This is a genomic window from Ehrlichia muris subsp. eauclairensis, from assembly GCF_051097115.1.
In the GTDB taxonomy this organism is placed as follows: Bacteria; Pseudomonadota; Alphaproteobacteria; order Rickettsiales; family Anaplasmataceae; genus Ehrlichia; species Ehrlichia muris.
Genome location: NZ_CP118226.1, coordinates 1095759 through 1140711, shown reverse-complemented (window position 1 = coordinate 1140711; position 44953 = coordinate 1095759). Strand labels below are relative to the sequence as shown.

Below are 44953 nucleotides of genomic sequence, written 5' to 3'. Positions count from 1 at the left end.
GACTTCCTCTCATAGAAATTATATGTATATATATATCCTTATAGATAGCTTTTATAGTTAATCCTGTGAATTATGTGGATAAAACTTATTTTTGCAAAATATATGTCAAACTTTTACCAATGTTTTTTTGTGAATAACTCTGTTAATAAAGTACGTATTATATTGATTTTCTGGTATAACATGTGTGTATAAGTAATATGTGAATTATGTTGATAACTGTAGTTTTAATTAATGCCTTATATGACAATTATTGCGAACTTCATGTTCCTAATAACTCTGTGAATAACTATGTAATAGAATGTGAGCAACTTTTACTGACATCTTTCATGCTGTGTTATTAACAAGTTTATTAACACAAACTTTATATAGAAAATAAAGTTTTGAATAGTATACTTAAGTAATAATAAAGAATTACATATTGTGTATGAGTGGCAATCTTTCTGATAATAGTGATAGTGAAGATATGTTTTCCTTAAGAGAATCGTTGAGTGCTAGGTTAGTTTCGTTTATGTTAAAAAAAATGCCAAAGCTCAAAAAGATTATCGAGAACAATTTGATCAGTAGTAACGAGTGTTTTACCAATTCTAGAATGTTTTATAACCTTATAAAATTTAATGATTGTTTGGCAAGGGATGTAATGATTCCTAGGACAGAAATCTACGCTATAAATATTACAGATATGTCTAATAGTAAACACTTGATAGATAAAGTAATAAGTGGGCAATATACTAGAGTTCTAGCATATGAGAACAATTTGGATAACATAATAGGATTTATTCACATTAAAGACATAATCTCAAATTTTTATAATGATTTTAATGCAAGAAATATAATCCGTGAGGTCATGTATATTCCTCCATCAATGAAAGCAGTTAATTTGTTTATAAAAATGCAATCCTCTCACATACATGTTGCTATAGTAATAGATGAATATGGTGGAACAGAAGGATTGATTACTATGGCAGATCTTATTGAGGAAATAGTAGGTGATATAGATGATGAACATGGTGTTCCTGCTGTTCCGAGTATTGTGAATATCTCTGATAATAAGATTGAAGTAAATGCTAGAGTGTTAGTTAAAAATTTGGAAGAAACTTTTAACATTGATTTTAGAGATTGTGAGGAAGACGATTATGTAACAATAGGTGGACTCATTTTATCCATGATTGGGAGGGTACCTGTTACAAATGAAGTTTTTAAGCACAAAAATGGAGCTGTATTTTCTATTAAGGAAGCTGATGATAGGTGTATTTATAAAATTGTTATTGATTTAAGTAATGTGAAAAGGACTGACTTAAAAATCGATCATTGAACGCAACTTATCTAATGCAAATTTAGCTTCTGTAAAAGATATATCTAAATCTTTATGTATATTCTTAACACTGGTGACCTTTGAATGTATATTAGCAGGGAATGTGACTAAGCTGATTTCCCATAAAGATACTTTCTTTAGTATTCTTACACCTGTGTTGTCATTCATGTGATCATCTACAACACTATATCCTATTGATAGTGCATTGATGATACCATTTTTAAGCATTAAATATGCTTCTTTTCCTTTTTGTAAGTCTAGTAATAAGTTTGCTGTTATGTAGAGTCCTATGTTATTTTCAACCATACTTGTGACATTACCTATAGGTTCTGTTGAGTTATGTTGCCATAACAACTTTATTTTATGTATATTTTTTATAGCATTGCTAAATGCTCCTGGTAATATGACATGTTTTTGTCTGTCAACAACATTAAATACACTTGCATATCCTGAGAAAGTCCCGGATTGTTTTATATTTTTTTCAGATAAAAGTAAGTTACATGTTTTCTGTTGCATAAGAGAATCTCTATAATTATAAAATTGGTTATAAAATTCTGAGATTTCAAAATAATTTTTTATGTATTGTGTGGTTTTTAGTTAATAAATTTATAAGATCTCAGAGGTTATTAGAGTTGTTGTGGTTTTGGTAGTATGTTATAGAGTATTTCCATTCTCTATTGGTGGTAACCCAAAAGCTGCTCTTTTTTCATTTATAGTCATAAAAGTTGCATTTTCTACATATTGCCAAAGCTGTTTTCTTTTTTCTGTTAATACAGAAATGGAATCTTTATTGTATGATAGAAATATATTATTTCCAAATTTAGGGGCGAGCCAATTGTTGAAATGTGAAATAATATTATCTAGATGAGGCAATATTGTTTGTTCCCATAATGATAGTCTTGCTTCCATAAGATTGTTATAGGTATTATCTCCGGGAATTCCAAGTAATTGGGGGGGTACGCCAAATGCTAGTGCAATATCACGTGCTGAACTATGTTTTGATTCAATAAAATCCATGTCTTTAGGAGATAGGCTCATTTCTTTCCAATCTAATCCTCCTTCAAGTAGTATTGGTCTTCCAGCATTTCTTGGGCCAGAATAGAATTCATCTACTTGTGATTTTAGACGGGTGTATTGTTCTTGTGTTAAACTTCCATTGTTATTATTGCCTTTTGCATTTACGATTAATGCTCCACTTGGCCTAGCACCGTTTTGTAACATTGCTTGATTCCAAGATCCAGCCTGGTTATGTTGGTCTATACTATATGAGGCTGCCTCTATAGGGGATAGACCATAATAATCATTTAGTGGGTGGAAATTTTTTATGTGTAATATTTGTGAACAATTTGTTAGTTTGTTAATTTTGTAGTTGTAATTGCAATTATTTATCGAATAGCGATATGAATATGGTCTATTGTCTTTTCCTGGAATAATTTCAACTCTGTCTGGTCGCAAAAGATGTAATTCCCTAGGGAGCATATCGTGATTTTCTATCATCAAAATGTAAGCGTTACCACCAATTAATTTATAAGTGAGAATTCCTTCAATAAATTCTGATTTTGATGTAGTGTTGTTTGGTCTAGATATTAATTTTAATAAGGCATGGGTTTTTATTTGAAATATGTTATTTTTTTCAATTTTATTTAATAATATGGGAACAGATGCTGCTGCCGATGCGATCATGTGAATAGATCTAAATGCAATTACATTTTTTATATAACCATTTTCTGCAAAATTTGCATAACTTCTGTTTTTCCAGACAGCTTCTGTGAACAATTGTATAGGAATTGAAAAAGTGTAAGAGTTATCTTGTATTGATTTTTTTTGAAAGAAATTCATTGGTAAAACTCTTTGTATGTAATTTTTTATTGAGTTGGATTTATTTAGTAGTATGCTAGTAGTGTAAAACTTACTAAGTAATTTGCAGTATACATGTAGATACTAGAATAGTGATCTGTTTTAAACTATGTATAACATAATACATCCTATGTCAGTAGATGTGGAAGCTATTTTTTAGAATGTACATTACAAATGTGTTCTTTATCAGTTTATAGTGATGTTTTTGTCTATGCTATTTTTATTGTTAGTGATTATGCAGTATGGATCTTGTTACTCAAAAAATACAGAAAGCATTTGATGGTGCAGCAAGTTCGTATGATAAATTCTCTGATATACAAAATGTGATTTTGCGTGAATTATGTAGCACTGTTACATTGAAAAATTGTGATAAGAAAAACATACTAGATGTAGGATGTGGTACTGGAAATATAGGTAAATTCTTGGACATTACACACCATAATTTTATTCAGGTGGATTTGTCTCAGGAAATGTGTATTTTAGCTAAAGAAAAAAATAATGCATTATCAATAAATTGTCATATGGATGTAATGCCATTTTATGACAGTTTTTTTGATATTGTTATTACCTCAATGGTTTTACAATGGTCTTGTAATATTAATATTACTCTGTTAGAATTACTTCGAGTTGTGAAATCAGATGGTGTATTGTATATAGCAATTCCAATATTTGGAACTTTAATAGAATTAAATAATGTTGTTGAAAAGGTAGGAGGGTCTTTTAGCAAATTTTATCAAATGGATGAATTAATAAACATCATAAATTCTTTTAATGTTAAAATACAATATGTATTTTGCTGTAATTATCGTCAGTACCATAAGTCATTTCGTTCTTTCCTGTTGAATATGAAATTGACAGGTGTATATACGAAAAAAGTTAGTGATAAACAGCATGATATATTTAATATGAGCAGGATTTATAAGGAGTTATATTCTTTTCAAAATTGTATTTTTAGCTCATGGAACATTATGTATTTGATTGTTAAAAAGTAATTTTTTTGTCATAATAATTACATGAAAAAACTTGATATTATGAAGCTGCTACAAGAGATACGTCATTTAGCTCAGGAAAGTAATGCTATAATTCTTGCTCATTACTATCAAGATCCAGAAATACAAGACGTTGCTGATTTTATTGGTGATTCATTGGAGCTTTCACGAAAAGCAGCCACAACAACAGCTGATGTTATTGTATTTTGTGGTGTATATTTTATGGCTGAAGTTGCAAAAATCATTAATCCTACAAAAAGAGTTTTATTACCAGATTTAAATGCAGGATGTTCTTTAGCTGATTCTTGTAATGCTGAAAGTTTTAAAAAATTTCGTGAATTGCATAAAGATTGTGTATCAATTACTTATATTAATTCTTTAGCAGAGGTTAAAGCTTATTCTGATATAATTTGTACATCTTCAAGTGCCGAAAAAATAATAAGACAAATACCAGAAGAAAAACAAATTCTATTTGCTCCAGATAAATTTCTAGGAAGTTTTTTAGAAAAAAAAACAAACAGAAAGATGATTTTATGGCCTGGTACTTGTATGGTACATGAGAGTTTTTCTGAGCGCAAATTAATTGACATGATGGTTAGACATAGCAAAGCATACGTTATAGCTCATCCTGAGTGTCCTGGTCATTTATTAAGGCATGCTAATTTCATTGGATCAACAACTCAGTTATTAAAATTTTCTTCTGAAAGGCCTAATTCAGAGTTTATAGTTCTAACTGAGGAAGGCATTATTCATCAAATGAAAAAAGTATCCCCTGGCAGTACTTTTTATATTGTCAATTCTTCAGATAGTGGATGTGTTTCATGTAGTAAATGTCCACATATGCGTTTAAATACTTTAGAAAAATTATATTTATGTTTAAAAAATGGTTATCCTGAAGTTACTCTTGATGTTGAAGTTAGCAATATGGCTAGAAAATCTTTGGATGCTATGCTCAGTATGAGTTAATTGAGTTAATGTAACAGAAGTAGAAAAAATTTTTAGTGCAGCATAATGTCGAAGTACAACACCTAAAATAGGTAATATTAAAATTAATATAAATTTGCTAATGGTAAGTTTATATGATGTAAAAACATATACTACTTGCTTAAATTTTCATCGAAATAAATAAACTTATCTTTTGTATACTTATAAGACTCTGCTTCTGGATTAGCAGGTTTAGCAGATGTTATGTTTTTCCATTGTTTAGAAAATTTTTTATTTATTTCATAAGATTTTTTAAGATTTTTCTGTTCTTCATTTAAGGTACTATCGCTGAATTCTAGTACATCTCTTATGGAGTCATCTGGGACAATTGCATCGATAGGACATTCAGGAACACACACACCACAATCTATACATTGATCAGGATCTATTACTAACATATTAACCCCTTCATAGAAACAATCTACTGGACATACCTCGACACAATCAGTGTATTTGCATCTTATGCACTTGTCCGTTACAAAGTGTGTCATTACAGAATAATTAATGATAAAATAACCATTTTTATTGTAATGTTTTTTCTTGCCAAATTCAATTGGTATTTATTATTTTATAAGGTATTGATGTAAGTTGTAATTAAATATATATATCATGGAATTGAAAGGTTGGGCGATGTTTAGGTTATATCCTAATACCTGTATTGATATATCAATTCTTATCTAGTAGTGTTATTTTATAATAAAGGACTAGTTTTTTTGTAGGTCGAATTTGTGCAATACATTTGAAATTAAGGGAGACTTTTATGGATATTGATAATAATAAAGTAGATGTTAATACACAGAGTAAATTTCAGAGTTTGTTAGACATGCTTGTGCGTGCGATTTCAGGTAGTAGCAAAGATAGTGATGTTGTGGAAGTAGAAGATCAAGCAGCTTCAGTTGTTACAGAAGAAACTTCTAAGACTCATCAAGAAGGAGATAAAACAGTATCTCAATCTTCATCAGAATTAGTTGTTACAGAAGAAGGAAAAGAAATTTCTGAAACTCATTTGGAAAACGATAATCCTGAGGTTTTAATAGAAGAAGACTTACATGCAGCTGTTGTAAGTGATAATCTAGATCAAGCAGTTCCAGTTGTTACAGAAGAAACTTCTAAGACTCATCAAGAAGGAGAAACAGTATCTCAATCTTCATCAGAATTAGTTGTTACAGAAGAAGAAAAAGAAATTTCTGAAACTCATTTGGAAAACGATAATCCTGAGGTTTTAATAGAAGAAGACTTACATGCAGCTGTTGTAAGTGATAATCTAGATCAAGCAGTTCCAGCTGTTACAGAAGAAGAAGTTTCTGAGCAGAATTTGTTAGACATGCTTGTGCGTGCGATTTTAGGTAGTAGCAAAGATAGTGATGTTGTGGAAGTAGAAGATCAAGCAGCTTCAGTTGTTACAGAAGAAACTTCTAAGACTCATCAAGAAGGAGATAAAACAGTATCTCAATCTTCATCAGAATTAGTTGTTACAGAAGAAGGAAAAGAAATTTCTGAAACTCATTTGGAAAACGATAATCCTGAGGTTTTAATAGAAGAAGACTTACATGCAGCTGTTGTAAGTGATAATCTAGATCAAGCAGTTCCAGCTGTTACAGAAGAAGAAGTTTCTGAGCAGAATTTGTTAGACATGCTTGTGCGTGCGATTTTAGGTAGTAGCAAAGATAGTGATGTTGTGGAAGTAGAAGATCAAGCAGCTTCAGTTGTTACAGAAGAAACTTCTAAGACTCATCAAGAAGGAGATAAAACAGTATCTCAATCTTCATCAGAATTAGTTGTTGCAGAAGAAGGAAAAGAAATTTCTGAAACTCATTTGGAAAACGATAATCCTGAGGTTTTAATAGAAGAAGACTTACATGCAGCTGTTGTAAGTGATAATCTAGATCAAGCAGCTTCAGTTGTTACAGAAGAAACTTCTAAGACTCATCAAGAAGGAGATAAAACAGTATCTCAATCTTCATCAGAATTAGTTGTTACAGAAGAAGGAAAAGAAATTTCTGAAACTCATTTGGAAAACGATAATCCTGAGGTTTTAATAGAAGAAGACTTACATGCAGCTGTTGTAAGTGATAATCTAGATCAAGCAGCTTCAGTTGTTACAGAAGAAACTTCTAAGACTCATCAAGAAGGAGATAAAACAGTATCTCAATCTTCATCAGAATTAGTTGTTACAGAAGAAGGAAAAGAAATTTCTGAAACTCATTTGGAAAACGATAATCCTGAGGTTTTAATAGAAGAAGACTTACATGCAGCTGTTGTAAGTGATAATCTAGATCAAGCAGCTTCAGTTGTTACAGAAGAAACTTCTAAGACTCATCAAGAAGGAGATAAAACAGTATCTCAATCTTCATCAGAATTAGTTGTTACAGAAGAAGGAAAAGAAATTTCTGAAACTCATTTGGAAAACGATAATCCTGAGGTTTTAATAGAAGAAGACTTACATGCAGCTGTTGTAAGTGATAATCTAGATCAAGCAGCTTCAGTTGTTACAGAAGAAACTTCTAAGACTCATCAAGAAGGAGATAAAACAGTATCTCAATCTTCATCAGAATTAGTTGTTACAGAAGAAGGAAAAGAAATTTCTGAAACTCATTTGGAAAACGATAATCCTGAGGTTTTAATAGAAGAAGACTTACATGCAGCTGTTGTAAGTGATAATCTAGATCAAGCAGCTTCAGTTGTTACAGAAGAAACTTCTAAGACTCATCAAGAAGGAGATAAAACAGTATCTCAATCTTCATCAGAATTAGTTGTTACAGAAGAAGGAAAAGAAATTTCTGAAACTCATTTGGAAAACGATAATCCTGAGGTTTTAATAGAAGAAGACTTACATGCAGCTGTTGTAAGTGATAATCTAGATCAAGCAGTTCCAGTTGTTACAGAAGAAACTTCTAAGACTCATCAAGAAGGAGAAACAGTATCTCAATCTTCATCAGAATTAGTTGTTACAGAAGAAGGAAAAGAAATTTCTGAAACTCATTTGGAAAACGATAATCCTGAGGTTTTAATAGAAGAAGACTTACATGCAGCTGTTGTAAGTGATAATCTAGATCAAGCAGTTCCAGTTGTTACAGAAGAAACTTCTAAGACTCATCAAGAAGGAGAAACAGTATCTCAATCTTCATCAGAATTAGTTGTTACAGAAGAAGAAAAAGAAATTTCTGAAACTCATTTGGAAAACGATAATCCTAAGTTTTTAATAGAAGAAGACTTACATGATATAAATGCTATTGTAAATAATGATAAAACTGTAGATTCGAACTTACCTATAAATGATATAATATTACCATTTGTAAATAAAGTATTATGTCCTGTACCAGAGGTAATGGATGAGAAATATGTTTATGAGTGTCAAGTGGTAAAAGCTTTGGGCAGTTTGTTGAATAATAAAGATGTATGTTGTTGTTTTAACCTTTGTTTTGTAGAATATAATCATTTTATTACTCAAGCAGATACTGATAACAATACAGTTAATAGTATTATATAAATTATAAGACTTAGTTGTGTTTAGATAGCAGGTGATACTTTTTAAGTATTGCTTGCTGTTTTTATTTACTTATTGCTTTTTGTATAGAGAGAATATAGTCCTATTCAAATTGGAGGAAGTGAATTTTATTAAAAAGTAGAGTCTAAAAAATATGTATAGAGGACTTATGTAGTATTTACTTGTTGTTTAAATATAAACATCTGAATTCTATTTATATGGTGGACCTTATGTTATAAAGTGTGTTGGCTTTTTAGAGAAATCTTACTTGGAGAAAAATCATCTTTTGTTATGTACTAAAGTGGTAAAGATAAAATTTATAGTATATTGATAAAGTTAGTAATACTTTGAAAATAACATAAAACATGGATTTTTCAGAGTATATAACTATTAAATTCAGTCTAAAGATATAAAATCAGTAACAATATATAATGTTTATAATATCTGAAAAGTTTAATTCGGTTGATTTGACCAGGTTTTGATTGTTATTAGTAATATGAATTTCAAATCACTAATCTGTGTTTGACTTATGTTAGTATGTTTCTGTGTATTGCATATATAGTAAGGTAAATTTCCATATAATATAGTTCAGTTGATGCTAGTTAATGCTAAAGTTTTGATAAAATTTTTTGTGCTTTGGTAATAATTTCTGTTATTTATCATAAAGAAATTTATAAGTTATTGTTCTCATTTTTGGAATCTTGATTCTCAAATGGTTCTTTATTGTAATCATTTTCGTCATCTAAATTACTTTTGTCTATGCTTTTGTTTTCGTATTTGTCATCTTCATGACTGTTGTTGCTATGATCATTATCTTCTTCTTCTGTAGTGTAGTCATAGTCTTCAGACTCATCGTTATACTCCTCATTTTCATCTTCATAGTCTTCTTCATCTATGTATTCATCTAAATCATCAAAATTGAAATCTTCGTCGTCATAATTATCTTCATTTTCATAATAGTTTGTTTCTGTGCTGTTATATATTGCATCTTCTTCTTTCATGATGTTCCTAGTATTATCAGGCTTGTTTTCAGGAATATCATTTTCAATACTAGGCATGGGGTCTTCATTTGCTTTTTTTGTTGGTTTTATGTTATTAGGATCATAAGGTTCTTGAGTAGGTATAAAAGTGCTTTTTAATAATTTTTTTGTAAAGGTTTTGTCTTCGTAGTATTTTATTTTCTTTGATTTTATAGGATAAGTAGATTCTATTAAAAGAATTTGCTCATCTCTAGGTAACATTATCACTTCTTGAGGTAGTAATAAAGCTCTTTGTGTTTCTGATATATGTAATGAGCGGGATGCAGGATTTAAATCTAAGAATTTAGGTCTGTTTAAAGATTCCTGATTAACAGTTTTATTTCCTATTAATTGTGATATTAAGTTTGCAGTTTCGATATTATTTGCTGCAAAAGTAATTCTATAGGTAGAGTTTGATAGAAATGAATTCATTCCTGCTTCTTCATATATACCTTTAAGCTGCTCAGTATCTTGAATAATCAAGAATAATCTGACTCTGTATCCACGGAAATACGCAATACCAGTTTGGAATTGCTCCATTTTTCCTAGTGTTGGAAACTCATCCATTAAAAATAATACACCATAAGGTTCGTCATCTGACGGTAAAGTTCTACATAAAAATTCTGTTGCTTGTTGATAAAATACCTGCATTAAAGGTCTGAGACGAGTTAAGTTGTCTGGTGTTAGCCCAACATATACTGTTACTTTTTTCCTTTTAAATTCTTGAATGTTAAAATCACTTGAAGCTGTTGCTGTATCAATTAATGGATTTGCCCATAGTTCTAAAGATGAGTTCATAGTTGATACTACACCTGAACGCTCTTTATCAGCTTTTTGTAAAAATGCAGCTATGTTCATGTATGCAACTGGGTGGATTTTTTTTCCTATGGTGTCTAATACAACTGCTAAATTATATACTACATCATCACTACGCATTGTGCGTACAACTTCTCCAAAAGATTTTACTTTTTCTGGTACTGCTAATAGATATAGTACTACTCCCACAAATAAACTACGTGCTTCATTGTACCAAAAGTCTTGTTCGGGCATTATTAAATTGGCAATTTTTTGTACATCGTCTACCATTTGTCCTGGTTTAGAACTTATCCAATCTAGTGGGTTGTAGCAGTGGCTTATCCCATCAGGTTGTGCTGGATTCCAAACAAAGACTTCTTGCCCTCTTTTTTTTCTCCATCCGCTTGTAAGATCGTAGTTTTCTAATTTTATATCATGCACTATTACAGAATCTTCCCAGAACAATAAATTCGGTATTACAAAGCCTACACCTTTTCCGGATCCAGTTGGTGCAAATAGTAAAGCATGTTGAAATCCATCAGCAATAAGGTACCCTCTTTTGTCTTTTCCTAGTAATATGCCTTTTCTGCTGCGTAATCCTATTTTACGAATGTCTTTTTCTGTTGCCCATCTTGAATCTCCATGTAATGATTCTTTCCTTTTAAATGGTCTCCAGTCAAATAATATATTTCTTAGATTCCATAATATTATACTTAGGATACCTATTGGGATACATAATGATGACAATAGCTTGACTAATAATAATGTATCATATAAAGCAGGGTTGTGCCACCAATGTTCTACATAATTAAAAATGGTTGGCCAGATTCTATCTGGAAAATCGCTGAAACTAGGATTTATGGAATTAAAATCTAGATAGTCTGGTCCCCATACCATCAAGATAAATAGCACTCCTGATAAATAAAAGCAGAATTCCAGTCCGAAGAATGCACCTAGAATAAGGAATAAAATATTACGTATGTGGTTTGCACTTACACTATCCATAAAAACAACAACTTAATTATAAAAATTTACGTATCATTTAACCATTTTTCTGTAAAGATTTAGTGAATAGTATTTCTGATACATACCTTCTACCTTCTGATCCTCTTTTTAATTGTATTACAATATCTACTATATTAGTAATATAATTAATTATTTGATCTGGGGGTATTCCAAGGCCTGCTTGCATAACCATTAATTTTAATTGTTCTAGTGCCATCATTGGTGTATCAGCATGTAATGTAGATATGGATCCAGGATGACCTGTATTAATTGCTCTTAAAAAGCTAAATGCTTCAGATCCTCGTAATTCTCCTACTATTATCCTATCTGGACGTAACCTTAGACATGCTTCTATTAAATCTTGCGTACTTACTTTAGCTCTACCTTGTCCTCCTTTTGAGGCGATTAAATGTACTCTATTACGATGATGGCTTAATACAATTTCTCTCGCATCTTCTACTGTGATTAACCTTTCATCTTTAGGTATACTTCGTAATGCTGCATTAGTGAAAGTGGTTTTTCCTGTTGATGTACCGCCACTTATTATTATGTTTTTTTTGTTTATTACAGCATATTCTAAAAATTGTTTAATTTTTTTTTGCTGTAATAATTCTTTTAATTGATTGTCTACATTGTTTTCTTGAGTTTCTGTTATAGCTTGATTAAATGCTCCCATTTTTTCATAGTCGTCTAGTGAGAGTTGCATAGCTGATGGTTTTCTAATCGACATAGCTACTGTAGTTGCTTCACAAGCTGGTGGAAATACAATTTGTATACGATAACCGTTAGGTAAAGTTGCTGATAACAAGGGATTTTCTTCACTTATTTTCTGTTCTGTTGCTTGCGCTATTAATCTTCCTAATGCTTTTAAATGTGATAGATTAAGAGCTTGGATAGATTCACAACGTATGTTCCCTCTATTCTCTATCCATACTTCGCACTGCTGATTTATGGATACTTCATTTACTCCATCTTCCTGAAAGATAGATTGTAATGGTTCAAGATATGTATCTAGAGCGGCATAACTTGTTGTCATATAAACCTTTTATAATTAATTAACAATATCTATTCCATGAACTGCTGATCTTGGAAATATAATGTCTTTGTTAACAAATACTTTTAGCAGAGTACCTTGGTCTACGTATATTGTAGGGTTGTTATTAGAGTATTTCTTTATTATATCTTTTATAGAGTTTGAAAAATCATCTACTGCTTGGGATAAAATTTTCACAGGTAATGTGGTTTTTGTAGATTTAGATTTATCATTTGAATCATCATCTTGTTTGTCCTTTTTATCTTTATCATCTGATTCTACAATAGGATTATTGTTTATTTCAGGGATTTTTGATGTAGCATAATATGTTGCTACAGATACGCCAGCTAACAATATTGTAGAAGTTAATATGCTTCCTATTTTTGTATCAACGACGCCTGAAGCTCCTTGTCTTCCTAACTCGTCTGTTCCATTAGAATCAATGGCTATGTCAATACCATTAGGTAAGATAACCCTGGTCCAAGATATTTGAACTCTAGTTTTTCCAGGGCTGGCATTAAAGGAATAATCTCCTATTAACCTTGATCCTTTTGGAATCATTACTGTATTATTGGCTTCAGCATAAACATCTCGTGCTACTATTCCCCTCAATGTACCCTGTAGATCTGAATTAATAGCAGTTTCTAGTACAACATCGATTATTTTGCCTTGTAAAATTGTAAATTCTAAATTGTTTATTTTTGTTGCGACTGTATTAGGAGAAGATGTAGGTTGTAAAGAAATAACAGAATTAACTTTATTCATTGCATTGTTAATATTTGATTCTACTTCGCCTTCAGTAGTAGCAGATGTAAGATTTTGTCCACCTGAAATTGCTAACATTGATGCAGCTCTTCTTTCTTTGTCATAACCTGTTGTTGGTGCAGGTGCAATGGGGGTAGCTATATCTATTTTGCTTTGAGTAGGTAAAGGTATTTTTGGTGAAGGTTTAGAAGGTTTAGAAGGTTTAGTTGCAGCAGGTTGTTTTGGTTTTATTTTTGGTACCTCTAATATTTTAGGTTTTTCAATTGTTGGAATAGATGATAAAGATGGTGATACTAAAGGAGGTAACTCTGGTAATTGAGGTGGAATATTTATAGGTGGAGATACTTCTTGAGTTGGTGGTACAGATTCTTTTAGTAATTTTTCTATATCTGCTTCTTCTGTTACTTGTGGTTTATTAAGATTTTCAGCTGGTTTTTTGTCTGTAAAGAAATAATAATAAGCAAACCCTAGTCCAACTATCATCACTCCTATTGTGATGAATTTTTTTCCTTTATTTGTTCCAACAACGTTTACACTATCTTCAATTTCTGTGTATTGGTTGTTTTGATGTTCTTCTGACATAGTGTACCATGGTAAATTTTATTATAGTTTTTTATTAGTAATTTTCACAGATTCACTCTTATATTCTAGATATAAGTGCTTATGTACACCCTTTATTATTACATAATCTTGTAGTAATAACATTTTGCAAGGTACTTTTTTATAATGATTATATATATAAACTTGAGGAATAATTTGATTGTTATTTGAAAATTTAAAGTATGTAAGTTTTCTGTCATCAAATAATTCTACAGGTAATATTTTGTTGTTTTCCGATTTTGCATCTACAACATAGTTATCACTTGTATTATTAGGTTTTATTACAACGTATTTTTTTGGTTCTTGTACTGTACTAAGAATAGAAATATCTGGTAAAGTTGCCTGCTTCAGCTCAAGATCTTCTTCAGTCTTTGGATAGTAGAAGCGTACTATATACGCTAAGTCTCTTAATGCAGAGTATCCGGCTTCATTGTCATCACTAGATTCATTTGTGCTGCGACATATAAGGTCAAAAGCATAACTTCTTCCTTTGTTTGTTTCTATTAACATGTTTGTTTTTCCATTCTTTTCTAATGGCATTATAAAGAGCTTGTTATCAACTGGTTTTACTTTCCATCCTACATTATTCCCCATTGCTAACATTTTTATAGTTTCACCTTTTGAAAACTCAATGTACGAGTGATAACCATAGTTAAAAACCACATTATAAATTTCATTATTACTGTATACAAAAGTCTTGATCCTACTATCTACTGTAATAGGGTTATTAACTCTACTGATGGCATACGCGCTGCCATTAAACATCATAGCTAAGACTGATAGTAATGTTATATAAATTTTATAGAAATTCATCATCTGCCCTATAGTAAGTTATCTGGAATCCTAAAGGATTAATTTGTCTTTCCTGTTCATTCATTTCAAGAGTTGCGTATTGAAATGATAATGTAGCTATTCTATCTTTTTTTATTGTGCCGTTTGGATGGTCAAATTCTAAGGAAAATCTGACCTGTACACTTCCTGGACGTAAATGCTGTAAAGATCTGATTTTTAAGTGTCCTGATGTTACATTTGCATATAAATTTAAAGGACTTGCAGGATTACTTAACCTTATCCAGCTACGGAATTCACCGTATGTTGTTTGGTTAGAAAATAGGCGAACTTTTGTGTAATAGTTATATTGAAAATTATTAGGATCAAAAAGTTCTCTAGATCTTACATATTCTATTATGAAGTGGTTGTTTAAAACCTCATCAGCTGAATATTGTTTTACTGATGTAGGATTGACTAGAGTTGTAATCCCAGACTTCTTTTCTATTTCTACTACAAATGGTTCAATAGTTCTGTTTTTGCTTATATTAGAAATGACAAAAACACTAATTCCTACTGCGCTTAGTGCTACCGTAGTAAAAAACAGTAACATATTCCTTTGTATAACGACTGAGTTATAACGACTAACATGCCAACTGTATGTTGTTTCTAAATTTACGTCTGATGGGTTGTTATTATTATTCTTTTTTCTGAATTTTTTAAACATACGTATCATCAACCTTATAGTTTTAATCCATGCGTACAAAAATAAAAACTTTTGTTAATCAGTGGTGATTTCAAAGTGTATACCTTATTTATTTACATCAGATTAACGTTAGTATGTAAAAGTAGCATAAAAAACACTTCTAGCAAACATGACCTAATCTTTTAGCTTTAGTATTGATATAATTAATATTATGTTGGTTTGTGTCAACAAAAATAGGTAATATTTTTGTGACTTGTATGCCATTATTTTGAATTTCTGAAATTTTGTTTGGATTGTTTGTAAGTAGTTGTAGTCTTGAAATTCCCAGTTTCTGCAGTATTTTTATAGCTGGAATAAATACTCTTTCGTCATCTTCGAATCCGAAGAACCTGTTAGCATCTACAGTATCGAAATTGTGCTTAATTTGCAATTGATATGTTCTTATTTTATTAGCTAGCCCTATACCACGACCGTCTTGAGCTAAGTATAAAATTATTCCACCTTTATTTTCTATCATTAGTTTTATAGCTGTATGCAATTGGCATCTACAATCACAAGATAAACTGTTCAGTAAGTCACCAGTATAACATGAAGAATGAATCCTAATGATAGGGTTGTTATAATCTGGACTTCCTATAATAATTGCGTAGTGTTCAAGCTCTCCAGTATGTGATCTATACACATTTATTTGAGCGTTAGGACAGTCTTTTAAAAACAAAGGAGAACTACATACTTCTTGAATTTCATATTCTTCATTATAGTTATCAATTATTTCTTGTTTTATAGGTGTTATATTATTTTTAGTACACCATTCTAGTATGTTAGAACTACTGATATCAATCGCAATTGCTGAAGGTAATAGCTTTGCTAGTTTTATTAGAGAGATAGCAGTTTTATCTAAGGGATTTGTACTTATAATGAGATTGTCAATGGAAAAAGATCCTCTGTTATGAAATTCTTGGCCTATTAGTAGAGAAGATATATATTCTAGATCATGAGATTCTTTGATCTTAATCCTGGAGAGTTGATTTCCTGAGGATTGAAAGATGAAATTTACCCTATTACCGGTTACTAATATGTTAATATCTTTAAAATGTTTTTTTAGTGTGCTTAATAATAGATGATCTACTAATTCACTAGGAAAAATTAGTAAATTATTATTGCTATTATATAGTAATACTGGGATACCACACCTTAATTCTGTAATAGATTTTTCTGTAATATACTTGTTGGAGTGAAAGCTGTTAAATAAATTTTCCATATTGTGCTCAAATATTACATGGTGCGGTTGAGAAGACTCGAACTTCCAAGGTCTTTATCAAACCACAGCGACCTCAACGCTGCGTGTCTACCATTCCACCACAACCGCGGTTTTATAACCTTTAATCCTAAATAAATTTACTGTGCATGTCAACGTAACTTGTTAACCATAAATTAATAGTTTTTTTGATTTTAAAAAGACATTCCATACATATACAATATCTATTATAATTGGAATTGAATTTATTGTAAAAGAATTTATTCTTAATGTAAGCTAGCTATTGCCTTGTTAATAAAGTACTATGTGGAATAGTAAGCTTTTTTAGTCTTTGGAAATATCTAGAAAAATGTATGAATGTAATGTTGGTATCTACAAGGTTAATTAATATAGATTTGTTATAATGATAAACTGTGATTATAGGTAAGCTATACATACATTTATAACTTTGCATTAATGTAATAATTTTCTTTAATCTTAAGATGTTTGTATTGGCTAATTATATAATAATGCTGTTAATTCTTAACTACTGGTGTGAGATTGTGCTACGAAAAGTACTCCTTCAATTTGTGATCCATATATTTTACAATAACTGGAATAACTACACTGTAACCCTGATTCGGTAATGGATGATTTTATGTACTCATCTGAATGACAGAAGAAATCTCCTTCGTTGATAAATTGAAATCCTGATCCTTTCTTTCTTCTTGCAAGCCCAATAATGATACCATTTGCATCTAGCATTGTTTTCAATAATTTGAAAATAGAATTTAGGCTACCAGTGTACTGCAGTACTTCTGTTAAGATGATAACATCATATTTTTTCTTATCTTGATTTTTCTTTAGAAAATCAAAAATATTTATATTTATTAGTTCATTGTAAGCTTGTTTTCCATTTACAAAACAACCTCTTGCTATATTGATCATTTTGTTTGATAAATCGATACCTGTTATATGGTTACCTATACTCTTCATTTTTAGAAATTGACCACATATACCAGTACCGCATCCTAGGTCTAAGATATTCAAATGTGAGGATTTATTCCCGAAAAAGTTTATTATTAAAGATTTGACATATTCGTGAGCTTTGTATTGTTTTGCTATGAGCCAATGCTCCACAAAATGTTCACTAGTGTAATCAAAATATTGCTTTATGATATTTTCAGGTACATATACAATATTTGCTGGATTTGTTATTTTGTTTAAGTAATATAACGCATCTGCATAATTATTGTCTAATTCTATCGCCCGTATAAAATTTTGTTGTGCTTTATTTAAGTTTTGTAGAACAAAGTAACATCTTCCAAGGTTATAGTATACTATTGGTAATTTAGGTTTAAGGATACTGATAAGGCGAAATCTGAATTTTGCATCTGATATATTTCCTTTGTAAAAATGATATAGGCCAAGGTCGATATTAGTTTCAAGTAAATTTTTTAGTTTGTTTTGTAATAAAATAGCTTCATTTTTTATAGAAATGATTTTGTCTTTTATGAATTGAGAAATATCCTGTAGTTTTGGTATAGCTTTGTTAATATTCACTATTAAAGACGATACATTACACTTTGTTATGAAGAAATTACTTTTCATACACCACTCGTCAAATTTTTGTTTGATACTAATATAGCATAAATATGTTATAATGAATAAACATAAACATATTCTTAAATCGGTAAGATAAAGTTTTCATATAGCTTTTTATGATGCTCTATTGATTTAATTATGATGTCAGTGTTATGGGCAAGATCCTGATACATCTCATATTTATTATTTAATTCGTTTTTATAAGATATATGCTTCAGAAATTTTGAATGCATATGTAATATTATAAAATGTATTATACGTACATCTATAAGTCGAGAAATTACATTATTAAGGGCTTTAAAATTTTTTCCTGTGATTTTTGATAATAAAAACAACATTAACTTAATGTTAAAATGAATTAATATCATTATATATATTATACAGCATAGCACTACGGTCAAGCAGCCAATCATTACAGCACGCAAATAGTTAGATTCCTCTTGATCTAATGAAAGAACTCCTGTTGCACAAAGTACTTTCATTTTATGGTACAGTGCTATTATAGGTGCGAAACAAATAACAAAGACTCCATTTATGGTTGCTTCTTTTAGTTTCATAAAAACTCATTTATTATTGTTTGTATTGTAACATAATTACATACTGTATGAAAGTTTATTGATTTAAGAAAGTAGGCAGTAACTTATTGAACATAATAAATACCATGAAATACATATGATACTATTCCTTCCATTAAAATAGTATTATCACTCTGGTACGATATTAATAAATTGCCACCTTGTAGGTATATAGTTGCTGTGTTATCAGTGTACTGACGTCTTATTGCTGCAGCTAATGCTGCACATGCACCACTACCACATGAAGCTGTTTCTCCAGTTCCACGTTCCCAAACTCTAAGCTTAATTTTGTCTCTAGACACAATTTCTGCAATACTGATATTTGCCTTTTTAGGGAAAAAGTGATGATTTTCTAATTTCGGTCCTAGTTTATTTAGTGGAATTGTTTCTATAGAGTCAACGAAGAATATTGCATGGGGATTTCCTACGTTTACTCCTACAGGATCACTTAACATTTCTAATTCTATGGGTAAGTGTAAAGTATCACATTCTTGAGATGTAGGTATATCTGTCCAATGGAATCTAGCTGTTCCTATGTTAACTTGTACGCTATTTTCTGATGTTCTTAAACATGATAATATACGGTCAGATAGTTCAATTGTTACGTTGTTATTTTGTGTTTCGTTACTTAATAAATAACCTATACACCTTGCAGCATTTCCACATATTTCAACTTGGCTGCCATCTGCATTATATATGCACATGGAACAATCAGCTTTTTTAGATTCTGTTATAACAATGATTTGATCGCAGCCAATCCCTGTTTTCCTGTTAGCAATCGCTTTATAGTTAATGTTATTATAAGATCTTTTTCTACAATCTATAATTACAAAATCATTAGATGTACCATGCATTTTTATAAAATCTATCATCATAATACTAAAGGAGAATAGTAATGTAATTATTGTGATCAATTTTAACAAATTTTCAAATACTTATTTTTTTGTTGAATAAGGTGTTGTTTGATAAATACTGACCATTGTCTAATTGTGTGTAGGAATGTATTGGTTTTATTAGATATACCAATGTTGTTGGGACGATTATATATTTAAAAAAATATGAATAATCTTATAAAATTAAGTTTTGTAATAATAGTTGTGTAGAGCAGCAAGTGTTTGACCATCTATAATTTATGTAACAGTATAACAATTATATACTTATGGAACTTTTTAACAGTTGTACTGCTTCTTTGTGTTCAGCAATAAAACTTTCTTCTATGCTTTTTGGAAGTTTTATGTTGAAACTAGAGCTAAAAAATTGAGATATATCCTGTAATCTTGCTATATTATTCTTTTTCTTGCTAATGAATTTGTAAGAAGAAATCCCTTTTAGTATTTCGATATTGAGAAGTTTATTTAATAGTACTGATTCCATTGTTGTATTGATTCTTAATAGTATGTTGCTCATGATGTTGTCTTCTGGTAAAGATATGTTGTAATGCTTGGAATATATTGTTATTATATATAAACAGGATATTTGTAATAAGTGTGTTTGTTTGTATTTCTGATTTTTTACTATTTCCCATGTTATTTTAGTAGATTTTATCTCGTTCTTATTATTTATATATGGAATATCTGACATTTCTTTACCTAAGAGAATCAATTACGACATTATAGATAGTGATAGTTAAATAATATATAATATGTGTTTTTAGATTGATTTTTGATGGATGATGTTATACATCTTTTGTAAGTTTATGTTTACTTAAGTTCTGTTATTTATTACAAGACACTTTATCTGGTTGAATATTTTGGGTTGGGTATTGTGAAAAGATTGTTGATGAATAGCTGTATTTCATCTTTGAATGTTTTATTACACTTAAATTTTAGAGTGTTAAATTTATAATTAATCTTATGATAGAAGTTAGACTCTACTCAAGATATAAATACTTGTCAAATTTGCCTAAAAATAAATAATTTTTGTGTGGTACTGAACATAATGGTTTCTAACATTGTATGTTCATTAAATGTTTTATGACATTATTAAAGACAGAAAATGTGACGAAGTATTACAACACTTCCCAGTGTTTATTATATGATATGGTGTAGTTTTAATAATTTGCATAATATTAAAAATATTAATATATATTTTAACAAGTTAATAAATATCAAAATTTAATATTTTTCCTGTGTGTAATATGGTTTAGGGCTGTATTCGTTTATATGTTAGTTTTAATGTGTAATATAATGATAGGGTTCTGTGTTACTATAAGAATAAATTTGATTTTGTAGTAAAAAACACTTAGTAAATTTTCTATAGTTGATAAAAATATTTAACTATTTTAGTAATTTATTAAATTGTTAAACAAGGTAACTTATATGTTAAAGTCCCATGATTTTACTTTTTGTAATATGAAAAAAATACAAGATTTTAGTTGTAGTGGTAAGACTGTGTTACTACGTGCAGACTTAAATGTCCCAGTAGATAATGGGGTAGTCTTGGATGATACGAGAATTGTTAGATTAACTACAACTATTAAATATTTATTGAGTAATAATGCAAAAATTATAATAATGTCGCATTATGGTCGTCCCAAATCTTACGATAAGGAATTTTCCTTGAAATTTTTGGTTGAGTATTTGAATAAAATATTTGCAACAAATGTAATATTTATAGATGGTGTAGTTGGAGATTATGTAGAACGAATAATACAATCTGCTCCATCAGGGGCTGTATTGTTGCTAGAAAACTTAAGGTTTTATGTAGAAGAAGAAAAAAATGATTTAAATTTTGCGAAACAACTTGCGTTGTTAGCTGATATATATGTTAATGATGCTTTTTCTTGTTTACATCGCAAACATTCCTCTATAGATGCAATTACGAGAGTAATACCTTCTTTTATTGGTTTTAATTTTCAGGAAGAAATGAAATACTTGAATTGTGTTGTTTCAAATAGTGAAAAACCAGTAGCAGTAATAGTTGGTGGTTCAAAGATATCAACAAAAATTCATATGTTGAAAAATTTAATAAGAAAAGTAGATTTTTTGATAGTAGGAGGAGCTATTGCAAATAATTTTTTACTATCACAAGGTTTAAAAATAGGAAAATCATTGTATGAGGAATTGGAAAAGGATCTTGTAACGGAAATTACGGATCTTGCTAAGAGATATGAATGTAAAATTATTGTTCCTGTTGATTATGTGGTAGCTAAAAATTCTATTTATGGAAAAAGTATGATAAAAGACAATGATACTTTAGAGCCTGATGATGTCATATTGGATATAGGTCCCCAAACTACTAATATAATTGCTGCTACGGTAAATAAATGTAGAACAGTTCTATGGAATGGTCCATGTGGTATGTTTGAAAAGGAATCTTTTTCTAAAGGAACGTTTAGTGTTGCGAACTTATTATCAAGATTGACTAAAGTAGGAAAGCTTAAAAGTATAGTTGGAGGTGGGGATAGTATATGTGCAATAAAATTATCTGGTCTTTCAAATGAAGACTTTACTTATGTTTCTACAGGAGGAGGAGCTTTATTGCACTTTTTAAGTATTGCATAATTTTAAAGATAATATAAATTCTAAAGGTGTGTGGGTATTGATTGGCACTGGTTGAAATTTATCCTTTTTAAAGTATAGTATGTTCTTATAAGTATTCTTTTGATTATGAATAATGTCGATTTTATATTAAGTTTAATTTCTCCTAGGGAACTTTTTTGTTATAAACATAGATAGTTTGTAATGGATGTAAGTCCAGATATTATTTAACAGTAGTTTTGTCATATGATTTTAGAATGTTAAAATACTGGAGTCAGTTAACTTAATTATATAAACTGTAGTAATACGTGGATACATATCTATACACAAGATAAAACTGTAGATCATTCTGAAAAAATACGCAGTAATTACTTTTTATAACGTTGTGCAAAGGAACTATAATTAATGATGCATAGTTTTAATTGTTAATTAACTTGGTGTTGTCAATATTAATATATAGAAAAATAGTAAAATCCTATTTTATTATAGCTTCTATTGTTCCATCTTTTAGCTCAATTAATATAGTATCATTTGGTTGTAGTTTTTTTATACTATTAATATGATTAAAATTTTTGTCATATAGTACAACATACCCTGCTTCTAATATTTTTTGTTTATTAAATCTGTTGATTTTACAATATAAATTGCTTAGAGATTTTTTCTTGTTTAATAACAATATTTTTAGTAGTACTTCTATTTTGTTTGTGTATTCAAATAGCTGGAGTTTTAATACTTTAATTTGGTGTTTAGTTTTTATTAAATTATTGTGTAGGTAAAACAATCGTTCTTTTTTTGTATTTATCTTATAGTATAAAGTTGCTTTTATTTTGTTAAATTTACTGTCTATGAGGTCTATTAATTGAGTTTTTGTTGGTAGGACAATTTCTACTGCAGCTGTAGGTGTAGGGGCACGTATATCTGCTGCGTAATCAATTAAAGTAAAGTCAGTTTCATGTCCGATTGCAGAAATTATAGGAACACTAGATTTGGTTACTGCTCTTACTATTGATTCGTCATTGAAAATCCACAGATCTTCTATACTACCTCCTCCTCTAGCAATGATTATTACATCTGGTTTGTTTATATCAGAATTATTTAGTTTTGATATTGCATTTATAATTTGGTGAATAGATTCATTACCTTGTACAGATACTGGAGATATGACTATATGGCTTGGAAAACGACTTTTTACTCTATTGAGTATATCGTTAATCACTGCTCCAGTAGTAGATGTAATCACACCTATAATTTTAGGTAATAAAGGTAAAGGTTTTTTGTTTGATTGATTGAAAAGTCCTTCTTTTTCTAATTTTGCTTTTCTTTGTTCAAGCATTATTTTTAAGTTACCTATTCCGGCTAACAACATTGTTTCTGTTATCAGTTGATACTTTGATTGATAGGTTGTTAAAAATCCAGAGCATATGACTTCTAACCCATTTTTTAGATCAAATTCAATTTTAGTGTTATTCCAACATACTGAATTAAGTACAGCAGCAGAGTCCTTTAGCGTAAAATATGTGTGCCCAGAATTTGGACGTGATAAATTACTGATTTCTCCTCTAACTTTTATGTGAGTAAATGTTTCATGTACGAAATTTTGAAAAATTTTTGTGATTTCACTGACAGTAAACTCTGGAATCATAAAAAGGCAATCTCGAATAAATTTCCTATTTTTATTTGTATACTGTCAGTATCTTGTGGTACGTAGTGTATTATGTGTTCAAATTTATAGTCTTGTTTACTAGGAATAATATCAGTTTTGTGTTGGTTTAATTTTTCTGAAGAAATGGCTTTTTTCTGTTTGTTATAAAATACAAAATGTATACCAGGTATAAATCTCTCGTGATTAGATTGGTTCTTGATAACTCCTTCAACTTTTATTGCAATGTTATTTTTATCGTTTTTTAAGACTTTAACTTCAGAGTTTGCTAACTGTATGTTTGTTGTATCATACATTTCTATTATACGATAAATCTTCCTGATTTTGTATGGCATATTATTTTGAAGCATAACAGAGAGAGAAAATACTAATAATACCATTACAATTACTGATAATGTTTTCTTAAAAAGAAAATTACTCTTAGTAGGATTATTATGTGAAGTGTTATTACTGTCCTGTAAGTTGGGATTGGCTGTGGATTTTTTATTTGTGTATTTCTTTTCAGAGTGATCTACAGTTTTATCTTGTGTATAGATGTGTGTCCATGTATTATTACAGTTTGTGCATCTAACTTTTTTTCCACTAGCAGGGAATTTTTTACTGTCTACTCTATAAACTGCATTACAATTTTTGCATTCTACTCGCATTAACACAAGTTGCTAATTATATAATAATAACATATATAATGTATTATTGCAAACATGTCTATATATGTATGTGATTTACAACCTTTGATAATTCTAATTAGGCTAGATATTACAACATGTGAGACAGTTGTAAAAACATTTGTGTTTTATTGTCTGTGTTGTTAAACTAAAATTTTTTGTAAGAACTGAGGATATGATGAATGTTTGTGATTTTCAAGAAGTGATTGAAGATGCCTGGAATAATTTAGCTAATCTTTCTGGTAATGCTTCAGTTAGAAAAGTTGTTGATGAGGTTATGGATCTTTTAGACCAAGGTAAAGTCCGCGTATGTGAAAGAATGGAAGGTCAGTGGATAGTGAATGAGTGGGTAAAAAAAGCTATATTATTATGTTTCCGTTTGTATGATATGAGTTTTGCAGAAATTGGTAGTGCAAATTCAATGCTTGGTAATTTGTGTTGGTTTGATAAGGTGCAGTTGAAATTTGGTAAATGGGGTGCTGATGATTTTAAACAAGCAAAGATTAGAGCTGTACCTGGCTCAATGGTTCGTAAATCTGCTTATATTGCGCCTAATGTAGTACTGATGCCTAGTTTTGTGAATGTGGGTGCGTATATAGATGAAGGTACTATGATTGATACTTGGGCATCTATTGGAAGTTGTGCTCAGATTGGTAAACATTGTCATATTTCTGGAGGTGCAGGAGTAGGTGGTGTATTAGAGCCATTAAATTCTAGGCCTGTTGTTGTAGAAGATAATTGTTTTATTGGTGCTCGTAGTGAAATTGTTGAAGGTGTAACAATAGGTGAAGGTTCAGTAATTGCTATGGGTGTTTATATTGGAGCTTCTACTAGAATTATCGATAGAGCGTCTGGTGAAGTATTTTATGGAAGAGTTCCTCCATATTCTGTAGTAGTACCTGGTTCTTATGGTAGTGGTAATTTATCATTGTATTGTGCTGTAATTGTTAAAAAAGTTGATGATAAAACTAGAAATAAAGTGTCTATCAATGAACTTTTAAGGGATAATTCTTAACATACAATCAATTAAGATTTCTATAATTAATTAGAATGTTTAGAATGAAAAAATCACTTTATGGTTTATAAGTAGCTTTTATGAGTACTTTAATTTAAGTATATCCTGATAAATAATCAGCACTTAAGTATATGTGCCTAAAGAGCTTGAGTTCATGCTTTTGAATGTGAGAAAGTATTGAGCATATGAACTATAAAGTGTGTATGTTATTAAGTGATAATAAGTTAGTTATCTGTACAGTTTTAATACAAATCTAAGAAGATTTTTTATATTATGCTTTCCTGTAAATACAAAAGTTAATTGGTATACCTTGAAAAAAAAGTTAATGCCCATGCAGTCATTCAGCAACGTACTAACTTTTTATATGTTACAAAATTTATGCTTTTTAATGAAAGTATAATTTTCTGTTTATAATATAGTGAATTTTATTTTAATAATGCTAAAATCCTAGAGTAATTTCTACTATTTGATAATAATGACTACAATTTTTGCGTTATGTACTCCATGGGGCAAGTCTGGAGTAGCGGTGATTAGGATCTCTGGTAAAGATGCTGCAAAGGCATTTGTACATTTTAGAATTAGTAATAATATTAAACCAAGAACTGCAACATTTACTCCTTTATACAATAAGAATGGGGAAGTAATAGATGAAATTATAGTAGTGTATTTTGTTGCTCCGCATAGCTTTACTGGGGAAGATGTTATTGAATTTCATACTCATGGTAGTCCTGCTGTTATTAAAATGATATTAGCTGAACTTGGAAAAATTTTTATTCCTGCTGGGCCAGGTGAATTTTCTTTGCGTGCTTTTTTAAATAATAAAGTTGATTTGACTAAAGCTGAGGCAATAGTGGATCTTATAAATTCTGAAACAGAAATGCAGGCTAAACAAGCTATAAGGCAAATGTCTGGGGCTTTAGAAAAGTTGTACCAAAGTTGGCGACAACAGTTGATTGATATGTTATCTAATATAGAAGCTTATATTGATTTTCCAGAGGAAGTTAACAGCTCTGCTATAGCTAATATTGATGATTCATTAAATAATTTGCAGAAGTCTTTAGAAAATCATCTTAATGATGATCGAAGGGGTGAAAGATTACGCCAAGGTATTTATGTTGCAATTGTTGGAGAACCTAATTCTGGCAAATCTACTTTATTTAATCATTTAGCGAAAAGAGATATTGCTATTGTTTCTGAATATGCTGGTACTACTAGGGATCCTTTAGAGGCACATATAGATGTAGCTGGATATCCAATTATTATTATCGATACTGCAGGAATTAGAGATAGTAGTGATCCAGTGGAGCAAGAAGGAATCAGGCGTGCAAAGTTAAGAGCTGAAAATGCTGATTTTAAAATAGTGATGCTTCCTTACGAGAAACGAAATATTTTTAATAGTGAGGTTATGAATTTAATAGACGATAAATCTATCTGCGTTTTGAGTAAAGCTGATGATGTTACAGATCAGAAATTAATTTCTGTTTTTAATTTTAGTTTTTCCCCAATCTCTATGTATTGCAACGCTGGAATTGAAAATTTATTGAGCTCAATCAAACATAAAGTAGAAAAAGATTTTCACTCTTGTAGTGCTAACCCTTTTATTACCTCTGAAAGGCAAAGAACGCATATTCAAAATACTTTAAATATTATAAAAACTATAGATTTAAAGTTACCTATGGAGATAATTTCGGAGGACTTAAGATTGTCTGTAAGGGAGTTAGGAAAAATAGTGGGTGTTATTAGTGATGAAGACATACTAGATAATGTGTTCAGTAAATTTTGTATAGGAAAATGATATGTATTTTGCATTATTAATTTGCATATATATAGAATATTTAAATTTGTAGTGTAGTTATGAATATGCACTTATTATGTTCTTTGTAAACTTATTTCAAACTTATGGGAAGTTGTTAAAATATTTTTAATAGATATCTGGAAATTGGGATAATGTGTTCTTGCAGAATTATTACGTTTAGTAATTTTAGTTTTTGTCTATATATTGAGTTTTTTGAAAATTTTCTATAAATGAGACTATCTCTTGAATTTCAGCCATTTTACCTAGACCGTGTTCATTGCAGATTGCTAATCCTTCTTTAGGTTCAATAATTACTATATTATCGCTTTTTAAACAGTTAATATTACGTTGATTTGCTTTTGAACCCCACATTACAGGGTTCATAGCTGGAACCATAATAATGGGAATATTTGAAGCAATCAAAACGGTTGTAGCTAGTTCGTCAGCAATGCCGTGTGCTGTTTTTGCTATTATATCTAGTGTTGCAGGTGCTACTAGTAAAATATCTGAATTTCTTGTTAATGATATATGATGCATACTATTATGAACATTAAAAAAATCTGCATCGGTGTATGCATGGTTTCCAGATAATGATGCTATTGATAGCGGGGTAACAAACCTTTCTCCAGATTTACTTATTATGCCAGTAACTGTGTGATTATTTTCCTGTAATTTTCTTATCAGATCTAAAGATTTGTATGCTGCTATACTTCCTGATATTACTAGTAAAATTTTCATGGGATAAAATTAGGTAAACATTCAATTTCTATCATATATTTTTGTATATTCAAAGTTTAATATTTATAATAACTTGATGTATTGGTTTAATGTAGGATTATAGTTAAATGTGCAACTTAAGCATATTTTCTAGTATATATATGTTACCTGGTGTTAATAATATAGTAGGTAATTTATTAAAAAAGTTATGTGGTGGTGATAAAATTATAAATTTGTTATTTCATATACCACAAAGTTATATTGACAGAAGAACTGAGTTATCTGAAGATGCTGTGGGTAAAATTGTAACTTTTATTGGTACTGTTAAATACCATGGTTTTATTGGTGGTAGAAGAAAATCCCAGTATAAAATTATACTTAATACATGTATTGGCGAAATATCATTAATTTTTTTTAATTACTCATTAAAGTATTTGAGAAATGTGTTAAAAGTAGGATCAGCATGTGTAGTAAGTGGTACCTTGGTAAGGTTTTTTGGATGTTTACAGATTACGCATCCAGATTATATTATAACAGATATTAAAAAATTTCAGGATATTAGTATTATAGAACCTGTTTATCCACTAATTAGAGGATTAACTTCTAAAAGAATTTCAAAGTTAGTAAAGCTAAGTGTAAAGTTGTTGCCTGATTTTCCAGAGTGGATAGATGAAAAATTATTAAGAAAGAATAGGTGGGATAGCTGGAAGGAAAGTTTAGTAAAAATACATCATCCAGATACACTTGAAACTGTGTCTTTACATAGAGTAAGATTAGCATATGATGAGTTATTGAGTCATCAAATCTCTATAAAAATGGTAAGGAAATTTGATTATCAGCAAGGTATCTCTATTGTAAGTAAGCAGATATACTACAATGATATTTTAGATAAACTACCTTTTAAGTTAACAACAGGACAGGAAGAAGTAATATCTGAGATTACAAAGAGCCAAGCATCAGAAAATAGGATGGTAAAACTATTGATAGGAGATGTGGGTAGTGGAAAAACAGTAGTAGCTTTATTTGCTATTTTAAATGTTATAGAAAATGGAGGTCAGGTAGCTTTTATGGTTCCTACAGAAATATTAGCAGAACAACATTATCGTTGGATGCAAGAAATACTGTCTGATATTCCAGTGAATATTGAGCTGTTAACAAGCAAGGTGAAAAGGAAACAGAATATTAGAAAAAAATTGCAATTTGGTGAATGTGAAATAGTTGTTGGAACTCATGCTTTGTTTCAAGATAGTGTTGATTTTAGCAATCTTAACTTAATTATCATTGATGAACAGCAAAGATTTGGAGTCTTACAAAGAATGAGGCTAATTAATAAGGGTAATACGGCTGATGTTCTTTTTATGACAGCTACGCCTATTCCAAGAACATTAGAACAAGTAGTGTATGGAGATATAGATTGTTTAAGGCTTAAAGATAAGCCTCATAATAGATTGCCTATACATACTAGTATTGTAAACATTGAAAGATTATCTGAAGTTATATCAAAGTTGCAACTGGCTTTACAAGAAGGTAATAAGGCATATTGGATTTGTCCTTATATTGAAGATTCAGAATTAGTAGATATTGCAGCAGCTGAAAAACGTTTTTCTACTTTAAAAGAAGTGTTTGGCAAGGAAGTAGGTTTGGTACATAGTCGTTTGTCTAAAGTTGAAAAAGATGAAGTTATGGTCTCTTTTTATAATGGTAATATTAAGTTATTAGTTGCGACTACTGTAATAGAAGTAGGAGTTGATGTGCCTGATGCTACTATAATTATTATAGAGAATGCTGAACAATTCGGTCTATCACAACTTCATCAACTACGTGGTAGGGTTGGCCGTAGTGATAAATCTTCATTCTGTATTTTGTTGCATGGAAATATGCTGAGTAAGGTTGCCTATAAAAAGCTGTGTATATTACGTAAATTTCAGGATGGATTTTACATAGCTGAACAAGATTTATTGTTACGTGGTAGTGGAGATGTCTTAGGAGTAAAACAGTCAGGATTATCAAATTTTAAATTTGCAGATATTTATAGAGATCAATCCCTGATTTCTATTGCTAATAAGCAAGCAGAAGAGATTCTTAATATGAGTAAGACAGAATTAAATGATCATTTAATTCAGTTATTGTACATGTTTGGTTATGAAAGTTCTGTTATAAATTACTGATAGATAGTTTTCATTGTTAACAAAGTTGTTTGTGTAGGTAAGAGATTTTTATAAATTTCGAATGATAGAGTTTCTTAAGGAGGCAATTTTAGATAAAAGTTTCAGTATTATGAAAGATTTGGTATGATACGTTATACTTTGAGTAATGTCTTTCTTGTCTCTTAAAAAATGATCTTTTTATTGTGGATAGTTATCTATTTATGGATAATACCAATTTTATTTTTTGTGGTTTTTGATATTATATAAACAGTGCAATTGTGAAAAATTGTATAGGAGTTTATAATTTTGCTTGTATAAAAATGTTGATTGAATGCAAGTTGTTTTTTTAAAGCTTTTATATAAAAAGACTATAAGTTATCTCTGTAATATAATTGTTGTTACGTGTAAGGTTGAGGTATTAACATGTCTATAAAGCGTGTCATTATGTTTGGAGGGAGTGGTTTTATAGGTAGATACTTAGTAAAATACTTTGCTGATCATGGATATATGATTAGAGTTTTTACTAGATATCCAGAGAAAGCAAAGCAGTTGAAATTATGTGGAAATTTAGGACAAATAGAAGTTATAGAGGGCAATATTACTAACAGGGAGGAGATAATAGAGCATATACGTGATTGTAATGTTGTTATAAATTTACTTGGTACTTTATATAGTATAAAGAAATCTACTTTTTATGATATACATGTTAAAGCAGCAGAAAATATAGCTAAAGCTGCAAAAAGTTGTAATGTGAAGTTAATGATACATTTTTCAGTGATGGGAATTACTGAAACACAAAAATCTGATTATTCAAAAAGTAAATTAATGGGGGAAAGTCTTGTAAAGTCAGCTTTTCCTGATGCAGTGATTATAAGGCCTAATCTAGTTTTTGGTCCAGAAGATAAGTTTTTTAATAAGTTTGCACAATTATCAATGATTTGTCCATTTTTGCCAGTTATAGGGGGTGGACGTGCAGTTTTTCAACCTATTTATGTTGATGATCTTGCTAAATTTGTATTTCATGTTGTTGAAAGCTCAGTTACAAGTAAATTGTATAATGTTTGTGGGCCTTATACTTATTCATTTAAAGAGTTATTAAGTTTTATTCTAAGCGTTACGAATAGAAAAAGTAAACTTATTAATATTTCTTTTAGTATAGCAAATGGATTAGCTTTTTTTTGTGAACTGAAATTTGTTTCTGTTTTTTTAAAGCTTATTACTGGAACTACAGATCCAATTTTAACAAGAGATCAGATAAGATTTATTAGAGATATGACTGAATCTCATGATATATATCCTATAGATAGCTTGAAAAATATGGAAATAAAATTTTCATCTATTGAGGATGTAGTTCCTAAATATTTACAGATTTATAAAAATTTTTAATTTTATATCCATATGTAAACTAGATTGCATATAACTTTTAGAATGTATAAAATAGCCTATTCTTGATCATTCATGCAAAATTCTAATGTTGTAGCTGCAGGTTAAATTTACGTTTAATTGTCATTTAAGAAATTATTGCTGTAATCATTTTCTTGATCATTACTATAAAGTTTTTGTTGTTTTTCTCGCCTTTCTTGTTCTTCTATAGAGTATAATGTGATTGGATTTGCTTCAAGTCTTGCAATGCCAATCTTTTCCCCTGTTTCTTCACAATAACCATATAATCCATCATCTATTCTTTGGATGGCTTTATTTATTTCTATTATTAGTGCATCATTTCTTTTCCTAGTGTTTAAAATTAGTACGATATTATGTTCTCTTGTTGCCATATCTGTTAAATCTGCATCAGCTTGTGGTCGTAATAATTCTGTAGCTAATTCTTGAGACTCTTTCTGTAATACCTCGCGCCATTTAAGCAGTTTTTGTCGGAAGTATTCTAATTGTTTGTGATTCATGTAATTGCTGTCATCTTCATCTTCAGGGAATTCAGTATTATAGTTTTTTTTCAACATTTATATTCCTATTTGTGATACAACTAGAAATAATTTAAATATAGTTGATTAAGAATTCATGTATGATATGTGATATAATAACAATGTTTTTATCAGTTGTGAGCTGAATATGAGCAATAGTAGCATGTTAATGCACGAATTAAAGTTATTAATAAGTAGGAAAGGTAATCTTTTAAATACAATTATTCTTTTTATATTAATAGTTAGTACGGCATTATTTACTATGAAGAATGCTGGAATAGCAGAGGCGCTGCCAACTATTTTATGGATTTGTAGTATTTCTACTATGCATATGTCTATGTGTAATTTGTTTGACAATGATTATGCCAATGGATCTTTAGAACAAATATTAATACAGGATAGTATGATAGAATTAGTGATATTTTTTAAAATTTTGTCGCATTGGATTTGTATAGGAATACCAGTAAGTATTATTTCCATGTTCATAGATTTTGTAATTTTAGAGAGTGGCATATATGCTACTTTAGGTTTAGGTTTATCTTTAGGAATTAGCTTACTAGTAATTAGCTTTATATCAGCCGTAGGTGATACTTTAGTATTAGGAAAAAGTGTTGGTGTTATAATAGCGCAGATTTTGACATTGCCTATTATGATTCCGGTATTAGTATATTTTAGTCTTGTATTTGACGGCTTAAGAAATGGTTCATACGAGGCAAATTTAATGTTACTTGGATTAATTATTGCTGGGTTAATACCTATCAGTGTGATATTTGTATCATTTGCAATTAAGCTTGCTGTTGAGTATGATTAACCCTTATAAGGTATTTCTCGTTAGTATTTAACAGTCTGAGAAATGGTTCATACGAGGCAAATTTAATGTTACTTGGATTAATTATTGCTGGGTTAATACCTATCAATTCAATGTGATATTTGAAATTAGGCTTGCTGTTGAGCATGATTAATTTTTATAAGATATTTCTCGTTAATATTTAACAGTCTGAGAAATGGTTCATACGAGACAAATTTAATGTTACTTGGATTAATTATTGCTGGGTTAATACCTATCAATGTGATATTTGCAATTAAGCTTGCTGTTGAGCATGATTAATTTTTATAAGATATTTCTCATTAATATTTAACAGTTTGAGAAATAGTTCATACAACAAGAAGTCTAATATTACTTGATTCCTGTTGCTCAGCTGGCTTCTATCAATCATGTACGGTTGACTTTTACAGGATATTCCTTATTATGTTAACTGGTGGGTAATTAGCTCATTTGGTTAGAGCACTTGCTTGACGTGCAAGAGGTGACTGGTTCGAATCCAGTATTGCCCACTGAATCTGACGTAAATTTGGTGATAAAATGTCGCTTATTCATAAAAATAAGCCTTCCAACCATGAAAATAAGCTAATATATGCTATTCTTATTATAATTATTACGATGGTTATAGAAGTAGCTGGGGGGATAATATCAAATTCTTTAGCATTGCTTTCAGATGCTGGACATATGTTTACTGATTTTATTTCTTTGTTGTTGAGTTGGTTGGCTTATAAAGTTGCTATGAGAAAGTCAGATTCATGTCGCTCCTATGGTTATCATCGTTTTCAAGTTGTTGCTGCTTTTATTAATGGACTGACTTTATTTGGTATAGCTATTTTGATCATTTTAGAATCAATAAAACGCTTTTTTTCTCCAGAGCAAGTTTGCTGGGAAATTATGATATCTGTTGCAGTATTAGGATTAATAGCAAATGTTGTGTCATTTTTTCTATTGTATAGGAAAAATGAGAACAATTTGAACCTGAAAAGTGCAGTTCTGCATGTTGTTGGTGATTTATTAGGGTCTGTTGCAGCAATTATTGCTTCTATTGTAATTATGTTTACTTCATGGCAGATAATGGATCCTCTTTTATCAGTGTTTGTCAGCATTATAATACTTGGTGGCGCATATAGGATTATTAAAAATTCTGGTCATATTTTACTTGAAGGTACTCCAGATAATGTGAATCCAGATAAAGTTAGAAAAGCTATTTGTGAAAGCATTACTGAAGTTTTAGATGTTCATCATATTCATATTTGGTCATTGACTACAGATCATCCAATTATGACAATGCATGTTAAGCTCGATAAAGCAGCTGTAACTAATAATTTGAAATATAGTCAAGTTTTAGTGTCTATAAAAAAGTTGCTGAGCAAAGATTTTTGTATTATTCATGTTACTATTGAAGCCGAATATGATAATTGTGCTGATGATAGTGTTATGATTGAAGCAGCTCATAATTAATGAGTGCGGCTGTACATGGATTTTATTATAATTAAGGATTTATTCTCTGATAATTATTTAGCTAGATGATTCCTAATTCTTAACTATAATAAAAATAGGTAAGCTCAATGCTTTTATAGTTTGATTTTTTGCATAATGATAGTAATTTTTGTATTGTCCATATATATAAATATTAAGTGTGACAACATCACATAACATTAAATATATATTTATTAGTTTGTGTTATGTTCTATTGCATATGGCCTGTAGTAATCATTAGTAATTGATGCTTAAGGATTGATTATAAAGTGATAGTATATGTGTGTTGATGCATTGCATAATAGTAAGATAAGCAGCCTTATTTATATATAGTATAAATTAAGTAGGTTGAAATGATTAATAGTTCTATATGTAGATTATTTTTTCTTAGTTTGTTTTTTATGTTTAGCAGTGCTTTTGCCTATGATGATACTGAAGCATGTAGAGAACATATTAGGCCATGCTATTTTATTATTACATTAAAAAATCAGATTGAAATTACTATCCAAGAGATTCAAAATAAAGCTGAAATGTATTCTAGTATTCAATCCATAATTGATAGAGTGCTTAATATAAAAGATATTTCAAAGTTTGTTGCAGGATCATATTGGAACACTATGTCTACTGATGAACAGGAAAAGTTTGTTAATGAATATAGTCAATATATTAGACGAATGTACAGTAAGCAACTATGTAAATATTCTGTTTATAATATGAATATTCTGTCTGTTAAGAACCCAAAAAAAGATCATTACTTGATTAATACTAGGTTATCACATGAAAGAGATATTAATAATTTTGTAATAGTTGAATTTAAGTTAAGTAATATAGAGGGTAGATTTCTATTATCTGATATAAGAATTAATAATGCAATTAGTTTTGCTATAGTTCAGCGTTCTATGATTAAAAATATGGTAAGTAAACAAGGTGTTGATGGAATGATATCTTATTTTGAATCAGAGAATGCTTCTGCTAAGTATTAATCTGATTCTGTGGTATAAATTAAAAGTAATATCTATTGAGTTGTTGTGTTTACAACTAGAATTATGTGTTGCTTAAACTGTTCGGAGTAACAATCACCTGTAATCTTAGGTGTTTTAATTTTAACAGTAAACATTTTTATCTCTACTTGAGGCAGCTAAATCTATAACAGATATTTTTATTTTAATGATGTTTAGTGTGAAAGTTTTATTAATTAAAAACAAACTTAACAAGGCCCTAAAGTCTGTATTTTTGATAAACTTTGTATCGCTCTAGAGAACTAGCCTATAATTATAGGAAGATAAATACTACAAGAACCTAACATACCATAATAAAGAAAGTACTAACTTTTGCAAAAACTGAGTATTGGTTACTACACAGCTTTTGCTTGTTGCTGTAAATCAAATATTTTCAGTTTTTGGGCCATACGACTAATTTTTCTTGCTGCAGTATTTCTGTGTATAATTTTTTTATTAACACACTTATGTAAATTTGATTCAGCTTTTTTAAACATTTCAACCATTAGCTCCTTGTTTCCTAAAGCCAGAGCAGCCATAAATTTTTTTATGTAATTATGTGCTTTACTTTTTCGCATACGATTAACCATAGTGCGTTTCTTTATTACCTTAATCATTTTTTTAGCACTTGGGTGATTTGCCATATCTAAATAACCTATCTTATCCTTCTCTATGTAAACTCTATAAGTAAATTTCGATCAATGCAAGAATTTTATATATTTGTGATGTTTAACAAAAAGGTAGAAAAGAAAAATATAGTTTGAAAGGTTATTTTTCATTTGTGATTATACTTGAATTAGCACGAACACCATACATAATTGAAGGAATATTATGAGTGGTGTAGGGATGGGCACGTTATTGTTGTAAAGCCTCCTTAATTAGTAAATCGCTTGCTGTTGAAATTCTTGTTTCAAGTTCATTGGTAAATTCTTGTTTGGTTAGTCCAGGATAGATAGGAGGTAAAATTTGCAAGATAGCTTTACCAGGTCTTTTTTTTGAGGAGCAGATACTAGCTGGCCAGAATAAACCAGTATTGACTGCTATTGGTACTATAGGAATCGATAACTGACTATATAGGGCTGCAATACCTGATTTTATAGTGACTTTTTTTCCTGGTATTGCTCTTGAGCCTTGAGGAAAAATTATAACTGTTCTTCCTTCCTTTACATATAGGCTTGTTGTTCTTAATATATGTTTTAGAGCTTGAACTTTTTGGTTACGGTTGATAAATATCATTTTAAGTAGGATTAAGTATATGCCAAAAATTGGTAGATACCTTAACTCTTTTTTTAGAATGTATGCTGGGTCTTTAAATATGGTAAACAGTATTAACGTCTCCAAAGGAGACTGGTGTTCCGATGCAATAATATATGGAAAATTGTTAGGTAGGTTTTCGTAGCCACGTACTTCATAGCTTATTTTGTCTATAGTTTTACATAAAAATAATATTACTTTTATACCATGAACTGAACATTTTATTTTTAGTGACATCGGGAATATCAAGTATAATGGTAAAAGCGTTATAGCATGTAGTACTGTAAAAAGTGTTGATAATATATAAAACAGCATTATGACATCTAATGTCCTAGTATTTGCTTTATATAATATAATCTATAATTCTAAAGACAACCTATTTTTAATGTTTAAAATGGGTATTAGTTTTAAACTATCACTCTTCTTGTGGGAGATTGTTGTTGTAAATGTGGAAAATATGGATAAGTAGATCAATTTGACAGACATGAGTTATGCAGGTAAGTGTACACAGCTATTTTTTATATAATCTAAAGATAAAATTATGTAGATATGTTAAAAAATAACACATGTAGTTAGTGTTTATCTAAAGTTCTTTATACACGTATATAATCAATATACATTAATAAGTATTATAAACATCAGAAATTTACAATACTTACAGTGATAATATAGAAGTGTAAGTGAATGAACTTAGAATAAATGGTAATGATTGCTTCATAAATTGATGTTCTACTCTTTTAGGGCCAGAATCCTAGATTTTTTAGTAATGCACAATAGTAGAGTAGGGTGTGTGCTAAGACTTAAAGGTAGCCTGCAGGGTAGTAACATAAATGCCTAAATGAAAAAGTATTTATATAATGTCTCCTCTTAGTATAATTTTATATGGTATGAGGGGAGTAAAGCAGAGGTAAATTTAACTTATAGCGTTAAAAATGGGCATGTGTAAAAACTATAGTAGTCTATTGTTTGATATAGATTGACCATTTTGAGATAGTATTATTAGAGTGTCTGCCTTGGCATGATTTTGTCTATACTGGAGAGTAAATTGGCAGCTATATAAATGAAGGTACCAAACTGTTGTAACAGGTTCTTGTAAGGAAAGATAACCTTATAATTAATAAAAAGGCTGTGGTATAAGGACTATGAGAATGCTTAAAGATTTTTATGAGCATAATCGTTTGTAAGGTGAAGTGTTTAATAGGTGAAATATTGATAGAAGGAATATGTATTTTTAAGGACAATAATAAGGATTTTTGGGTTAATATTTTGATGCAGTAATCAACAGGTTTTATTGTTAGGTATTCCATGATCCATTTCCTTCAATAATTTTGTAGAATAAATGGTATTGCATTTATTTTATATAATGGGCGTTAGAGATACAGGTATCGTAAGAATATCATATATAGTACTATAAATGGGTACTGATGTTGTAAATCTTGAATTAATATTTGTTTCATGTAACACAGTAGGTTAGTTTTGATAACAAACAGTTATAAGGAAATCAATATCAGTTTTACCAATTGTTACTGTTCCTGATAAAAAATTGTCGTTATATTCTGAAGAAGTTGAAGAAGTAGATCAATCTATAAAAAAGTTAGTTGATGATATGTTTGAAACAATGCCCGCTAATTAGGGATTAGGGTTAGCTGCTGTTCAGGTTGGTATTCATAAACGTATTCTTGTTGTGAATGTTCTGAAGAATTTGGAACTTCTTTTGGAAATTCTGAGGATATTGAAAATAAAATAGAAGGTTATGAACTATATGGAGGACCTTACTGTATAATTAATCCTAAGATTGTTCGTTTATTTGAAGAGAAATTTAATTTAATAAAAAGATGTTTGTCTGTCCTGGTTATTTTGATTATGTAGTATGTCCTCAACTACTATTTAATATTTAAGATTAATAATGGTAATGAGTGTATAATTAGAGCTCAAGGGTGGTTTGCTAGGTGTTTAAAGCATGAATTGATCATTAGAAGAGGTAAAATTTTTATAATTGTTAATATTGATAAAGTAATGTTTTATAATGGTGGTCAGATACAGGTATAGTAAAAATATCATATATAGCGCTATAGATGAGTACTGATGAGGTCAGGTTGTGTAAGCTTGAATTAATGTTTGTTTTTATGTAACATAGTAGGTTAATGTTAATAACAAACAGTTATGAGGAAATCAATGTCAGTTTTACCAATTGTTACTGTTCCTGATAAAAAATTGTCGTTATATTCTGAAGAAGTTAAAGAAGTAGATCAATCTATAAAAAAGTTAGTTGATGATATGTTTGAAACAATGCACGCTAATCAGGGACTAGGGTTAGCTGCTGTTCAGGTTGGTATTCATAAACGTATTCTTGTTGTGAATGTTCCAGAAGAACTTGGAAATTCTGAGGATATTGAAAATAAAATAGAAGGTTATGAACTATATGGAGGACCTTACTGTATAATTAATCCTAAGATTATTGATTTATCTAAAGAGACAATTAATTTAAGAGAAGGGTGCTTGTCTGTTCCTGGTTATTTTGATTATGTAGTACGTTCTCAGTATGTTACTGTTCAATATCTGGATTATAATGGTAATGAGTGTATAATTAGAGCTCAAGGATGGCTTGCTAGATGTTTAGAACATGAAATTGATCATTTAAATGGGATTGTGTTTTTAAAGTACCTATCTAAGTTTAAACGTGATTTTGCAATAGAAAAAGTGAGAAAAAAAGAATAAATTGACCTATTATAATTGTTGGTGTTGATAGTGAGTGACTTAGACTTGTTGGAAGTATTAAAGTTTTATCATGAAAGTGGTGTTGATTGTACATTAGAAGATGTAGAGTGTAATATTCTTGCAAATAAAAATCTATCTTTACAAGGTAGTAATAGCACAGGATATGGTATGGAAGGGAAAAAGGTAAGTATTAAAGAAAATACAGAAAGGTACTATTTATTAAAAGCTCAAAATCTTGCTGAACAGTGTAATACCATAGAGCAGTTGAAAAGTGCTATAGAATCTTTTGATGGATGTGATATAAAAAATTTAGCGACAAATACTGTATTTGCTGATGGAAATCCTCAAGCAAAAGTAATGTTAATAGGAGAAGCTCCGGGGGCGAATGAAGATTTAAAAGGTATCCCGTTTTGTGGTGCTAGTGGTATGCTACTTGATAAAATGTTACAGGCAATAGGCTTTGACAGAACTACTGTGTATATTAGTAATGCTGTGTTTTGGCGTCCCCCTGGTAATAGAAGGCCAACAGATTTTGAAATAGCGGTATGTAAGCCTTTTGTAGAAAAACATATAGCTTTGATTATGCCTAGAATATTAGTATTGGTGGGAAGTACTGCATGTTATTCTGTGCTTGATTCTAAAAATCCTATATCCAAACTTAGAGGGAGATTTCATTCATATAGGAATCAATTTTTTCAACATAGTATTACTACAGCTATTATATTCCATCCATCATACTTATTGCGTCAACCAATGCAAAAACGTATTGCTTGGGAAGATTTAAAACAGATTAAGCGTTATTTTGATACTTTATAATGCGAAAATAGTGTGTTTTTTATACAAAATATGCTTGAGGGTATGCTAAAGTTTGGTTCGTATGAGAAGTGGGGGTTGTAGTTATTTAGTGTTTATGTTGAGAAACTGTTTAGAAAGTTTGTAATGGATCAAGGTTACAATGTAAGAATCTTTATACAAATACTCTCAAAAATCTGGGATTTAAATTGTGTTCTAAATAAATTTGTTTTGAACATATGTTGTAATGTGCTACAAGTAAGCTAGCAATTAGTTTGGTATGTACAGAGATACTGATAAATTCGGTTTTATACAATTTTTAAATCAAGACTACTTCAATAAACAGTTGTCAGCTATTATTAATTTGATTATTTAGAATATAAGTTAATGATATATGTGATATTTATTAAGATGAACAAGAACACTATGGGGATTTTTGATTATTTTGTTAGGAAATTTATGTGGATGCAGTAATTATGTGTATAAGGCGTAAAATATATTTCTACTGTGTTTGGTATGATTTATAGAATATTTTATGTGTAAGTGTTATCCTCTAAAAAGAATTATTTAGATTTATGTTGAGTAAGGATTGTTATTGCTTGAAACTGCAGATATGTTTTATGGTACATTAAATATTATTGTGAGTTATTGTATTGTTTGCTACATGAAAAAACTTAAAATGTTCTCTATGTTTTGTAAAGTTTTGTTGTGTAAGATCGATATCTGTCAACCATACTTGGCATTTTATATTTCTTATGGTTTCTAGTAATTTTTCTTGATGGTGTGCGTCTAAATGGGACATTACGTCATCTAGTAATAAGATTGGATATTCTTCAATGTTTTGTTTTGCTAAGACAGAAGATAAAATTAATGATAATAATAGAATTTTTTGTTCTCCGGTTGAGCAATGATTAGCTATTAAGTTTTTTTCTAAATGAAATATTTGAAAGTTATCATTATGGACTCCGAAATTTACTAGATTACTTAATGAATCTTTAGTTCTATTGTTCTTTAAATGTTCTTTGTATAGCTCAACAGAATTTTCTTGATTCAATAAATCAGATACTTGGCTTTGGATTTTTATAATTGCTTTAAAAAAAGCATGGGATCTACTGTTTTGGGATAAGATATTTTGTAATATTTGTAAAACATTGAATCTTATGCGTGCAATGTTCATTCCATTATCTGCAATGATACTCTCTAAACTGGATAACCAGAAATTGTCTATAGAGTTATTATGCAATAACTTGCTGCGTTCTTGTTTTGCCTTGTTGTATTTTATAATATATGTAGCGTATTTTGTGTCGAAGATATGTGCTATTCTGTCGAAAAATCTTAATCTTTCACTTTGTGATTTTAAGAAGATATGATCTAATTGTGGTATTAACCATATGACATTTGTAATTTTATGTAATGTAATGTAGCTTTGGTTCTTATTACTGATTAAAATAGTGCGTTTGTTATTATCTCGTGAAATTGCAATTGGATAAATACCATTTTGTGTGTGAATTTGATATGAAATGCTCCATGGAGAGTTAGATGCACTGTTTTGCATACTTTCTGTGTTCACTCCCCTGATACCAGTACCTTTTGATAGTAGAGAAATTGCTTCTAATATATTTGTTTTTCCTACACCATTTTTTCCAAGTAATACGACTGACTTACTAGAAGTATCTAACTCAAGGTTTAAGTAGTTACGAAAATTTACTAGCCGCAAATTGTGTATATAAGATTTTTCTACAGATGACATCTAATAATATTCCTTTTTTTACTTAGAATGGAAATTTTATACTTATATCAATTTTTTCTGCAAGGACTACTCACTTGTTATATGAAATAACTATGAAGATTTCATATTAATTTTTGGATGTGTAAAGCTGTATTGGTTGAATACTTATTGTCTTGTAGTTTTTTGTGAGTTCTGTAATTGATTTTATTCATCGTTTAAAAGCTTCTTATATAATAATAAAGTTTATATGTTCTTATAAGGAAGTGGAAAATAAACTGTCTGTAAGGTTTGGTTTGTGAACTATTTGTGAATATTATTTGTCTTCAGTTATAGTGTTAGTCTGTTACTTCTGAGGAAGTTGTCATATTGTAGGAGATCTATTAGTTGTTTTAAAAACTTTTAATTGTATGGACTTAACTTAAAGTATGTAGCAATAAATATAGGCTTGTCTTATAACAGATTTAAACACCATAGCATAATTGCTTTTTGAATATGTAATCTGTTTGCTGCTTCGTCAAATACATATGAATTTGGTCCATCTATTATTTCAGATGTTACTTCTTCTTCTCTGTGTGCAGGTAAACAATGCAAGAACATATAGTTGGGTTTAGCTTTTTTTAGAAGATCAGCATTAACTTGGTATTTAAAGAATTCAGTTTTGATTTTGTTTTCAAAGCCCATTGAAACCCAGGAGTCTGTAGTAATGATATCTGCATCTGGAATGATATTATAAGGATTTTTATCGTATGTAATATTATTGCCTTTCTCTTTTGCCTGTTTGAGTAATAAATCAAGATTTTCTGAGTATTCTAAAGTTGAAATGTTTAATTTAAAGTTTAATATTGTTGCAGCGTGTATCCAAGATACGAGCATGTTATTGAAGTCTCCAATCCAACTTACTGTAGAATTTTCTATAGGACCCATTTTTTCTTCGTAAGTCATAATGTCAGCTAGAACTTGGCATGGATGACTATGTTGTGTAAGACTATTAATTATTGGGACTGTGCTGTGCTTATCTAATTCAAGTAGAGAATTATGTTCTAGTATTCTTATTACTATTAAATCAACATATCTTGATAGAACTTTAGCTGTATCATAAATAGATTCACCTCTTGCTAGTTGAGTATCTTTTTCATTAAGAATAATAGCATTTCCACCTAATTGATTAACTCCAACTTCAAATGATATTCTTGTACGGGTTGATGGCTGAAGGAATATTAAAGCTACATTTTTATTTAGTAAATGCTTTCTATATAAGTTAGGATTTTTTTTAATTGTAGAGCCATGGTTTAAGATTGTCTTTAGCTCTTCCTTCGTATGTAAATTAAGATCTGTAAAAGAATAAGTATTTGATTTATTCATGACATTTTATAACCTAACTCTAGAATTTAACTCTTACTATTGATGTAAAAAACAGTATAACTACTAAAATTATTAGTAAGACTAATAAGATGTAATTTTTGCTTTTTTTATTACTTGAAGCCTTCACTGGAAAATGCCTTCTTATGTAAACGAGATAATAAGGAAAACGGCATTTCAACATAAAATATGTTTAATGTCAATAGTTTTTACTTGTGTATACTTGGTACTTTATATTTACTACTGCCCATCGATTTGTGAATTTTAAGTTTCTTATATAAAATGCTTACATATACACAAGTTTGAACTCAATGTATGGCTAGTAAAAAAACCTGATCTAAAAAGGTTAGATTACTGTGTTGAAGAAAAATACTCTTTGAGTGAATGCCATAGATCTTTGAGGAAACTAGATTGTTTAGAAGTATTTGATTTATATATTATTTCTGCATCATCGGATTCTACTTTTTTAAGATTAATAAAACCCATATTATCTAAAGTAGTATCGCTATTCTGTGTTTGTTTATCTGATGCTGTAGCTTGAGTAATGTTATTGGTGTCAAAGCTTTCAAGTTTATTCTTATTTGTAGTGGTTGTCTTCCTTCGGGTAGTTCTAGTTTTTTGTGTTGTGTCAGTGTTTTTTGTGCTTGTCATATTTAGTATACCCATAATTGTACTTACTAAAAATATTAATGTGATTTTATTAAATAAGAGATAATTTTGTTGTCGAAAAAACTTTTTCTAATTAATTTCGTGTTGTTTATATGTAAACATGTTTTTTATGGTATGTTGTTTTATATTAAAGATATAAGAGATTTAATCTGCATGATTAATTGTTGTTATATAGAATTCTACTATGCTTTAAGTCCAGTGAAAACAGCGCAAGTTTTATAATCCATTTGATTGTGGAATTGTGTGTACTAATAAGATTGTAAAGTGTAGAATTTATAGATTTTATATAGCATGTTTAAATAATGCGTGTTTTTACAATTATAGATGCTTATGGGCTACTCTTCAGGGCATACTATGCTTTACCAAATCTTAGAACATCTTATGGATTGCCTATTGGTGGGGTTTATGGTTTTATAAGTATTTTTTTAAAGTATATAGAAAAACATGAAACTGATTATTTAGTTGTTGTATTTGATACTGGTAGTAAAAATTTTCGTCATGATATGTATCCAGAATATAAAAGCAATCGTCCTAAACTTCCTGATGACTTAATATCACAATTTTCATTGTTAAGAGAAGCCGTCAGTGCTTTTAACATAGCTTCTGAGGAGGTGATAGGATATGAGGCGGATGATGTAATAGCGACTTTAAGTAAAAAATATTGCAAATTACAAGATATTAAAGTGACAATTGTAACATCAGATAAAGATTTATTACAACTTTTAAAATACGGCATTTGTATATTTGATCCGATGAAAAATAAATACATTGGAGAAGAGGATGTACAAAGTAAATTTGGCATATCATCGAGTCAGTTGTTGGATTTCTTATCTTTGACAGGAGATGCATCAGATAATATACCTGGGGTTCCAGGTATTGGAGTTAAAACAGCGGCGAGGTTGCTTAATGAGTTTAAGTCATTAGATGATTTGTTATTACGTGCACATGAAATTAAAACAAATAGATGTCGTGAATCAATAGTGCAGTATAGTAATCAG

At 29.6% G+C, this 44953-nt stretch carries 38 protein-coding genes and 2 tRNA genes (1 of these 40 running past the window's edge); 17 read left to right on the top strand and 23 right to left on the bottom strand.

Features of this window, described 5'->3' with window-relative positions; translation table 11 throughout:
• Positions 1 to 424: 424 nt before the first annotated feature.
• A complete protein-coding gene (locus tag PVA18_RS04565) occupies positions 425 to 1312 on the top strand; it encodes a hemolysin family protein (protein WP_180384231.1) in 888 nt (295 codons plus the stop codon).
• On the opposite strand, the gene PVA18_RS04560 is transcribed toward PVA18_RS04565, so the two are convergent.
• Both PVA18_RS04560 and PVA18_RS04555 read right to left on the bottom strand, forming a co-directional pair.
• Positions 1295 to 1828, bottom strand: coding sequence for an HK97 family phage prohead protease (locus PVA18_RS04560; RefSeq protein ID WP_045805252.1), 534 nt, complete (start codon positions 1826 to 1828; stop codon positions 1295 to 1297). The genes PVA18_RS04565 and PVA18_RS04560 overlap by 18 nt on opposite strands.
• 138 nt (positions 1829 to 1966) lie before the next feature.
• On the bottom strand, positions 1967 to 3151 hold the full coding sequence (locus PVA18_RS04555) for a phage portal protein (RefSeq protein ID WP_045805253.1): 1185 nt from the start codon (positions 3149 to 3151) through the stop codon (positions 1967 to 1969).
• A 260-nt stretch (positions 3152 to 3411) separates the two neighbouring features.
• Here PVA18_RS04555 and PVA18_RS04550 point away from each other — a divergent pair, with 260 nt between their 5' ends.
• On the top strand, positions 3412 to 4161 hold the full coding sequence (locus PVA18_RS04550; protein ID WP_045805254.1) for a methyltransferase domain-containing protein: 750 nt from the start codon (positions 3412 to 3414) through the stop codon (positions 4159 to 4161).
• 21 nt (positions 4162 to 4182) lie between these two features.
• The gene (nadA, locus tag PVA18_RS04545) at positions 4183 to 5124 is read left to right on the top strand and encodes a quinolinate synthase NadA (RefSeq protein ID WP_045805255.1); all 942 of its coding nucleotides are present in this window, start codon (positions 4183 to 4185) and stop codon (positions 5122 to 5124) included.
• 131 nt (positions 5125 to 5255) lie between these two features.
• On the opposite strand, the gene PVA18_RS04540 is transcribed toward nadA, so the two are convergent.
• Positions 5256 to 5633 (bottom strand): ferredoxin family protein, encoded by a 378-nt coding sequence (locus PVA18_RS04540; RefSeq protein WP_045805256.1) that lies wholly within the window; start codon positions 5631 to 5633, stop codon positions 5256 to 5258.
• A 269-nt stretch (positions 5634 to 5902) separates the two neighbouring features.
• Between PVA18_RS04540 and PVA18_RS04535 the strand changes: the two genes are divergently transcribed.
• Entirely contained in the window at positions 5903 to 8632 is a 2730-nt protein-coding gene (locus tag PVA18_RS04535) for a hypothetical protein (RefSeq protein WP_434431849.1), read from the top strand.
• A 668-nt stretch (positions 8633 to 9300) separates the two neighbouring features.
• Here the strand turns inward: PVA18_RS04535 and PVA18_RS04530 are convergent.
• From PVA18_RS04530 to PVA18_RS04480, 11 genes are all read right to left on the bottom strand, one after another.
• Positions 9301 to 11448: a type IV secretory system conjugative DNA transfer family protein gene (locus tag PVA18_RS04530; RefSeq protein ID WP_045805004.1), complete on the bottom strand. Its 2148-nt coding sequence runs from the start codon at positions 11446 to 11448 to the stop codon at positions 9301 to 9303.
• Positions 11449 to 11485: 37 nt separating this feature from the next.
• Positions 11486 to 12484 carry a P-type DNA transfer ATPase VirB11 gene (gene virB11, locus PVA18_RS04525; RefSeq protein WP_045805003.1) on the bottom strand — a complete coding sequence of 333 codons (999 nt, stop codon included), beginning with the start codon at positions 12482 to 12484 and terminating at the stop codon, positions 11486 to 11488.
• A 15-nt stretch (positions 12485 to 12499) separates the two neighbouring features.
• Positions 12500 to 13828: a TrbI/VirB10 family protein gene (locus PVA18_RS04520; RefSeq protein ID WP_045805002.1), complete on the bottom strand. Its 1329-nt coding sequence runs from the start codon at positions 13826 to 13828 to the stop codon at positions 12500 to 12502.
• Between the two features lie 21 nt (positions 13829 to 13849).
• Complete coding sequence (gene virB9 / locus PVA18_RS04515) at positions 13850 to 14659, bottom strand: P-type conjugative transfer protein VirB9 (RefSeq protein ID WP_045805001.1); 810 nt, start codon at positions 14657 to 14659, stop codon at positions 13850 to 13852.
• Positions 14646 to 15341 (bottom strand): virB8 family protein, encoded by a 696-nt coding sequence (locus PVA18_RS04510; RefSeq protein WP_082058920.1) that lies wholly within the window; start codon positions 15339 to 15341, stop codon positions 14646 to 14648. Before PVA18_RS04510 ends, virB9 begins: the two co-directional genes overlap by 14 nt.
• Before the next feature lie 139 nt (positions 15342 to 15480).
• Complete coding sequence (locus tag PVA18_RS04505; RefSeq protein WP_045805045.1) at positions 15481 to 16581, bottom strand: GTP cyclohydrolase II; 1101 nt, start codon at positions 16579 to 16581, stop codon at positions 15481 to 15483.
• Between the two features lie 19 nt (positions 16582 to 16600).
• Positions 16601 to 16689, bottom strand: a tRNA-Leu gene (locus tag PVA18_RS04500).
• Positions 16690 to 17100: 411 nt separating this feature from the next.
• Positions 17101 to 18168 carry a methyltransferase domain-containing protein gene (locus tag PVA18_RS04495; protein ID WP_045804999.1) on the bottom strand — a complete coding sequence of 356 codons (1068 nt, stop codon included), beginning with the start codon at positions 18166 to 18168 and terminating at the stop codon, positions 17101 to 17103.
• A 74-nt stretch (positions 18169 to 18242) separates the two neighbouring features.
• Positions 18243 to 18719, bottom strand: coding sequence for a hypothetical protein (locus tag PVA18_RS04490; protein WP_045804998.1), 477 nt, complete (start codon positions 18717 to 18719; stop codon positions 18243 to 18245).
• Between the two features lie 83 nt (positions 18720 to 18802).
• Positions 18803 to 19609, bottom strand: a complete 807-nt coding sequence (gene dapF, locus PVA18_RS04485) for a diaminopimelate epimerase (protein ID WP_045804997.1) — start codon at positions 19607 to 19609, stop codon at positions 18803 to 18805.
• Between the two features lie 277 nt (positions 19610 to 19886).
• Complete coding sequence (locus tag PVA18_RS04480) at positions 19887 to 20318, bottom strand: hypothetical protein (protein WP_045804996.1); 432 nt, start codon at positions 20316 to 20318, stop codon at positions 19887 to 19889.
• Positions 20319 to 21055: 737 nt separating this feature from the next.
• On the opposite strand from PVA18_RS04480, the gene PVA18_RS04475 reads away from it, so the two are divergent.
• Positions 21056 to 22240, top strand: a complete 1185-nt coding sequence (locus PVA18_RS04475) for a phosphoglycerate kinase (RefSeq protein ID WP_082058917.1) — start codon at positions 21056 to 21058, stop codon at positions 22238 to 22240.
• Positions 22241 to 22691: 451 nt separating this feature from the next.
• On the opposite strand, the gene xseA is transcribed toward PVA18_RS04475, so the two are convergent.
• Positions 22692 to 23858, bottom strand: a complete 1167-nt coding sequence (gene xseA, locus PVA18_RS04470) for an exodeoxyribonuclease VII large subunit (protein WP_045804995.1) — start codon at positions 23856 to 23858, stop codon at positions 22692 to 22694.
• The gene (locus PVA18_RS04465; RefSeq protein ID WP_045804994.1) at positions 23855 to 24523 is read right to left on the bottom strand and encodes a zinc-ribbon domain-containing protein; all 669 of its coding nucleotides are present in this window, start codon (positions 24521 to 24523) and stop codon (positions 23855 to 23857) included. The genes xseA and PVA18_RS04465 overlap by 4 nt, the downstream gene beginning before the upstream one ends.
• Positions 24524 to 24716: 193 nt before the next feature.
• Between PVA18_RS04465 and dapD the strand changes: the two genes are divergently transcribed.
• Together dapD and mnmE are read left to right on the top strand one after the other, a co-directional pair.
• The gene (dapD, locus tag PVA18_RS04460) at positions 24717 to 25556 is read left to right on the top strand and encodes a 2,3,4,5-tetrahydropyridine-2,6-dicarboxylate N-succinyltransferase (RefSeq protein ID WP_045804993.1); all 840 of its coding nucleotides are present in this window, start codon (positions 24717 to 24719) and stop codon (positions 25554 to 25556) included.
• 475 nt (positions 25557 to 26031) lie between these two features.
• Positions 26032 to 27351 carry a tRNA uridine-5-carboxymethylaminomethyl(34) synthesis GTPase MnmE gene (mnmE, locus tag PVA18_RS04455; RefSeq protein WP_045804992.1) on the top strand — a complete coding sequence of 440 codons (1320 nt, stop codon included), beginning with the start codon at positions 26032 to 26034 and terminating at the stop codon, positions 27349 to 27351.
• A gap of 186 nt (positions 27352 to 27537) precedes the next feature.
• Here mnmE and PVA18_RS04450 read toward each other — a convergent pair whose 3' ends face one another.
• On the bottom strand, positions 27538 to 28089 hold the full coding sequence (locus PVA18_RS04450) for a phosphopantothenoylcysteine decarboxylase (RefSeq protein ID WP_045804991.1): 552 nt from the start codon (positions 28087 to 28089) through the stop codon (positions 27538 to 27540).
• 107 nt (positions 28090 to 28196) lie between these two features.
• Here PVA18_RS04450 and PVA18_RS04445 point away from each other — a divergent pair, with 107 nt between their 5' ends.
• On the top strand, positions 28197 to 30236 hold the full coding sequence (locus PVA18_RS04445; RefSeq protein WP_052692813.1) for an ATP-dependent DNA helicase RecG: 2040 nt from the start codon (positions 28197 to 28199) through the stop codon (positions 30234 to 30236).
• A 402-nt stretch (positions 30237 to 30638) separates the two neighbouring features.
• Positions 30639 to 31601, top strand: coding sequence for a complex I NDUFA9 subunit family protein (locus PVA18_RS04440; protein WP_045804990.1), 963 nt, complete (start codon positions 30639 to 30641; stop codon positions 31599 to 31601).
• A gap of 113 nt (positions 31602 to 31714) precedes the next feature.
• Here the strand turns inward: PVA18_RS04440 and PVA18_RS04435 are convergent, their stop codons facing one another.
• A complete protein-coding gene (locus tag PVA18_RS04435) occupies positions 31715 to 32173 on the bottom strand; it encodes a TraR/DksA family transcriptional regulator (protein WP_045804989.1) in 459 nt (152 codons plus the stop codon).
• Positions 32174 to 32282: 109 nt separating this feature from the next.
• On the opposite strand from PVA18_RS04435, the gene PVA18_RS04430 reads away from it, so the two are divergent.
• From PVA18_RS04430 to PVA18_RS04415, 4 genes are all read left to right on the top strand, one after another.
• On the top strand, positions 32283 to 32945 hold the full coding sequence (locus PVA18_RS04430) for a heme exporter protein CcmB (RefSeq protein ID WP_045804988.1): 663 nt from the start codon (positions 32283 to 32285) through the stop codon (positions 32943 to 32945).
• 450 nt (positions 32946 to 33395) lie between these two features.
• Positions 33396 to 33469: transfer RNA gene (locus tag PVA18_RS04425), tRNA-Val, on the top strand.
• A 28-nt stretch (positions 33470 to 33497) separates the two neighbouring features.
• Positions 33498 to 34418: a cation diffusion facilitator family transporter gene (locus PVA18_RS04420; RefSeq protein ID WP_045804987.1), complete on the top strand. Its 921-nt coding sequence runs from the start codon at positions 33498 to 33500 to the stop codon at positions 34416 to 34418.
• Between the two features lie 371 nt (positions 34419 to 34789).
• The gene (locus tag PVA18_RS04415; RefSeq protein WP_045804986.1) at positions 34790 to 35419 is read left to right on the top strand and encodes an MlaC/ttg2D family ABC transporter substrate-binding protein; all 630 of its coding nucleotides are present in this window, start codon (positions 34790 to 34792) and stop codon (positions 35417 to 35419) included.
• Between the two features lie 371 nt (positions 35420 to 35790).
• Here PVA18_RS04415 and rpsT read toward each other — a convergent pair whose 3' ends face one another.
• Both rpsT and PVA18_RS04405 read right to left on the bottom strand, forming a co-directional pair.
• The gene (gene rpsT / locus PVA18_RS04410) at positions 35791 to 36078 is read right to left on the bottom strand and encodes a 30S ribosomal protein S20 (RefSeq protein ID WP_024071680.1); all 288 of its coding nucleotides are present in this window, start codon (positions 36076 to 36078) and stop codon (positions 35791 to 35793) included.
• A gap of 211 nt (positions 36079 to 36289) precedes the next feature.
• Complete coding sequence (locus PVA18_RS04405) at positions 36290 to 37003, bottom strand: lysophospholipid acyltransferase family protein (protein ID WP_045804985.1); 714 nt, start codon at positions 37001 to 37003, stop codon at positions 36290 to 36292.
• 1228 nt (positions 37004 to 38231) lie between these two features.
• On the opposite strand from PVA18_RS04405, the gene PVA18_RS04400 reads away from it, so the two are divergent.
• The 3 genes from PVA18_RS04400 (at position 38232) to PVA18_RS04390 (ending at position 40222) form a co-directional block, all read left to right on the top strand.
• Positions 38232 to 38321, top strand: a complete 90-nt coding sequence (locus PVA18_RS04400; RefSeq protein WP_231568515.1) for a hypothetical protein — start codon at positions 38232 to 38234, stop codon at positions 38319 to 38321.
• Positions 38322 to 38863: 542 nt separating this feature from the next.
• A complete protein-coding gene (gene def, locus PVA18_RS04395; RefSeq protein ID WP_044171396.1) occupies positions 38864 to 39406 on the top strand; it encodes a peptide deformylase in 543 nt (180 codons plus the stop codon).
• A 30-nt stretch (positions 39407 to 39436) separates the two neighbouring features.
• Positions 39437 to 40222, top strand: coding sequence for a uracil-DNA glycosylase (locus PVA18_RS04390; protein ID WP_045804984.1), 786 nt, complete (start codon positions 39437 to 39439; stop codon positions 40220 to 40222).
• Between the two features lie 604 nt (positions 40223 to 40826).
• On the opposite strand, the gene recF is transcribed toward PVA18_RS04390, so the two are convergent.
• From recF to PVA18_RS04375, 3 genes are all read right to left on the bottom strand, one after another.
• Positions 40827 to 41948, bottom strand: coding sequence for a DNA replication/repair protein RecF (recF, locus tag PVA18_RS04385; protein ID WP_045804983.1), 1122 nt, complete (start codon positions 41946 to 41948; stop codon positions 40827 to 40829).
• Between the two features lie 429 nt (positions 41949 to 42377).
• Entirely contained in the window at positions 42378 to 43289 is a 912-nt protein-coding gene (gene argF / locus PVA18_RS04380) for an ornithine carbamoyltransferase (RefSeq protein ID WP_045804982.1), read from the bottom strand.
• Between the two features lie 348 nt (positions 43290 to 43637).
• Entirely contained in the window at positions 43638 to 43937 is a 300-nt protein-coding gene (locus PVA18_RS04375) for a hypothetical protein (RefSeq protein ID WP_086375106.1), read from the bottom strand.
• Positions 43938 to 44257: 320 nt separating this feature from the next.
• Here PVA18_RS04375 and polA point away from each other — a divergent pair, with 320 nt between their 5' ends.
• On the top strand, positions 44258 to 44953 hold the beginning of the coding sequence (polA, locus tag PVA18_RS04370) for a DNA polymerase I (RefSeq protein WP_045804981.1). 1884 nt of this gene lie beyond the right edge of the window; 696 of the gene's 2580 nt are visible here — the first part of the coding sequence; its start codon is at positions 44258 to 44260; its stop codon lies beyond the right edge, outside the window.

Bases quoted from the DNA above. Each gene is read 5' to 3' on its own strand.
- PVA18_RS04505 (WP_045805045.1), bottom strand. From the start codon at position 16,581: ATGGAAAATTTATTTAACAGCTTTCACTCCAACAAGTATATTACAGAA.
- PVA18_RS04540 (WP_045805256.1), bottom strand. From the start codon at position 5,633: ATGACACACTTTGTAACGGACAAGTGCATAAGATGCAAATACACTGAT.
- PVA18_RS04420 (WP_045804987.1), top strand. From the start codon at position 33,498: ATGTCGCTTATTCATAAAAATAAGCCTTCCAACCATGAAAATAAGCTA.
- PVA18_RS04535 (WP_434431849.1), top strand. From the start codon at position 5,903: ATGGATATTGATAATAATAAAGTAGATGTTAATACACAGAGTAAATTT.
- rpsT (WP_024071680.1), bottom strand. From the start codon at position 36,078: ATGGCAAATCACCCAAGTGCTAAAAAAATGATTAAGGTAATAAAGAAA.
- PVA18_RS04465 (WP_045804994.1), bottom strand. From the start codon at position 24,523: ATGCGAGTAGAATGCAAAAATTGTAATGCAGTTTATAGAGTAGACAGT.
- PVA18_RS04565 (WP_180384231.1), top strand. From the start codon at position 425: ATGAGTGGCAATCTTTCTGATAATAGTGATAGTGAAGATATGTTTTCC.
- PVA18_RS04450 (WP_045804991.1), bottom strand. From the start codon at position 28,089: ATGAAAATTTTACTAGTAATATCAGGAAGTATAGCAGCATACAAATCT.
- virB9 (WP_045805001.1), bottom strand. From the start codon at position 14,659: ATGAATTTCTATAAAATTTATATAACATTACTATCAGTCTTAGCTATG.
- xseA (WP_045804995.1), bottom strand. From the start codon at position 23,858: ATGATTCCAGAGTTTACTGTCAGTGAAATCACAAAAATTTTTCAAAAT.
- dapF (WP_045804997.1), bottom strand. From the start codon at position 19,609: ATGATAGATTTTATAAAAATGCATGGTACATCTAATGATTTTGTAATT.
- PVA18_RS04415 (WP_045804986.1), top strand. From the start codon at position 34,790: ATGATTAATAGTTCTATATGTAGATTATTTTTTCTTAGTTTGTTTTTT.
- PVA18_RS04375 (WP_086375106.1), bottom strand. From the start codon at position 43,937: ATGACAAGCACAAAAAACACTGACACAACACAAAAAACTAGAACTACC.
- PVA18_RS04475 (WP_082058917.1), top strand. From the start codon at position 21,056: ATGTTAAAGTCCCATGATTTTACTTTTTGTAATATGAAAAAAATACAA.
- PVA18_RS04445 (WP_052692813.1), top strand. From the start codon at position 28,197: ATGTGCAACTTAAGCATATTTTCTAGTATATATATGTTACCTGGTGTT.
- nadA (WP_045805255.1), top strand. From the start codon at position 4,183: ATGAAAAAACTTGATATTATGAAGCTGCTACAAGAGATACGTCATTTA.
- dapD (WP_045804993.1), top strand. From the start codon at position 24,717: ATGATGAATGTTTGTGATTTTCAAGAAGTGATTGAAGATGCCTGGAAT.
- mnmE (WP_045804992.1), top strand. From the start codon at position 26,032: ATGACTACAATTTTTGCGTTATGTACTCCATGGGGCAAGTCTGGAGTA.
- PVA18_RS04520 (WP_045805002.1), bottom strand. From the start codon at position 13,828: ATGTCAGAAGAACATCAAAACAACCAATACACAGAAATTGAAGATAGT.
- virB11 (WP_045805003.1), bottom strand. From the start codon at position 12,484: ATGACAACAAGTTATGCCGCTCTAGATACATATCTTGAACCATTACAA.
- argF (WP_045804982.1), bottom strand. From the start codon at position 43,289: ATGAATAAATCAAATACTTATTCTTTTACAGATCTTAATTTACATACG.
- PVA18_RS04440 (WP_045804990.1), top strand. From the start codon at position 30,639: ATGTCTATAAAGCGTGTCATTATGTTTGGAGGGAGTGGTTTTATAGGT.
- PVA18_RS04560 (WP_045805252.1), bottom strand. From the start codon at position 1,828: ATGCAACAGAAAACATGTAACTTACTTTTATCTGAAAAAAATATAAAA.
- def (WP_044171396.1), top strand. From the start codon at position 38,864: ATGTCAGTTTTACCAATTGTTACTGTTCCTGATAAAAAATTGTCGTTA.
- PVA18_RS04530 (WP_045805004.1), bottom strand. From the start codon at position 11,448: ATGGATAGTGTAAGTGCAAACCACATACGTAATATTTTATTCCTTATT.
- PVA18_RS04480 (WP_045804996.1), bottom strand. From the start codon at position 20,318: ATGTCAGATATTCCATATATAAATAATAAGAACGAGATAAAATCTACT.
- PVA18_RS04510 (WP_082058920.1), bottom strand. From the start codon at position 15,341: ATGTTTAAAAAATTCAGAAAAAAGAATAATAATAACAACCCATCAGAC.
- PVA18_RS04405 (WP_045804985.1), bottom strand. From the start codon at position 37,003: ATGCTGTTTTATATATTATCAACACTTTTTACAGTACTACATGCTATA.
- PVA18_RS04430 (WP_045804988.1), top strand. From the start codon at position 32,283: ATGAGCAATAGTAGCATGTTAATGCACGAATTAAAGTTATTAATAAGT.
- PVA18_RS04555 (WP_045805253.1), bottom strand. From the start codon at position 3,151: ATGAATTTCTTTCAAAAAAAATCAATACAAGATAACTCTTACACTTTT.
- PVA18_RS04495 (WP_045804999.1), bottom strand. From the start codon at position 18,168: ATGAAAAGTAATTTCTTCATAACAAAGTGTAATGTATCGTCTTTAATA.
- recF (WP_045804983.1), bottom strand. From the start codon at position 41,948: ATGTCATCTGTAGAAAAATCTTATATACACAATTTGCGGCTAGTAAAT.
- PVA18_RS04490 (WP_045804998.1), bottom strand. From the start codon at position 18,719: ATGAAACTAAAAGAAGCAACCATAAATGGAGTCTTTGTTATTTGTTTC.
- PVA18_RS04435 (WP_045804989.1), bottom strand. From the start codon at position 32,173: ATGTTGAAAAAAAACTATAATACTGAATTCCCTGAAGATGAAGATGAC.
- PVA18_RS04550 (WP_045805254.1), top strand. From the start codon at position 3,412: ATGGATCTTGTTACTCAAAAAATACAGAAAGCATTTGATGGTGCAGCA.